The sequence below is a fragment of the Mesorhizobium sp. M2D.F.Ca.ET.226.01.1.1 genome, assembly GCF_004022705.2.
GTDB lineage: Bacteria > Pseudomonadota > Alphaproteobacteria > Rhizobiales > Rhizobiaceae > Mesorhizobium.
In genome coordinates this window covers 283,337-324,856 of sequence record NZ_RZOY02000009.1, presented here as the reverse complement: position 1 = coordinate 324,856, position 41,520 = coordinate 283,337, and the positions used below count along the sequence as shown (strand labels likewise).

The window sequence follows — 41,520 nt, the reverse complement described above, 5'->3', positions numbered from 1 at the left end:
ACGCGCTGTTGATCTGCACCGAATGGAAGAGCTTCCGCGCGCCGTCCTTCGACGCGCTCAAGGATGCGCTGACGACGCCGGTCATCTTCGACGGCCGCAACCTCTACGATCCCAAGGTGATCGCGCGATACGGCATCGAATATTTCTCGATCGGCAGGATGGCGGCATGACTGCTGATCGCCTCAAGGACAACGGCTGTCACCATGGCTGTGGACTCACGCCGGCGAACGGCGCACCGGCAACAGTATGAGGTCACCAATGGCTGCCCAGCCGAAACCGACGGTCACCGTCATTGTCCCCACCTTCAACCGTGAGAAGTACCTGCCCGAAGCCATCGCCAGCCTGCTCAAGCAGACTGTGGTGCCGGATCAGATTCTGATCGTCGACGACGGCTCGACCGACAACACCAGCGCGGTGGCCGCCTCTTTCCCCGCTCCGGTGGAATATTACCGCAAGGAAAATGGCGGCAAGTCGACGGCGCTGAACTTCGCCCTGAGGCATTGCAAGGGGGACTTCGTCTGGGTGTTCGATGACGACGATGTCGCGCACCCGACGGCGCTGGAACGGTTTCTCGCAGCGTTCGAGCGGGAGCCGACGGCTGATTTCGCGTTCGGCGAATATGCGCGTTTCCAGCAGTCGGCCCAGATCGAAGAGCGGAATTACGAGATCGTCGCCTTCGGCCATGTCAGCCAGGACAATTTTTTCCCGTCGCATCTCGAATATTGCCACGTCCATCAGCCCGGCCTGCTGGTGCGTCGCGCATGCTACGACGAGGTGGGAGGCTTCAACGAGACCTTGGTCCGGTCGCAGGACTACGAGATGATGCTGAGGCTGGCGCGCCGGTTCAAGGCTGTCCGGGTCGACGGCCTCATGTTCTTCCAGCGGCAGCACAACATGGTTCGCGGCAGCACCAAGGTGGTGATTTCCTATACCGACCGGATAAAGGCCTGGGGCTCGTACGACCGGGTGATCATGGAAGAGATCTACAAGTCGGTCGACCTGCATGAGTATCTCGATCGCTCCGAACAGGCCCTGCCGAGGACGGCGGATCTGGAGATGCAGGCGCTGCTGCAGCGTTCGAGCATCATGGCCAGGAAGGGACTGTGGCATCACGCGGCCGAAGACATCCGCCGCTATGCGCTGCTTGCCGAACGGGCCGGGAAGACCTCGCTCAGCGACAAGGAACGCGCCATCGTGCGTCGTACCTTCGAAGCCTACGACACGGGTCTGGCGTCCGCCCCGGCCGACGAATTCGTCTCGGCGGTGAAGGGATGGAAGTCCGGAGCCCTGAAAACCGACATCGTCAGGGAATACATGCATTCCTTCCCCCACTATCTGGCGCGGGACCTGAAGGCGGGAAAGGTGATCCCGGCATCGAAGCTGTTGCGGGAATATTCGACGCTGTCGCTTTCAGCCTCGGTCGGCCGTTTGTGTCAGGCAATGACTTCGAAGCTTCCATCGCTGCGCGGCGCAAGCTGATCGACGCGGGTACCCGTCCGCTGGGCCGAATTAGGAGCGAAACGATGAAAGTGCTTTTTGCAAGCGGCAACGGGTATATCCCCGAGTTCACCGGCGGCGTGCAATCCAACACCCATCATCTGGTCGAACAGCTGATCGAGCATGGCCACCAGGCGTCGGTGCTTGCCTCGCTGTTCGGCGACGGCATGTTCGGCTTCAAGGCGCGCGCCAAGATGAAGCTGTTGCGGCAGCCCGCGGTGGTCGACAATTTCCCCGGCTACCCGGTGATGCGCGCCTGGTTCCCCTGGGAGGCTGCCGGCTTCGCCGTCGAAAAAACCAAGCCTGACGTCGCCGTCGTGCAGTGCCACAAATCCGTCCCGCTCGGAAAGGCGCTTCTCGCCGAAGGTGTGCCGCTGGTCGTCTATCTTCACAACGTCGAATTTCATGAGCTAGCCGGCGATCCTCGCGAACTCGGTTCGGCACTTTACATCGCCAATTCGGAGTTTACCGCGCGCACCTACAAGGAAAAATTCGGCATCGATTCCATCGTGCTGCCGCCGACCATCAACGACGCTCTCTACTGCACGCACACGACCGGTGAATTCGTCACCATGATCAACCCTTATGAGGAGAAGGGTTTCGATCTTGCGGTGAAGATTGCGGCAGCCTGCCCGGAGATCCCGTTCCTGTTCGTGGAAAGCTGGAAGCTCGAAGACGACCATCGCGCCCGCATCGAGAAGACCATCGCGCCGCTCGCGAACGTTACGCTGGAGAACCGCACCAACGACATGAAGACGGTCTATGGCCGCACCAGGATCCTGCTTGCACCGAGCAAATGGGAAGAAGCGTGGGGCCGCGTCGCATCCGAGGCGCATTGCAGCGGCATCCCCGTCGTCGGATCTCGGCGTGGTGGCCTGCCCGAGGCCATCGGCCCCGGCGGGGTGGTGCTCGACTATGACGCTCCGGTCCCTGACTGGGCCGCGGCGGTGCGACGCCTTTGGAACGATCGCCCGGAATATGAGCGGCTTTCGGCTGCTGCTCTCGCCTTCTCCAAACGCCCCGAGCTCGACCCCGCGCGGCAATTGGTGGTGTTTCTCGATCTGCTCGACAAAGCGGCCCGGCAAGGCGCCCGCCGCGCTGCGTAACTCGCCGAGCAGAGAGATGGCACTGGTTTGCTGCAGTGCACCTAAAATGTTGCGATGCAGCAATTCCTGTACTAGTACTAGGTTGCGCCGACAGGAGTCAAAGTTCATGCCGCATGTGTCAGGCCTTGCCGACGTTTCCAGCCTGATCCGGGCGAGAACATCTTGCCGATGAGAATTTGTTTCGTAGTCGACAAATTTCCCACTCTGTCCGAGACATTCGTGCTCGATCAGATTGCCGGATGCCTTGAGAGAGGGATGGAAGTCAGTGTCGTCTGCAACGAGATGGCCTTTGGCAAGGACAGTAATGTCGACGATGCACGTTGGCAGTCATTGCCTGGGCCGGTCGTTTCCTGGTGGGGCGGCCTCAGTCGCTACCGCTCGCTGCTCAGCAAATGGTCGGGCAGGTTTTGGGACAAGCTCTCGACCGCTATCGACTTGGCCAACGCGCACAAGCTGCGAAACGCCGATGTGATCGTGGCGCATTTTGGCCACAACGGCCTGCGCGTCGCCCGCATCATGAAGCGACGCCAGATTTCCGCGCCTTTGGTGACCATATTCCACGGCACCGATGTCGGCAGGCCGATGCACGACAACACGCTCGGCTACTACAGGCCCGTGTTCGAAAAGGGGGCTCTCCAGCTGCCTGTGAATGCGTTCTTCCGTCAGGCCCTGATCGATGCCGGCGCCGAGCCGACGCAGGTTGCGGTCCACCACATGGGCATTCGCCCCGGCGAGATCGAATATCGCTGGCGCTCCTGGCAGGGACGTACGCTGTCTTTCATCTCGGTGTGCCGGCTGACCGAGAAGAAGGGCACCGAATATGCGCTTCGCGCGCTCGCCGGTCTGCCGCATCGCGACTGGATCTATTCGGTGATCGGCGGCGGAGAATTGTTGGAGCAGTTGAAGCGCACCGCCATCGATCTCGGTATTGCCGACAGGGTGACTTTCCTCGGACCGCGTCCGCACGGTGAGGTCAAGCAGCTCCTGAGTGAGGCGGATGTCTTCCTCCTGCCAAGCGTTACCGGCCGGGACGGCGATCTGGAAGGAATCCCGGTTGCGCTAATGGAGGCGATGGCCGGTGGCCTGATCGCTGTCAGCACCTATCATTCGGGGATTCCCGAGCTGATCGAGGATCACAAGACCGGCTTCCTCGTACCCGAACGGGACGTCGCTGCGCTTGCCGGCAAGCTCGCCTGGGTCGCCGAGAATCCGGACCTGTGCGAGCCGATAGCGCTTGCCGCCCGACGGAAGGTCGAGGCGGATTTCAATGCCGATATCTTGAATGAACGCTTTGCGCGGATCGTCGCGCGGCTGGGGGAGACCGGATCCGTCACATGAATGCCAATCCACCGCCCCCTCAATTTGGTCGCGTTGCCTTGCGCGGCGGGCTGGTCACGGCTGGCGCGCAAGGTTTCAAGATAGCGATCCAGTTCCTTTCGGTCGTCATCCTTGCCCGGCTGCTTGTTCCCGAGGATTTCGGCCTTGTGGCTTCCGTGGGACCGATCGTGGCCTTTGTCGGTCTGCTCCAGGATCTCGGCCTCCAGCAGGCGGTCATCCAGCGCAAGGAGATCGATCAACAGCAGCTCAACCAGGTCTTCTGGCTGAGCGCGGTTGTCGGCCTTTGCGCCGGGGCGGTCGTGGCTTGCCTGGCCCCCGCCATTGCCGCCTTCTACGGGGACCAGCGAATGTGGGGAATAACACTTGCCTCCGCCGTGCCGCTGCTTTTTGGCAGTCTGGCCGCTGTGCCGCTTGCCTTGATGAACCGCCATCTGCAATTCGGCCAGCTTGCGCTCAACGACACAATCACCGCGGCCGTCGGGCTGCTCGCCACCGCAACCGCGGCGTATTGGGGGTTTGGCTATTGGTCGCTGGTTCTGGGTCCGGCTGTTTCGGCCGTTGTTGCGCTGGTTGCCGGCTGGTTGGTGACGCGCTGGACGCCGTCGTGGCCGAATCTGAAGATCGACGGCGACATATTCAGGTTCGGCGCGAACCTTACGGGCTTCAACCTTGTCAATTTTCTCTCTCGCAACCTCGACAACATCCTCATCGGAAAATATTCCGGCGCGGTCGAGCTGGGCTACTATGATCGCGCCTACAAGCTGCTGCTCTTTCCGCTGCAGAACATCAACCAGCCGCTGACGCGTATCATGGTGCCGCTGCTCAGCCGCATCCATGAGGACAAGCAGCGATTTCGAGACATCTATGTCCGGACAAACTGGCTGCTGGCCGTTATCACCATGCCAGGCATTGCGACGCTGACACTGACTTCGGAGCAGGTGGTCAGGCTTCTTTTCGGCGAGCGTTGGATGGCTGTGGCGCCGATTTTTGCCTGGCTGGGCATCGCCGGGCTGATGCAGTCCGTATCGAGCACCACCGGGTGGATATTCATCTGCCAGGGCAAGACGAAGACGATGTTCCACTGGGGCATCTATTCGTCGCTGACGACCGTCGCCTCCTTCATCGTGGGCCTCCATTGGGGAGCCATCGGCGTCGCGGCTGCCTATGCCATCAGCGGTTATGCGCTGCGTGTGCCGGTGCTTGCCGCCCTGATCCATCGTGTCGGCCCGGTGACCGCCGGCGATTTCCTCGGCATACAGGGGCTTTTCATCGTCTCGTCCCTGCTCGCCTGGCTCTCGTACCTGTCGCTGCCGGCGTTGCTGACCAACCAGTCGGACCTGCTCACGATCCTTGTGGCGATTGCCCTAAATTACGGGTTCGCGCTGGCCCTCATGCTTGCTGTTCCGCAGTCGCGCAGGGCGCTGTTCGCCACTCTTGCCAACGTCGCCAGCAACATCGGGTGAGCGGCTGCCTATCAACGGCGACAACGGCCCCGTTGCCGACATTGCCGACGCATGCTCTTCCAGAACGGCCGCGAGGCTTGCCCGGCGATAGTGGTCAAGGCCACCGATGAATCTGCCGAGTTTTTCGGCCGCTTCCGAGGGCGTTACGGTATCGATGTCGAGTAGAAGGTCGGCGACGCCGATACGCTTGGCGACTTCCTTGGTTTTGAATTCATAGGCGATCGGCAGCACCGGCGTGCCGACGCAAAGCGACATGATCATCATATGCATGCGCGTGGCGACGACGAAGTCGCAATCCTTCACCAGCGACATCAGCTGGTCGGGCGTATGAAATGCGGCATCGACATTGACGTGTTCGGCGATTTCCGGGTCGAGCTCGGCCACGATAGCCCGTGCTGTTCTGGCGTCGTCATGGGCGTATTCCGGCACGCCCTGGCAGGTTGAAACGAAGGTCACCTTCTTGGCGTGGTCCCTGACAAGAATTGTGGCGATCTCCCGGATCGAATCGAGATAGCGACGCATGCCCTCCTCACCGTCGCTGACGAAGCTCCAGTGACGGACGGAAATCGCGACGCGGCCCGTCGGCGCCGGAGCGATGCCGACATGTTTCTTGATCCTGCCGCTGTCAGCCAGGGCAAAGACGGCATCGGCGACCACATGGCATTTGCCCGGGTCCTTCACCAGATCAAGTATGTGGTTTCTGGATCGCTCGTCACGCAGCAGGATGAGCGGAGCCCGATCGAAGATCGAACCTAGCTCCTGGCGATTGTAGCTTTTCTTGAACGGGCCGAGCGATTGCGTGAAGAAGATCGGGTCCTTGCCCAAGATCGCATCGATGCGGAATTGATTGAGCCGCTTTTCGAGATCGTAGTTCTCGACGAGATAGGTTCCGCCTGTCGTCACCACCAGGTCGGCGCTGGCATAGGCTTCGAGGCCGCGGCGGTCGTCCTGGCTGAAGAAAACGCTGCTGGCGGTGCCGTTTTGTGCGAAGCGACGCAAGGCGCGCCAGACTGCCCGGTTGTAGATCGACTTGAGCCGGCTCTTTATCCCGGCGCCACGCTGATCCTTGAACAGCGATTCCGACAGGAGCTTGTGAAATTCGAGATCAGGGTAATCTTTCTTCGGGTAAAGCCTGGCCGCGACGTCTGGCTGACTGTCGAAAACCAGGAACCGCACATCGCCGCCGGCGATCGATCTGAGAATATGGCGGATAGCCAAAAGGATCGCGGCATCGCCCGTGTTCAGACACACTGTGTTTTCGATCACGACTTTCATGGAGGAACCTCGTTTCGCGTCCGTCGCCAGGCCGGCGGCGATTAAAACGGCATGTTTGCCGAAGTGCTGCCACGCGATCCGCGTCGCGATCCTGACATGCTGCACCACGCTGGTAGCCAACGCCGAATCCAGATCGATGCCAGGTCGGATTGAGAGTAGCGGATCATTTTTGCAGTGCAACAAAAAATGTGCGGACGTTTGCCCCGCAGCACCAAAATTGTTGCGATGCAGCAAAAGCTGTACTAGCATCCCCGATGGGTGGGCCCAACAGCGGTCGAGTTTCATGCTGCATGTCTTGTACCTTGTACATGACGTATCCGACCCGGCGGTGCGCCGGAGGGTGCAAATGCTCAAGGCAGGCGGCGCCAGGGTTACCCTGGCGGGCTTCCGCCGCACCACCAATCCGGTCGCCGAGATCGAGGGTATCGAGCCTGTCGACCTTGGCGCGACGCGCGACGGCCGATTCGCGCAGCGCATCGGCGCGGTCGCCAAGGCTGCCATGTCGATCGGCGCGAAGCTGGGTGCCATGGCCAGGCCCGATCTCATCATCGCCCGCAACCTCGAGATGCTGGCGCTTGCGCGCCGCGCCAATGGCGCGCTCGGGGCGAGCGTGCCGATCGTCTATGAATGCCTGGATATCCATCGCCTGGTGCTGCGCGACGATTTTGTCGGCAGGACGCTGCGCGGCGCCGAGCGCCGCCTCGCCCGCGACGTGAAGCTTCTGGTGACCAGTTCGCCGGCCTTCATCGCCAACTATTTCGAGCCGTTCGGGCAGATCGTCGCACCGGTCGAGCTGATCGAGAACAAGTATTTCGAGGCGACATCCGTTGCCGCCGCCTATCCTTTCGACGACGCCAGCCCGGCACTGCCGCCCTGGCGCATCGGCTGGTTCGGCGCGCTGCGCTGCCGCCGCTCGCTGGAGCTGCTGGCCGATTTCACCCGCCGGCAGGCGGGGCGTTTTGAAGTCGTGCTCAGAGGCCGCCCGGCGCTGTCCGAATTTCCGGACTTTCATGGTTTCATCGAGGCTGAGCCCTGGCTTTCGTTCCGCGGGCCTTACCGCAATCCGGAAGACATGGCGGCAATCTACGGGGAGGTGCATTTCTCCTGGGCGATCGATTTCTTCGAGGCCGGCCAGAATTCCGAATGGCTGCTTCCCAACCGCCTCTATGAGGGCTGCCGCTTCGGCGCCGTGCCGATCTCGATGGCGGGCACCGAAACCGGCCGGTTTCTGAAGCGGCAGGATATCGGCGTGCTTCTGTCCGAAGCGACGCCCGAAGGCATCGAGGCGATGCTGGGCGGGATGGACGAGGATGGATACCGCGGCCTGAAGTCGCGGGTGCTCGCCCGCAATCCGCGGACCTGGAGCTACGACCGCAGCGATTGCGCGGCCTTCGTCGAGAAATTGCGCGGCCTCGCCGCCATGCCTCCGACTTTCGCGGCGGCGGCATGATGGCAGAGGACGCGCAAAGACCGATGACGCAGGCCAATCCTTCGATCCTGATTGTCATTCCCTGCCTTAACGAGGCGGCCCATATCGGCGGCCTGCTCGACCAGTTGCGGCCCGCCGTGGCGAGGCTCGGCGGCCGCATCGTCGTCGCCGATGGCGGCAGCACCGACGGCACGCAAGCCATCGTCGAAAACATCGTGGCTGCGGATCCCCGGGTCATCCTGCTCGCCAACCCGAAGCGCATCCAGAGCGCTGCCATCAATCTGGCGGTGGCGAGCCTCGGCGAAGGCGCCGACTATCTCATCCGCATCGACGCGCATGGCGGTTATCCGGATGATTACTGCGACCGGCTGGTCGAGGAAGCGCTCGCCACGGGCGCCGATTCGGTCGTCGTTTCGATGCTGACCGCCGGCACCGGCGCCGTGCAGAAGGCAGTCGCGGCGGCGCAGAATTCCAAGCTCGGCACCGGCGGCTCGAAGCACCGGCACATGTCCGAGGGCGAATGGGTCGACCACGGCCACCACGCGCTGATGCGGGTCGCCGCCTTCAAGCATGTCGGCGGCTATGACGAGAGTTTCAGCCACAACGAGGACGCCGAGCTCGACTATCGCCTGCGCCAGGCCGGCTATCGCATCTGGATGAGCGGCAGGACGCAGATGGTCTACTATCCGCGCTCGACGCTGAAGAGCCTGTATTTCCAGTATCTCGGCTATGGCCGCGGCCGCGCCCGGAATGTGCTCAAGCACCGCATGGTGCCGAAGGTCCGGCAGATGATCCCGCTTCTGGTGGCGCCCGTCGTGCTGTTGGCCTTATTCTCCTTCGCCCACTGGCTGGCGGCGGTGCCTTTCCTTTTGTGGGCGGCCGTATGCCTTGGCTACGGCCTGGCGACGGCGATACGCCAGCGCAATGCCAGCATCGCGCTGGCCGGCGTGTCGGCCATGGTCATGCATTTCGGCTGGTCCGTCGGCTTCTGGCAGCAGCTTTTGACGCCGCGCTCGCAGGGCAAGGTGGCGTAATGGCCGGCCGATCGATCGACATCTGCATCTGCACTTTCCGCCGGCCGGAGCTGGCTGACACGCTGCGCTCCGTCGCCGCGCTGGAAAAGCCCGAGGGATTGGAAATCGGCATCGTCATTGCCGACAATGACGATGAGCCCAGCGCGCAGAAGCTCGTGAAGGCGCTGGCCGAGGAATTGAAGCTGCCGATCCGCTATCGCCACGCGCCGGCGCGCAACATCTCGATCGCCCGCAATGCCTGCCTCGACGCCAGCGTGTCGGACTTCGCCGCCTTCATCGACGACGACGAGACGGCGTCGCCCGGCTGGCTGGTCGAATTGATGGCGACGGCCGATGCCATCGGCGCCGCGGCGGTGCTCGGACCGGTGCGTGCGCATTATCGCCAGGACGCGCCGGACTGGATGCAAAAGGGCGATTTCCACTCGACCTTGCCGGTCTGGGTGCGCGGCGAGATCCGCACCGGCTATACCTGCAACGTCCTGCTCAGAACGACCGATCCCAGCCTGCGCGGCCGGCGCTTCAGCCTGGCGCGCGGCCAGACCGGCGGCGAGGATACCGAGTTCTTCGATGCCATGGTCAAGGCCGGTGGCCGCATCGCCTTTGCCCCGCAAGCCTTTGTTGACGAGGTCGTGCCGCGTGCCAGGGCCGCGTTCGATTGGTTGCGCCGCCGTCGGTTCCGCTTTGGCCAGACCCACGGCCATCTGATCGGGCAAAACACCGGCGGCTTGCGCCGCGCCGGCCAGGTCGGACTCGCTTCCGCCAAGGCCGCCTATTGCTTCGGCGTGGCGATTTTGACCGCGATCAGCCCGGTGCGGCGGAACCGCAGCGTGCTCCGCGGCATTATGCACGTTGGTGTCGTCAGCGGTTTGGTTGGCTTCCGCGAAATCCGCCAATACGGCCTCACATCGCCAGAGCAAGGGAACAAGCGTGCAGCCTGACGTCAGCTTCGTCATAGCCGCCTACAATGCCGAGGCGACACTCGACCGCGCCATCGCCGGCGCGATCGCGCAACGCGGCGTGACCGTCGAGGTCATCGTCGTCGACGACCAGTCGCGCGACGGCACTCTGGATGTGGCGCGCGCCTATCCGCAAGATATCGTAAAGGTGGTGGCACTGCCCGCCAATCGCGGCCCGGGCGGGGCCAGGAATGCCGGCCTCGACCTTGCCCGGGGGCGCTGGGTGGCGGTGCTCGATTCCGACGACGCAGTGCATCCGGACCGTCTGGCGGCGATGATCGCGCGGGCGGAAGCCGCCGGCGCCGAGATCGCCGTCGACAATGTCCAAGTCGTGCGCGAGGACGGCACACCCGACGACATCATGTTCCCGACCGGCTATCTGGAGGGCTTGCGCGAAATCTCGCTGGCCGATTACATCGCCGGCAATCTGGTCTTCGAATCGCGCTTCAATTTCGGTTATCTCAAGCCGATCTTCCAGCGCCGGTTTCTCGACGACAACAGACTGCGCTACGACGAAAAGCTGCGCATTGGCGAGGACTACATCCTGTTGGCGAGCGCGCTGGCCAGCGGCGGCCGTTGCGTGGTCGAGCCGACTGTCGGCTACGTCTACCACATCCGCACCGGCTCGATCTCGCGGGTGCTCGAATTGCATCACGTCGAGGCGATGGTTAAGGCCGACGCCGCGTTTGCGGCGGCATATCCCATGGACAGCAGCGCCCAGGCAGCCTTCGCCAGGCGCGGCCGCAGCCTGCGCAAGGCAGCGTCGTTCCTGTCCCTGGTTCAACACATCAAGGCGCGCGCGCTGCTCAAGGCGATAGGCGCGGCGCTCAAGGATCCGGCTGCGGTCAGGCATATGTCGATGCCGATCGCGGTCCGGCTGAGAAGGGTTGCGGCACGGTTTGCCGCGGGGGGGGGGAGACGAAGCATGCGGGCGATTTCTTGAGCACGATCCCGAGAAGTGGGTTTCGGGAAAGATCATGCTCCAACAACGATTTAGCCGGCGATAGGTAGAAATCTTTTTCTCTCAGAAGGAAGACCAGATGCAGAAAGTCAGGAAGGCAGTCATCCCGGTGGCTGGGCTCGGAACGCGGTTCTTGCCGGCGACCAAGTCGATGCCCAAGGAAATGCTGCCCGTCGTCGACAAGCCCGTCGTGCAATATGCCGTCGACGAGGCCTTCGAGGCCGGGATCGAGCACATTGTCTTCGTCACCGGCCGCAACAAGGCGGTCATCGAGGACTATTTCGACCTGCATCCTGAACTGATCGGCACGCTGGAGCAGACCGGCAAGAAGGCCCAGCTCGAATCGCTGGAAAGCCTGCTGCCGGAGGCCGGCGCCACCTCCTTCATCCGCCAGCAGTCGCCGCAGGGCCTCGGCCACGCGGTATGGTGCGCGCGCGACGTGATCGGCAATGAGCCGTTCGCGCTGCTGCTCCCCGACATGGTGTCCTTCGGCGCGCGCGGCTGCCTGGCCGAGACGGTCGATCTCTATCAGCGCACCGGCGGCAATGTGATCGCCGTCGAGCGCTGCGACCCGGCTGAAACCGGCAAATACGGCATTGTCGGCCGTGGCGACGAAGTCGGTTCCGGCTTCAAGGTCACTGAGATGGTCGAAAAGCCCGCGCCCGCCAAGGCGCCGTCGAATTTCTACATCAACGGCCGCTACGTTCTGCAGCCGGAGATCTTTGCCCTGCTCGGCAACCAGCAGCGCGGCGCCGGCAATGAAATCCAGCTCACCGACGCCATGGTGCGTCTGGCCCAAAGCCAGCCCTTCTACGCCCAGCCTTTCGACGGCCGCATGTTCGACTGCGGCTCCAAGGAGGGCTTCATCGAGGCCACCATCGCCTTTGCTTTGGCGCGCGACGACATGAAAGGCCCTGTCTTCGAGATGCTGCAGCAATTCGTCCGGTCGCACGAGCGCCGGGAAGTAGCCGCATAATGCCCATCTTTCCGGTGCATATGCGAAATCGCGATGGCGCGACAGCCACACCAGCGCCCGGGCCTTCCGGCCCGGCGCATTCTGGCAACAACGTTGCGCGGTCTTTTCTGGTCACGACGCCGATCTACCAAGGCCGATAGCGCCTGCAACCTGGAATTGGACCGAACATGAACTATGCCAACTTCCCTCTCGACAAGAGGATGCCGTTGCCCAGTACCGATCCGGAAAAGGGTGAAGACTTCATCGATGTCGAGCGTCTGCTTGGCATGGCCGCCCGGCAGGCCAAGGTGGTGGCGGTCTGCGCCGTCATCGGCCTGTTCCTGGGCGTGATCTATCTGCAGACCACACCCAAGCAATATATGTCGGTGGCGAGCGTGCTCATCGACGAGGGCCTCAACAAGGTCGTCGACGACATTTCGGCGGCGTCGCAGACCATGCAGACCGACGCCTCGCTGCTCAGCCAGATCGAGATTCTCACCTCGGCGCGCCTGGCCTCGGTGGTGGTCGACAAGCTGAAGCTCGACCAGAACGACGCGTTCATGAACCCGCCGCAATCGGCTTTGGCCAAGGGCGTTGGTTTCCTGCGCGGCGTGGTCGGCTATTTCCGCGGCAGCTCGGCCGACGACATCCCCGGCATGCAGAATGTCGACGAAGCGACGCGCCAGGCCATGATCAAGACGGCGACGCATGACTACGCTGTGCTGAAGCTGCAAAGCGAAGTGCTGGCGCAGCGCAATGGCCGCAGCTACGTGATCTCAATCGGCTATCAGGCGCCGGATCCCGCCTTGGCCACGGCCATCACCAAGGCCTATGCCGATGCCTATCTGGCCGATCAGCTCAATGCCAGCTTCGACGCTACCGAACGCGCCGCCTTGTGGCTGCAGGGCAGGCTCACCGAATTGCGTGAGAGCTCGCAGCAGGCGGCCATGGCGGTCGAGAAATTTCGGGCCGAACATGGGCTGTCCGCCAACAGCGACGGCCAGTTGCTGAGCGACAAGCAACTCGCCGACCTCAATGCCCAGCTCATCGTCGCTCAGGCCGACACCGCTAGAGCCAGCGCCCGCTACCAGCAATACAAGGCGATCGTCGACAGTGGCTCCGAAAGCGCCTTCAACGATTCCGCCATCGGCTCGGACCAGCCGAGCAGCTCAGTCATCATCGCGCTCAAGACCCGCTATCTCGCCATTGCCAAGCGTCTGCAGGACGTCGAGACGAATTTCGGCAAGGATCATCCTCAGGCGGTCGCCCTGACCAAGGAAAAGGCCGACGTCTCGGCGCAGATCTTTGGGCAGCTGAAGCAGCTCACCGAAAGCTACCGCAACGACTTCGAAGTGGCGCAGGCGCGCGAAACCGCGCTGCGCGACAAGATCTCCACCGCCGCCGGCAAGAGCTCGATCGACAACCAGTCGCAGGTAAAGCTGAAGGAGCTCGACCAGCAGGCGCAGGCGCTGACCACGCTCTATCAGACCTTCCTCAGCCGCTACGAGGAAGCCTCGCAGCAGCAGTCCTTCCCGGTCGGCAAGGTCCGCATCATCTCCGACGCGACGATGCCGCTCACGGCTTCCAGCCCACGCACTCTGCGCGTGCTGGCGCTGTCGCTGGTCCTCGGTCTGATGCTCGGCGCCGGCTTCGGCGGGCTCAACGAGTTCAACGAGCGCTTCTTCAGGACGGGCGAGGACATTCGTGACCGCGTCGGCCTGAAATTCCTCGGTTATCTGCCGACGATCGGCGGCGGCAGGGCCAAGGAGGCCAAAGCCGACGACCTGCCGGTCGACGGCAAGGTGGCAAGCCTCACCGCCGCCGAGAAACGGGCGCGCATGCGTGTCAGCATCGACGCTCCGGCTTCGATGTTCGCCGAGACGCTGCGCAACGCCAAGATCGCCTTCGACGTCGTGATGGAGGATCGTGGCAGCCGGGTCATCGGTGTCATTTCGGTCCTGCCTGGAGAAGGCAAGTCGACGGTGGCCGCGAACCTGGCGGGCCTGCTCGCCGCCAACGGCGCAAAGACCTTGCTCATCGACGGCGACTTGCGCAATCCTGGCTTGAGCCGCAGCCTCGGCATGGAGGCCGAGCAGGGCCTGATGGAAGCGGTGGTCAACGGCCAGACCTGGCAGTCGGTCGGCAAGGTCGACCGCCAGACCAAGCTCGCTATCATCCCAGCCGTACTGCGCGGCCAGTTCTCGCATACCAGCGAGCTCCTGGGTTCGGCCGGCATGCGCCGCTTTATCGAGAACGCCAAGGAGACGTTCGAATACATCATCGTCGACCTGCCGCCGCTCGGCCCCGTCGTCGATGCCAAGGCCTTCGCGCCGCTGGTCGACAGCTTCGTGCTGGTCACTGAATGGGGTCGCACGCCACGCAACATGGTGCGCTCGATGCTGGAATCCGAGCCCTATATCGCCAACAAGGTGATCGGCGCGGTGCTCAACAAGGTCGACTTGAAGAAGCTGGCCAAATACGGCTCGCTCGGCGGCTCGGAGAGGTTCTTCGACCGCTACTCCAGCTACTATCTGGAGAAGTCCGAGTCGCGGGCCAAGCAGGCAGCCTAGCAGGGATTGTCGCGCGCCCGGGACGAGGATCGAAGCGCGGCAAGCGAGACGATGGCCTCACGGATCCAGCGCTGGCCGCTGTGTCCGTGACCGCGTTCATGCCACACCATTCCCACTGCAAAGCCTTCGACCGGAAATGGGCAGTCCATAACTTCAAGCTTGTTTGCAGAGCCGCGCACCAGCCGTTCCGGGACCAGCGCGACGAAGTCCGAGTTGGACACGATCTCGGGGACGAACAGAAACGACGCCGCGGAAAGCACCACGTTGCGTTTGTGTCCGAGAGCGGCCAAAGCGCTGTCCACCGGCGTTACGAACCCGCCACCGTCCACGGATACGATCACATGCTCTAACGCGGCAAACTCGGCGACCGTGATCCCTTCCTGCAGCCGCGGATGCGCCTTGCGGCCGATGAGCACGTAGCGCTCATCGAACAAGTGTCGAGCGCGAAGACCTGGCGGGGCCTCCTGCGGCGTCATCAGTGCCAGATCCACATCGCCGCGCGCCATCTGCGCTTCCAGCTGCGGCAGGTCCAGGTTGCGTATCGCGATGCGAACGCCGGGCGCTCGCTTCCTGAGTTCTGTGACGAGCGGCTTGATCACCGCGGCTTGCAGATAGTCTGTGCAAGCAATCGCGAAGGTCAGCTTGGCCTTAGCCGGATTGAAGTTCCGATGCGAAGTGAGCGTGGCTCGAACCTGGTCGAGGGCTTGGCGCAACGGATCGAGCAACTCCATTGCTTTGACCGTCGGCGTCATCCCGCGCTGGGCAGGGATTAGCAGTTGGTCGTCGAACTCCTGCCTGAGGCGATTCAGTTGGGCGCTTACGGCCGGCTGGCTGAGATGCAGTCGGGCAGCCGCCTTCGTGACGTTGCGCTCGATCAGCAGCGTTTCGAGGGTAACCAACAGGTTGAGATCCAGGCGCTTGGTATCCATGAAATGGATAGTAGCTGAACATATTTAGAATTTCAAAAATACCGCGAAAGACCCGAAATACTTCTCGATGAAGCGGGAACCGCTCTCGGCACGCCCGCTGTGCTCGTCAGCCGGACACCGACCGGTTTCAACCTGAGAGACAGGAGAACCAACATGAGCCAGAAAGATACTGCCAAACCTCTGATCACCGTTGTTGGCGCCTCGAGCAAGCAGGGCCGTAGCGTCGCCAACGCGTTGCTCGACAGTGGGCGTTACCGGGACGCGCGCTGACACGGCGCCTTGACAGCCAACCTGCGCAGGCCTTGGCGCGGAAGGGCGCCGACGTCGTGGTCGCGCCCCTTGAACTCGGCAGGCGGGCCGAACTGACCGAAGCACTGAAAGGTTCGGCCGGGGCGTTCTTGATGACGCCGCCGATCGTCAAGGTGCCGCCTGCGGAACCCGAACTCAACCTCGGCAAGGAGTTGGCCGATGCAGCAGTGGCCGCGGGCGTCGAACACGTCGTGTTCAGTGGGCTCGAAAATGTCGAGGCGATCACCGGCGGCGCCAAGTGGGCGCCACATTTCACGGACAAGGCAAAGATAGAGGATTACATTCGCGGCCTGCCCGTACGCAGCTCGTTCGTGTACCTTGCGTTTTACTACACCAACTTCCTGGAATACTACGTTCCGCAAGGCGGCGAGGACGGTATAGATTTTGCCATATACCTGCCGCCCGATACCCCCATGCCCTTCTGCGACCCGCTCACTGCGGCGGGTCCAGCAGTGCGCGAGATCTTCGATCACCCCACGCGATACGCCGGCGAGGTTCTGCCGGTAATAGGCGAGTTTATCTCGGCGCAGCAAATGGTGGAAACGTTCGCACGCGTCACCGGCAGGCGCGCACGCTACGTCTCGGCGTACTCGCGCGAAGACTTGTTACGCCAATTTCCGGGTTTCGCCGGCAACGAGTATCTCGTGCGCGAATTGGTGGGCATGGTCGAATACGCTGTCGAATACGGCTACTATGCCCCCGGGCGCGATCTGACGTGGAGTCGGAAAATCGATCCGAATGCCCTGACCTGGGAACAGTTCCTCAAGCGTAGCAAATGGCAGGGCGACCTGTTGTCCTACGGTGTCGCCGAGACTGAGCTCGCGCCGACCTGAGTAGCGAAGCTGCGCTCTCTTCAATCCCGTGAGGACAGCAGCCGGCCGTATTTGCCGACGATCCTCAGCGCGGTAAGCCGCCCCGTCTCGAAGGCGCCGGTGTCGATGTCGAGCCGGCGCCCCTCGAGCGTCGGGACGTCGACGATCGTGTGCCCATGCACCACCCAGCGGTCGAGCCGGTGTGCCGCCTCGAAGAATTCCTCGCGGATATTGAGGAGGTCGTCCTCGTCCTGCGCTTCGAGCGCGATGCCGGGCCGGATGCCGGCATGCACAAAGACGAATTGGTCGGAGCAGACCATCGCTGGCAGCGTGCGCAGGAAGCCGACATGGCTGGCGGGAATGGCCTCGCGTATGCGCGCGTCCGCCTGGGCGCTCGACCCGTAGAGGCTTATCAGCCGGTCCGGGTCGACGCCGTAGGAGAACAGGGTCTCGCGGCCGCCATAGCCGAGCCAGGTCTCACGCGAGAGATGACCGTCCAGATAGAGGAGCAGCGCGACTTCATGGTTTCCCACGAGGCAGACGCGCAGGAAGCCCTTTGGCGCTGGCTCCATCAGGTGCTCGATCACGCGCCGCGATTGCGGCCCGCGGTCGATATAGTCGCCCAGCATGATGATGATCTTGCGGCCGCGAAACCGCTGCGCATCGAGTTGGATTTTCTGTTCCAGCGCGCGCAACTCGTCATGGCAGCCATGCACGTCGCCGATCGCGTAGACGACCGTGTCGCGCATATCCATGACAAGGCGCTCGCGTGGCGCGGGTCGGGGTCGTCTCGAACGCTGGAACAGGCTCACGGATTGAGGCTCGGATACTTGCACTGATTTGCGCCTCGATATCATGCCGAATGCAAACAATTCCACACCGGCGCGCGATCGGCAGTCGCGTCAGGCGGCCCTCGATCGATAGTTGAACAGGGTGTGGCCGAGTAGCAGACGGATACGCGGCTCGGCCTCGGCCGCGATCAAGGACATCTGCCAGCCGGAGCCGGCAAAACCCATTTCGGGATAGGGCGGGATGCCGCCGGTCGCGCGTGCCGGAATGCCGTCGGGAAAGGCCCGGACCCAGAAGCTATGGTGATAGAACATCACCATGACGGCAGCCAGGAATCGCAGAAGGTCGACGCCGCCAAATGTCGTTTTACGCTGAGCCATGCCGTGCTTTCGGTATGGCCCCCCAAAACGAACTTTAAAGTCCGCTGCTGCGCTGCACAACAAGCGATTGCAGTGCAGGACAAATTGATGAATCCGTCGTTAACGCGGCCGTCTGCCGGGCTGCTACACCCCGATGCCGCGTCCCTTCAAGGCCGCCGAAATCTCGTCGAGGATCGCGGGATCGTCGATGGTCGCGGGCATCGTCCATTCCTCCTTGTCGGCGATCTTCTGCATCGTGCCGCGCAGGATCTTGCCGGAGCGGGTCTTGGGCAGTCGCTTGATCGTTACCACGGTCTTGAAGGCGGCAACCGGTCCGATCCGCTCGCGCACCAGCCCTACCACCTCGCTTTCGATCGCGCCGGTGTCGCGCGCCACGCCGGCATTGAGCACGACGAAGCCGAGCGGCACCTGGCCTTTCATGGCATCGGCAATACCGATGACCGCGCATTCGGCGACATCGGGATGAGCGGCCAGCACCTCTTCCATGGCGCCGGTCGAGAGCCGGTGGCCCGCAACGTTGATGATGTCGTCGGTGCGGGCCATGACATAGAGATAGCCGTCCTCGTCCATCATGCCGGCATCGGCCGTCTTGTAATATCCGGGAAACTCCTCGAGATAGGCTTGGCGGAAGCGCGTATCGGCGTTCCACAGCGTCGGCAGGCAGCCGGCCGGCAGCGGCAGCTTGACCACGACATTGCCGAGCGTGCCGCGCGGCACTTCATGGCCGGCATCGTCGAGAATGCGGATGTCGTAGCCCGGCATCGGCACACCGGGCGAGCCATATTTCACCGGCAGCAGCCCGAGACCTGCGGGATTGATCGTCATCGGCGAGCCGGTCTCGGTCTGCCACCAATGGTCGATCACCGGCCGATTGAGCTTCTGCTCCGCCCATTTGATGGTTTCGGGGTCGGCGCGCTCGCCGGCGAGGAACAGCGTGCGAAAGTGCGACAGGTCATATTTCGGCACGAATTCGCCCTTGGGATCCTGCCCCTTGATGGCGCGGAACGCCGTCGGCGCGGTGAACAGCGCGACCACGCCATGCTCAGAGATCACCCGCCAGTAGGTGCCGGCGTCCGGCGTGCCGATCGGCTTGCCCTCGAACAGGACGCTTGTGCAGCCATGCAGCAACGGTCCGTAGACGATGTAGGAATGGCCGACCACCCAGCCGACGTCGGAAGCCGCCCAGAACACTTCGCCCGGCTTGACGCCGAATTCGTTGTCCATGGTCCATTTCAGTGCGACCATGTGGCCGCCATTGTCGCGCACGATGCCCTTCGGCTGCCCGGTCGTCCCGGAGGTGTAGATGATGTAGAGCGGGTCGGTGGCCAGCACCGGAACGCAGTCGACATTGGCGCCGGCCGCGCGTTCTCGCGCCACCGCGTCTGCATAGTCGAAGTCGTAATTATCCTTCATTTCGCAGCGCAGTTGCTCGCGCTGCAGGATCAGGCAGGCGTCCGGCTTGTGCTTCGATATCTCGATCGCCTTGTCGAGCAACGGCTTGTAGGCGACGACGCGGCCCGGCTCCAGGCCGCAGGACGCGGTGATGATCAGCTTCGGCTTGGCGTCGTCGATGCGAGTGGCGAGCTCATGCGAGGCAAAGCCGCCGAACACCACCGAATGCACGGCGCCGATGCGGGAGCAGGCGAGCATGGCGATCGCCGCTTCGGCCACCATCGGCATGTAGATGATGACGCGGTCGCCTTTGCCGATGCCGCGATGCCTGATCACCGAGGCCAGCGCGACCACCTCGCGCTTCAGTTCGGCATAGGTGAATTTCCGGATCGTGCCGGTGATGGCGCTGTCATGGATCAGCGCCAGCTGGTCGGCGCGGCCGCCGGCGACATGACGGTCGAGGGCGTTGTAGCAGGTGTTGCAGGAAGCGCCGACGAACCAGCGGCCATAGACGCCTTCCGTCGGGTCGAAGACCTTCTCGGCCGGCTTGTACCAGTCGATCGCCTTCGCTGCTTCGGCCCAGAACCCTACGGGGTCGCGTTTCCAGCCCTCATAGACTTCGTGGTAGCGTGAGGCCATCCGGCTTCCTCCCAAGAAACGTTGTGCCGCCCTGCCATAGACTAAGCCGCGCGTGGCGGCCATGTCTTCCTGCATTTTGGTCGACATCGCCGGCAAACGTCTCTGTTCGGCGCTTCCAGTAGAGGCGCCGCCGTCACTGTCCGTGATATGAGCCGGCTTAAAGCGGCAGCGCCGCCAGCATCAACCCGACACCGCCGGCGATCAGGATAGCCGCCGCCAGCGCTTTCCGGTGGCGCTCGAACGCCGTCGGAGCCCGTTCCCAATTGTAACGCATACTGTATCACTCCCCAAAGCCCGGCGGACTCATAGCTTACTTAAGGGAAGGAAGGCAACCGTGGCGGGACCGGCCGGCTTGACAGCGGACGCGACCACCCGTCATGCTCTTGTCGTGGATTGTTCTTTCGGGGGATTTTTATGAAGAAAACTTACGAAAAGCCGATGCTGGTCAGGCGCGAGAAGCTGTCGCATGTCGTGGCGGGTCCAAGCGGCCCTGTGGGCTGACGTTCTGGCCATTTGCCGCAGGACGGCCGCCGTAACGGCGCACGTCGGCGCGAGATAATGGACAGGGTAGGGCTGGCGCGCTATTTGCTCCCGGGCGAAGGGGAGCGGGCGCATGGCTGAGATTGGTTCTGAAACGGTGCTGCGGATGGCGGATGACGTTTCCGTGCAGCATGTCGGCGATGGCGCCGTCGTGCTCCTGGCGCGCAGCGGCCAGCTCTACACCTGCAACGACACGACCGAGGCTTTCCTCGGCAAGGTCGACGGCGCGCGCAACCTCAACCAGATTATCGACCTTTTGTCGGAAGAGTTCGACGTCGACAAGGCAACGCTCGACGAGGATATGGCCGCGTTGGCCGCCGAATTGGTGGCCGAAGGCATTCTCGCCGACCCAGGCGTGTGATGACCGACGGACCGTTCCTGCGAGTCCTGTTCCGCGCCCATTTGTGGCTCAGCGCCCGGCTGATGCCGGCGCTGGTCGGACGGCGCGATTTCGAAAGCGTGTTGAAACTGGCGCCGCTGCGCTCACCCGCGCCCTATCGTGACCTGCCCTGGCCCTACATCGTCCAGCGCGTCAACCGGACGGTGCGGCGCCCCTGGCTCATGCGCGACCGCAGATGCCTTCGGGAGGGTCTGCTCGGCTTCCGCTTCCTGCGCATGGCCGGTCTCGATCCGGAATTGCGCTTCGGTGTCGATACCAGGTCGATGAACGAGCCGCGCCTGTCGGCGCATTGCTGGGTCTGCCTCGACGGCAAGCCGGTGGTCAGCGACAGCCAGCCCGGCATGGTGGAGATCTACCGCCATCCGTCCAGCACGAAGGCGCCTGCCGCTTGAACGAGAGCACATCCACGTTCTGCTACGACCTCAAAGGACAAGTCATCGCCATCACGGCCGCGCGCGCCGACCTCTGGCCGAGCTTCGACCTGATGCTCGGTACCCTGCGTTTGGACGAACCCGTTGAGCCCGGCTTTCGCGTCAACATCGTCGAAACACTGCAGCTTCAGGAGAACCCTGAAGGAAAACTCGCTTTCGACGGCGAGGTGCCGCTGGATGGCCAATGCCGGATGATCGACGCCGGCGGCGTCTTTCACCTCGTCTTTCCAGGCCAGCAGACGGTGGCGATCCACGACGAGGAAGGTTGGGCCGAGATCCGCGTTCACCCGGACCAACGGATCAAGTGGACGCTGCTGATGATTGTGCTCGATGCCGCGCTCGATGCCGGCCGCCAGCACATGCTCCATACCGCCGGCCTGACGCTACCGGGCAACGACGCGCTCGTGCTGATCCATGCGCCGAGCGGCACCGGCAAGTCGACGACATCGCTGGCGCTGGCCTCGCAGGGCTTCGGCCTCTGCTCGGACGACGTCATGATCCTGAAGGCGACAGTCGATGGCGTCACGGCCTGGGGCATGCCGCGCAAGGTGAAGATCCATCGCCACACCGCGGCGATGCTGCCTTTCGTGTCGCCCTGCCTTGGCGAGACGTGGGACGCGGAGGGCGAGCAGGCCGTCTCGCTCGATCGTCTTGGCGAGATCATCCGTGTCGAGGATGTTCGTGCCAGGCCGATCGTAGCGCTTCTGCATCTTGCCCGCTCAGTCGATGGCGAGACCCGGCTCGTGCCCATGGCGAGGACCGACGCCATGGTGGCTTTGGCCACCGACAATGTGCGGACCGGCATGACCGGCCTGCTGCCGCTGCAGAAAAGGCGGATGGCGACGATCGCCGCCCTGGTCAAGACGGTGCCGATCTTCACGCTGGAAGTCGGCGCGAGGCCGGTTGAGGCGGCGGCGCTGATCCGCGCGGCGGTGCGTCTTTAGAGCAATTCCAGGAAAAGTGTGGGCGGTTTTCCGTCCGGAATTGCGTAAAAACAAGGAGATAGGGTGTTTCGCCGTTTCCCCCCCCGAAACGGTGAAACGCACTAGACGGATTGCGACGTTCCCGCTCTCAGGTGGGGTAAGGTCTCGATCGCACCAGCCTCTGCACCCACCGGAACGCGTCGCGGCTGAGGCGCGAGCGCAGCTTCTCGCGCGAATTGACCCGAAGCAGCATGTTGCCGGTGATCAACCATTTCGCCAGCCTTATCGAGAGGTCCGGCTTGATGCGGTCGGCAAGCTCGATCGCGCGCGGCGTGTCGAAGAGGCGCCCGGTCACATTGAGGACCGTCGCCAGCTCAAGCTCGATGCCGGTCATGCGCGCGGCCTCGAGCAGGCGCGCTTCCTCTTGCGGCGATTTCAGCGCCCGCACGCCTTGCAGCACATCGACGCAAAGCTGCAGCCTGTGGAACTTGTGGCCGCCGGCGGCATGCACGATGGCGATGGTGAGCAACGCCGCCGGCGTGTCGGTTTGGCCACCGTCGATCGCCTGCAGCTCGCGGAAGCCGAGCGACAGGCGCCTGCGCATGCCGGTGTCGTGCACCAGATTGCCATGCAGCTCGATCAGCAGGCTGGAGTTCTCTTTCTCAAGCCATTTGAACTCCTGCAGTTGGTGCGACTCCGCCTCGCCGCTGCCGAGCTTAAAGCCGCATTCGGCGATCGTCCTGTTGGCCGCCTCGATGCTGGCGGGGTCGACGAGGATGTCGATGTCGGTGAAGGGCCGGTCGGCAAGCTGGCGGTAGAGCTTGCGCGCGAACACCGGCCCCTTGACGATCCGCGCCGGAACGCCTTTCGCCGCCAACGCCTTCATGATGCGGTCGCCATGGTATTGCAGCAACATCGACTGGCCGGTCGCCGTCGTCGCCTGGTCGCGCAACTCGGCAAGCTTCCGCGCCAGGCCCGGATCTTCCGGCAGATTGGCGTCGCGGCGCTCCCTGAGCTTGCGCAACACGATCGGCAGCACGCCGTGGAACTCGGCATTGGCCAGCAGCGCCATCAGCTCGCCTGCCGATACATCCTTGTCCCAATCGGCCGACGCCTCCGGATCGGCGAGGCCGATCAGCAGTTTTTCCTGGGCAGGCGACAGCGTGGGCAGCATCGGCTCGGCAAACAGCAACGAGGTTTCGCGCATGCTTGCCAGAAAAGCACCGGCGAAGCCAGCGACGGCTAGACCGGTTCACCGTTTCACGGAAACGCAGAACCGCTCTATCTTTTTGTTTTTACGCAACTCCGGGCGGAAAACCGCTTCGCACTTTTCCTGGAATTGCTCTACATCCCCCAGCGCAGCGCCGCCGTGTGCACCGGTGCGTCCCACAATGCCGTCATGCCGTCGCCGAGCATGGTGAGCGTGATCGAGCATCCCGCCATGTCGAGCGAGGTCACATAGGAGCCGACGAGCGAGCGGATCACCGTCACGCCTCGCTTCTCGAACATTCTGCGGGCGCTGTTGTACATCAGATAGAGCTCCATCGACGGCGTGCCGCCGAAGCCGTTGACGAACAACAGCGCCGGCCCTTTGACACGGTCGCCGAAGTCGCCGGCGATCGCCGCGCAGACCTCCTCGGCGATGGCGTCGGCGCTCCTCAGCGTGTCGCGCCGCCGGCCGGGTTCGCCATGGATGCCGACTCCGAACTCCATCTCGCCGTCGCCGATCTCGAAGGTCGGCTTGCCGGCGGCAGGCACCGTGCCACTGGTCAGTGCCACGCCCATCGAGCGCGTCGCCGCGTTGACCCGGTCGCCGAGCGCCTTAAGCTCGGGCAGGGCCATGCCTTGCTCGGCCGCGGCGCCGACGATCTTTTCCACCACCAGCGTGCCCGCCACACCGCGCCGTCCGGTCGTGTAGGACGAGTTCTCGACCGCGACGTCGTCATTGGTCACCACTTGCTGCACGCCGTCCGCCATCTCGGCCGCCATGTCGAAATTCATCACGTCGCCTTCATAATTCTTGACGATGAACAGGCAGCCGGCGCCGGTATCGACGGCCCCGACGGCCGCGAGCATCTGGTCGGGCGTCGGCGAAGTGAAGACCTGACCGGGACACGCGGCATCCAGCATGCCGTGGCCGACTAGGCCGCCATGCAGCGGCTCATGGCCGGAGCCGCCGCCCGAGATCAGCGCCACCTTGCCGGGCTTCAGCTCCCTGCGGCGGATGAATTTGTGCTCCTCGCCGAGGACCAGGATGTCGACATGCGCGGCCGCGAAGCCGTCGAGGCTTTCGGTCAGCACCGTATCGACCGAATTCAGGAACTTCTTCATGTGTCCTCCCGACACAGCCTTGTGCGATGCGATCAGCCGCCACTCTTGCCGGTGATGCTGGTGATCTTCAGGATGAAATCGTTTATCGCCCGGTCAAGCGCCGCATTCTGCTTGTCGTCGCCGAAATCGGGAACGATGACCGAGACATGCCTGGTTTTACGCATGCCCGCCGCGACCGACATCTTGCCGGGATGGGCCAAATGATAGGCGGCGAGGAAATGGTCGCGCTCGGCCTGGCTGAAATGGCAGACGGAAAAGATCGCCGGCAAATGCTTCGAGGGTATCGGTACCGTATAGGCCGGGCTGGAAATCTGCGTGACGAAGCTTCGATGCTTGCCGAGCGCGTCGGCCAGGCGCTGCCGCATGCCGGACGGGCGCTGGTCGATGACATGAGACAGGATCGCCTTGTAGGCGCGGATCGCCTCTTCCGATCCCGGCTCCGGTGTCTTGGCAAGCTCGGCCATCCGCCTATACCCCCGCCTCCGCGATGGCGGCCTTGGCCATGGCAAGCTGGGCAGGGGCGACCGACAGATCGCGCAAGCCCGCCTCGAGCAGCGCCGGGATGGCGGCCGGGTCGCCGCCGGCATCGCCGCAGAGGCTGACCGGGATTCCCTTGTCGCGCCCGAAGGCGACGACGGCAGCGATCAGCCTCAGCACCGCCGGATGGTGGACGGAGTTGAGATGCGCCACGGCTGCGTTATCCCGCGCGGCCGCCATCACATATTGCGTCAAATCGTTGGAACCGATCGAGAAGAAGGCGACATCGGTGAAGGCTTCCGGTGCCAGAGCCACCGACGGCACCTCGACCATGATGCCGAGGGGCGGCAGCTTGTGCGCCACGCCCTGCGCGGCAAGCCCAGCCTGTTCTTCCGCGAACAGCGTGGCGGCTCGGCTGTACTCGTCAGATGTGGCGATCATCGGGAACATCACCTTCAGATTGCCGTGGATGGCGGCGCGCAGCAATGCCCGTATCTGCACGCGGAAGATGTCGGGCCGCGCCAGCGAAAGCCGGATGCCGCGCAGGCCCAGGAACGGGTTGGTCTCCTCGACGGTGAAACCCGGTACCGGCTTGTCGCCGCCGGCATCGACGGTGCGGATGGTCACCGGCTTGTCGCCGGCCCATTCCAGCACCTTGCGGTAGGCGTGGTATTGCGTCTCCTCGTCCGGCAGCGTCTTACCGAACAGGAATTCCGTGCGCATCAGGCCGACGCCGTCACAGGTCGCGATGTCGATGCCGTCGACATCGGAAGGATAGGCGATGTTGACCTGGACGCGCACCGCCGTGCCGGCTTTGGTCACCGCCGGCTCCGTCAGGAATGTCCGCGCCGCGCCCTGGCGGTCGGCGAAGGCGGAGGCCGATTGCCGAAAGGTTTCGACCTCGGTCGGGGATGGCGAGAAAATGATCGCGCCGCGTTCGGCATCGAGCAGCGCCGCGCCAGTGAGCGGTGCGGCCAAGGCGCCGAGACCGACGACCATCGGCACGCCGCGCGAGCGCGCCAGCATCGCGACATGGCTGGCGGTGCTGCCGGATTTGAGCGCTATGCCGCCGCCTTTGCTCCAGTCGGTTTCGAGGAAGCGCGTCGGCGCGATGTCCTCGCCACAGAGGATCGCGCCCTGGGGCGCCGTGAACTCGCCGTCCTCGCCCAGCGCCCGCAGCACCTGGTCGCGGATGTCGCGCAGGTCCGCGGCGCGCGCGCGGAAATAGTCTTGGTCGGATGCTTCGTAGCCGGCGATCTCGCTGTCGAGCGCCGTGCGCCAAGCGGCGTCCGCCGGCTGCCCGGAACCGATCGATGCCAAGGCCGGGCCGCTCAGCGCGTCGTCTTCCAACATGGCGATGTGGAATTCGAGGATGTCGGCGGCATCGCCGTCGACGGTGTGGACCAGTGCCGCCAACCGGCCGACGGCTTTACCGATAGCAGCCTCCAGAGCGGCTCTTTCTTCGGTCGCGGTCGCTTTGCGTTGATAGGCAGCCGGCGGCCGATCCAGGTCGAACACCGGCCCTTCGGCGTAGCCGGGAGAGGCGGGAATGCCGTCAATCCGCATGGCCCGCGTTCCTTGCGGGCCTATGGGCATGCAGACCCGTCTCAAGCGGACCGGGCATGATCCGCGTCCTCGTCGAAGTCGCGCTGCACCAGGCCGACCAGCGCTTCGACCGCCTTGGTTGCGCCGTCGCCCTTGGCGCGGATATGCAGCAGCGTTCCCTTTGGCGCCTTGGCCGCCATCACCTTGACGATGCTCTTGGCGTCGAACCAGGGGCCGTTCGCCGCCACCGCCACCTCCACCTCGGCCGTAAACGTCTTGGCGAGCTTGGTGAACTTCACCGAAGGGCGCGCGTGCAGGCCCACGGCGTGGGTGATCAGAACGGTTGCTTCGGCGGATGCGGACATTCAGTCGGTTCCCGTTCGTTCACGACGGCGACAATTCATGCGCCGTCGCCACCACTTCCTTGAGCGAGGCGCCGCCTGAGGATTCGGTTGCCGCCATCACCGCGCCTTCCACGATCGGCGCGTTGCAGACGATGATCTTGTGCGAGCGCGGCTCGCCGATCATCTCGACCGCCATCTCGGAGTTGGTCTCGGCGCCGCCGAGATCGACCAGGATGGCGACGCCTGCTTCCGACCAGGCCTTGTCGATCGCGCCCATGATCGCCTCCACGCTGGTGCCGAGCCCGCCATGGCCGTTTCCGCCGCACCATGCAAGCGGCACTTCGTCGCCCACCATCTGGCGCACCATGTCGGCCGTGCCCTCGGCAACCAAAGGCGAATGCGACACGATGACGATACCGACATTGCTCATCAAATGCCCTCTATCGCTCCCGCGACTGCGCGCACCAGCAGCGCGGTCGAGCGCGCTCCGGCGTCCATATGCCCGATCGAGCGTTCCCCCAGGAAGGAGGCGCGCCCGCGCAGGGCCTTCATCGGCACCGTGGCGTCCGCCGCCCTGTCGGCGATGTCGGCGATCTCGGTACCCGTCTTGCCTTGCGCCAGCGCCTCATACACCGGCTGCAGCACGTCGAGCATGGTTTTTTGTCCCGGCAGCGATTTGCCGCGCGCGGCCACCGCTTCGATCGCCTTGCCCAAGGCAGCCGTCAGCGCGGCCCGATCCGCCTCAGGCGGCAGATCCTTGCCGAGCGCCATGAACAGCGTGCCGAACAGCGGCCCGGAGGCGCCGCCGACGGTCATCACCAGCTTGGTGCCCACCGCTTTCAACGCCTCGGGCAGCGGCTTGGCCGCGAAGGCGTCGATCTCGGCGCGCACCGCCTCGAAGCCGCGCTTCATGTTCAGCCCATGGTCGCCGTCGCCGATCGCCTGGTCGAGCGCCGTCAACTCCTCGGCATGCGCCGCGATCGTATCGGCCGCCGCCGCAATCAGTCTGGAGAAATCGGATGCGGCCATCATTCGTCCTTCATGCCGGGGCGAACAGGGCCGCCACGGCAGCGAAAACCTCGGCGACTGCGAAGGCGCCAGGATCCGCTATATCGAGCTGTCTGCCGATATAGGCGGAACGGCCGGCCTTGGCCTTCTGCATCGCGGCGGTGGCATCGGCGCCCTGCCGCGCCGCCTTGGCGGCCGCTTCCAATCCGCTCGCGTCAAGGGCTTTCAGCGCCGGCTCCAGCGCATCGACCATCGTGCGGTCGCCGACCTTAGCGCCGCCATAGAAGGTCATACGGCCGAGGCCAGCGAGCAGCGCTTTGGGGAGGGTTGCCCCAAAACCCAAAGTCTGCGCCGCGGCGGTGAAAAAGATCGACAATAGCACGCCGCTCGAGCCCCCCATGGATGCGCCCAGCGTATCGCCGATTGTAGCGAGAGTTGCGGCCTTGTCGGCAAGCGGAAGTGTGTCGATACGGTCAAGTACACTGCGCGCGCCGGTCGCCACCGTCGAGCCGGTGTCGCCATCGCCGGCCTTGGCGTCGAGCGCGTTGAGGGGCTCTTCGAGCGCGATCAGCTTCTGGCAAACGGCCGTGATCAGCCGCTCCGCGGCCGCATCGCGGCTGGCAGCCTTTGCGGTGGCGCCAACCGGCTTGGCCATAGCCACGACGACCGGGGCGCGAACCGGCTTTGCCGGCAGCCAGGCATGCGGACCGACAGGCGCCAGCAGCGCCGCCTCGCGTTCCGCGTCCAGCTTGAGCAGCGACAGCGAGAAGCCGTTCATGTTGAGCGCCGTCATCAGATGCCCAGGGCCGATCGTCAGCGCCACCACCTTCGCCAGCGGGGAGGCGAGCACCGCATTGGCGATCAAGGACATTTCGACCGGCGGCACCGAGCCGAGATTGTTGATCAAGAGCGCATAGCGGCTGCCGGTATCAAGCCGCGCCGCGAGGCGCTCGGCCATGATCGCGACCAGCGCGCCGGCGCTCTGCAGGGCAATCCGCTCGACGCCAGGCTCGCCATGGATGCCGAGTCCGAGCTCGCCATCATTCGCGCCGAAACGCTCCTCATGCGCCTGTCCAGGGATCGAACAGGAAGAGAGCGAGATGCCGAGCGAGAAAATATCCTTCGCGGCCCCGCGCGCCGCGGCCGCCACGGAGGCCAGGTCATGGCCGCTTTCGGAAAGGTATCCGGCGATCTTGTGCACGAACAGCGTGCCGGCGACGCCGCGCGGCTGCGCGATGTCGGGCAGCGCGACGTCGTCGGCGACGATCACCATCTCGACCGCGAGGCCCTCGGCGCGCGCCTTCTCCGCGGCCAGCCCGAAATTGAGCCGGTCGCCGGTGTAGTTCTTCACGATCAGCAGGCAGCCGGCGGGCCCGGTCGTGGCGCGGATCGCCGCCAGTACCGCCTCGACGCTCGGCGAGGCGAAGATCTCGCCGGAGACGGCCGCCGTGAGCATGCCGGCGCCGACGAAGCCCGCATGCGAGGGTTCATGTCCGGCGCCGCCGCCCGAAACCACGGCCACCTTCGTCTTGTCCCAGTCGGCGCGCAGCACGACCTTGATCTCGGGATAACCGTCCAGGCGGGCCAGCGTGCCCGACCCCGCCGTGGCCAGGAAACCGTCGAGCGCCTCGGTGACGATCGTGTCCTTGCGGTTGAAAAAGTGCTTCATGGATTTCGTCCAGTCCGTATCTGCGGTCGTCAATGTGCGAATGTGAAATGCGAGGCGGCTATATCGGTCCCAGCTACATCAATCTCTGCCCGTCCGAGCCGAAATAGAGCGGCGCCATATAGCGGATCGTCACCTTGTCCCCCTTGGCTAAAGGCGTGTCGGGATCGGTCAGCGTCACCAGTTTCTTCGCTCCCACCGTCACATGCAGGTGGTTCTGGTCGCCGAGATGCTCGACCCAGTCGACGACGCCGTCGGCATGGCCGTTGGCCGCCTTCTCGATCGCGAGATGCTCGGTGCGGGCGCCGATCGTTTTCGTTCCGGTTGGCGCGCCGCCGTCGGGCAGCAGTCCGGCCGGCAGAAGGTTGATCGCCGGCTGGCCGAGGCGAGCGGCAACATGAAGGTTTGCCGGCTCCGAATAGATCGCGCGCGGCGTGCCGATCTGCACCAAAACGCCGTCGGCGAGGATGCCGATGCGGTCGGCCATAGTCATCGCCTCGATCTGGTCGTGCGTGACATAGAGCATAGTGGCGCCGAGCTCGGACTGGATGCGCTTCAGCTCGAGCCTCAGATCGGCGCGCAACTTGGCGTCGAGCGACGACAGGGGCTCGTCCATCAGATAGATTGCCGGCTTGCGCACCAGCGCGCGGCCGATGGCGACGCGCTGCATCTCGCCGCCCGACAGTTTCGTCGAGCGGTTGTCGAGCTTGTGGTCGATGCGCACCATGCGCGCGACTTCCTCGACGCGGCGGCGCACCGCCTCCTCCGGGAAGCGCCGCGCCGGCGAGCGCAGCGGGAAGGCGAGGTTGTCGAACACCGAAAGGTGCGGATAGAGCGAATATTGCTGGAAGACGAAAGCAGTGTCGCGCTCGGCCGGCGACAGCGTCGTCGCGTCGTGACCGGCAATGTGGATCGTGCCGCTGTCCGGCCGCTCCAGCCCGGCGATCAGCCTGAGCGTCGTCGTCTTGCCGGCTCCGGTCGGGCCAAGCAGCACGACGAATTCGCCGTCCTTGATCGCGAGATCGAGATCGTCGATGGCGACGGTGTCGCCAAAACTCTTGGTCACGCCCTGGATACGGACATCAGCCATGGCGCGCCTCCGCTGCCTGATCATACATGGCGGTCCTGACCGCGCGTCCCGTGCCTTTTTCGAACAGTGACAGCCGCGCGCTGCTCAGCGTCAGCCCGACCTGTTCGCCCGGGCTGAGATGGATGCCCGCCGGCACCCGCGCCTTGATGATGCCGTCGGCGGTTTCCACCGCGACGATCTGCGTGGTGCCGAGATATTCGGTGCCGTAGATCGCGCCGCGCAGCTTCGAACCATCGTCGAAGCGGATGTGCTCGGGCCGGATGCCCAGCGCCATGTCGGCGGGCGCGATGTCTTCGCGCACTTCCGGCACCGCCACCTTGGCGCCCTGCACGACGATCTCCTTCGCGCCCTTGGCAAGCCCGCCGCCGAATTTCAGGAAATTCATCGGCGGGGAGCCGATGAAATCGGCCACGAACATCGTCGCCGGCCGGTCGTAGATCTCGCGCGGCGTGCCAAACTGCTCGATGACGCCATGGTTCATCACGGCTATCTTGTCGGCCATCGACATCGCTTCCATCTGATCATGCGTGACATAGACGGTCGTTGCGTGGATGCGGTTGTGCAGCTCGCGCAGCTCATGCACCATCAGATCGCGGAACTCGGTGTCCAGTGTCCCGAGCGGCTCGTCCATCAGGAAGCACTTTGGCCGCCGCACGATGGCGCGGCCGAGCGCGACGCGCTGGCGGTCGCCGCCGGCAAGGCCGGAGACGGATTTGTCGAGCAGATGATCGATGCGCAAAAGCTTCGCGGTCTCCTCGACCCGTTGGCGGATTTCGGCCGACGCCATGCCCTGCGCCAGCAGCGGAAAGCCGATATTCTTGCGCACATTCATGTGCGGGTAGAGTGCGAAGAGCTGGAAGACGAAGGCGATGTCGCGCTCGCGCGCCCGGCGCATGGTAACGTCTTCGCCGCCGAGCAGGATCTTGCCGCCGGTCGGCAGCTCGAGGCCGGCGATCATGCGAAGCGTCGTCGTCTTGCCGCAGCCGGACGGCCCGAGCATGACGAAGAACTCGCCATCCTCGACGACGAAATTGGAATCCTGCACGGCGACGAATGCGCCGAAGGCTTTCCTGAGGTTCTGAACACGGATCTCGGCCATCGTTATTCCGGGAATTTCGAGACGATGATGAACATCACCGTGCCGGCAAGCATGGTGACGAAGGAATAGGTGTAGAGCGACAGCGCGAAGGGCTGGAACAGCATCAGGAAGCCGATCGCGATGATCGCCGTCGCGATGTTTTCCATCAGGCCGCGCCTTGCCCAGATGGGCCAGCGGGATTTGCGTTTTGCAGTCTGGATCGTGCTCATTTGCGCACCGCGCCGAAGGTTATGCCGCGCAGCAACTGGTTGCGAAGCAGGATGGTGAAAACGAGGATCGGCACCAGGAAGATGGTCGTGCCCGCCGCCACCGCCGGCCAGTCCTGGCCGCCCTCGCCGATGATCGTCGGGATAAAGGGCGGCGCAGTCTGCGCCGTGCCTGAGGTGAGGAGCGCGGCGAACGCATATTCGTTCCAGGCAAAGATCAGGCAGAAGATGGCGGTCGCGGCGATGCCGGTCGTGGCCTGCGGCAGCACAGTACGCCAGAAGGCCTGCAGGCGCGTATAGCCGTCGATCATCGCGGCCTCTTCATATTCGCGCGGAATCTCGTCGATGAAGCCCTTTAGCAGCCAGACCGCCAGCGAGACGTTGACCGCGGTGTAGAGCAGGATCATGCCGAGCGCGGTGTCGGACAGGCCGAGCTCGCGGTACATCAGGTAGATCGGGATCGCCACCGCGATCGGCGGCATGAAGCGCGTCGACAGGATGAAGAACAAAAGGTCGTCGGCCAGCGGCACCTTGAAACGCGAGAAGCCATAGGCCGAGAGTGTGCCGAGGAACACCGCGCAGAAGGTCGAGCCGAAGGCGATGATCAGCGAGTTGACGAAGCGCGGCACGAAGTTTGACGGCCCGGCAATCACCATGTTGCGCTTGCGCACGGTCTCGTCGCAGACCCCGGTCGCCGGCCCCAGCGAATTGATGTATTCCGGCGTCTGCCTGGTGCGGGTCGTGAACAGGTTGCAATAGCCCTCCAGGCTCGGCTGGAAGACGATCTTCGGCGGATAGGCGATCGAATCTGGCGGCGTCTTGAAGCTGGTGGCGAAGATCCACAGCAGCGGCACGATCGAGATCAGCGCATAGGCGACGATGATGACGCCGGCGATCCGCTTCGAGTTTGCCGAAGGTGCTACGACGGAATGGGCGGTGGTCAGGCTCATCTCTGCTTCACCTTGTTGAGCGCCTTGACGTAGATGTTGGCGAGGCCGAACACCGCGACGAACAGGATGATGGCGAAGGCCGAGGAATAGCCGGTGCGCCAGCTTTCGAATGCCTGCCGCTTCAGCGTGATCGAGGCGACTTCGGTGGTCGAGCCCGGTCCGCCGCCGGTCAGCAGATTGACCATGTCGAACATCTTGAAGTTCTCGATGCCGCGGAACAGCACCGCGAGCATGATGAAGGGCAGCGCCATCGGCAGCGTGATCGACCAGAACTGCCGCCAGTTGGAGGCGCGGTCGACCTCGGCCGCCTCATAGATGTATTCGGGGATGGAGCGCAGGCCTGCGAGGCAGATCAGCATCACGTAGGGCGTCCACATCCAGGTGTCGACGATGATGATCGCCCACGGCGCCATCTCGACATTGGAAAGCATCTGCACATTCGTCGGCGGAATGCCGGTGACGAAGGAGATGACATAGGAGAACAGCCCGATCTGCGGCTCGTAGAGGAAGCGCCAGAAATTGCCAACCACCGCCGGCGACAGCATCATCGGCACCAGGATGACGGTGGTCCAGAAGGCATGGCCGCGGAACTTGCGGTCGATCAGCCACGCAAGCGTGAAGCCGATCACCGTCTGCAGCAGGATCGTCCAGAACACGAAATGCGCCGTGGTCTGCATGGCGATCCAGATGTCCTGGTCGCCGAGGATGCGCTGGTAATTGGCGAGCCCGAGGTTCTTCACCGCCTCGTTGGGGCGGTTGGCGCGGTAGTTCGTGAACGACAAATAGATCGCCCAGAACAGCGGGAAGATGTTGATGGCAAGCAACAGAAGGATCGTCGGCGAGATGAACAGCCAGGCGAGGCCCTTGTCGCTGATGCCCCGGATCTTCTTGGCCAACGGCTCCGGGGTCGCCCGGGCAACGTTGTCCGCAGTCCGATTGAGCATGGTTAGTCCTGCTTCGGTCACGTCAAGTCTCGACAATGGAATTTATCTGAACTGCGTCCCGTGCCAAGGGCGGCACGGGACGCTGCGGTTTGGGCTCGGGAGGAGCCTTACATCTTGCCGTCGTCCTGGAAGGTCTGCGTCCAGTCCTTGACCAGACTGTCGAGCGCTTCCTGCGCGGTACCCTTGTCGGCCACCACATAGTCATGAACGCGCTTCTGCATCGCCTGCAAAAGCGTGGCGTAGCTCGGCTCGGCCCAGAAATCCTTCACGATCGCCATCGATTCCAGGAAGGTCGAAGCGTAGGGCTGGCTGGAGGGGAACTTGGGGTCGTTCACCACTGCATTGAGACAGGAGTAGCCGCCCAGCGTCCACCATTTGGCCTGCACGTCCTTGTTGGCGAACCACTTGATGTATTTCAGCGCCGATTCCTGCTTGTCGGAATAGGAGACCACAGAAATGCCCTGGCCTCCGAGCTGGGCGAAATGCCCCTTCGGACCGGCAGGGTTGGCGAAGAAGCCGATCTTGTCGCCGCCTACCTTCTCGTCCTTGTAGAGACCGGGCCAAGTGAAGGCGAAGTTCATATGCAGGGCAACCTGGCCCGATTTGAAGGCGTCGGCCGATTCGCCCATGTAGACGTTCGACGACCCGGGGGGCGTGCAGCAATCATATAGCTTCTTGTAGAATTCGAGGCCCTTGGCCGCGTCCGCCGAATTGACGAAGCCCTTCATTTCGTAGGGCTTCTTTGGATTCTGATAGTCGAAGCCATAGTCGTAGAGGACGTTGGTGACGCCCATGGTGATGCCTTCCGAGCCGCGTTCGGTGTAGATCGAGGCGCCATAGACCGTCTTGCCGTCGATCTGCCGCTTCTGGAAGAATTCGGCGATCTGCATCAACTGGTCATAGGTCTTGGGCGGCCCAAGCTCCCAGCCATATTTCTCCTTGAATTCCTTCTGCAGCTCGGGCCGCGAGAACCAGTCCTTGCGATAGGTCCAGCCGACGACGTCGCCCATGGCCGGCAGCGCCCAGTAGTTCGGCGTGTTCTTCGGCCATTCGGAGTAGCCGACCACGGTCGCCGGTACGAAGTCGTCCATGCTGATATGCTCCTTGTCGAAGAAGTCGTTCAGCTTGACGTAGTGGCCGTTCTCGGCGGCGCCGCCGATCCACTGGCTGTCGCCGATGATCAGATCGCACAGCTTGCCGTGCGAGTTGAGCTCGTTGAGGAAACGGTCGGCGTAATTGGTCCACGGCACGAACTCGAACTTCATGCCGATGCCGGTTTGCTTGGTGAAGTCTTTGGACAGTTCCACGAGCGCGTTGGCCGGATCCCAGGCCGCCCAGCACAGCGTCAGGTCTTCCGCATGCGCGACATTCGAGACGGCTGTCGACGCAAAGATCGCCGAGGCTAGTCCCAACGCCAGTTTCAAGGTCGATTTCATGCCTTACCTCCCATTTGCGAAACGCGTCCGGATGACGGTTTCAAGAACCCTCAACCCTCGCTCCTCCGAGGGCCCAAACATGGCGCGCGCTGCGCAGCCGATGTTTAGTAATTTGTTTAGTGATGCTCTTTTTACTAAACAACGCAAGCGAATTCGTTGCTGCGCCGCAGCATCGCGAAACGCATCATTGAAATCGTTGGGAAATGATCGCCGGACCTGTGTCCGCCGCAGTCAACCGGCCCCGGTGGCAGGGCTGGGGCTTGCCGTAAGCGGCCGGATCGCCGGCGCCGGCGGCAACAGCGCGCGTATGTCGGCGAAGGGGAAAGTCGGCTCGAAGCGGAAGGCCTCCGCCAGCGCGCCGGAGGCGCCGTTGCACTGGCCGGCGCGAAACTCGTTCTGCAGGCGCGCCCGGTGCACATAATGCTCGGGGCCTTGCGACTGGTGCGCGCGGATCGCTTCAGCCTTGATGTCCCAATGCTGCGAGATCTCGACATAATGCGTCGGTGAAAAACCGGTACCGCCGAGCGTATCGGCATGCAGAACCGGCACCGTAAAAGACGCCGCGATGCGCACGCCGTCGGACAGCGCGCGGTGGTCGCCGTGATAATCATAGGGCGCATGGGTGATCGCGAGGTCGGGCTTGACCTCGCCGATCAGCGCTTTCAGCGCCGCAATAAGCGCGGCATCGGCGACAAGCGCGCCATCGGGAAAGTCGAGGAAACGCGGCTCGACGCCGAGCAGCCCTGCCGCCTTGGCCGCTTCCTTGCGCCGCGAGCGGGCAAGCGCCTTGGGGTCGCCCGTGCCGCCTTTGGCACCATCGGTGGCTATCGCGAAAGTCAGCTCTGCGCCTTGCGCGGCATAGGCGGCCAGCGTACCGAACATGAATATCTCGATGTCGTCGGGATGTGCCCCCAGCGCCAGTACCTTCACGCCTTTCTCCCGGAATGAATAAAAGTGCCGAACGGAATCCTGCTCGCCCTGATCGCCTATGCAAGCTATTCGTTCAGCGACGCCGTCATCAAGAGCCTGGGCGGGCAGTTCACCGTCTTCGAGATCGGCTTTTTCTCGACCTTGTTTGCCGGCTGCTTCCTGTTCTTCACCAAGCCCGGGGACGAACGCTGGCGCGACGTCTGGCGCGCAAAAAGGCCTTGGGCAGTGCAGGCGCGCGCCTTGGCCGGCATCGCTTCCGGCGTGCTCAGCGTCTTTGCCTTCACCACCATTCCGCTGGCGGAAGTCTATGCGCTGATCTTCCTGGCGCCGTTGCTCGTCACCATCCTGTCGACGGTCATCCTGAAGGAAAGGGTCGGCCCCTGGCGGTGGCTCGCCGTGGTCGCCGGCTTTGTCGGCGTCATGTTGGTGGTGCGGCCGGGCTTTCGCGAATTGCATCTCGGCCATCTCGCGGCCTTCGCCAATGCCTTCCTCGCCGCCACCAGCGTTATCCTGATGCGCTCGCTCGCCCAGCAGGAGAGGCGCACGACGATCCTCGGCGCGTTGGTCGGCTACGGGCTTGTTTTCAACGGCGTCGGCGCGGCCGCTACGTCGTTCTCGCTCCCCAATATCGGGCAACTGGTCTGGCTGATGATAGCGGGCCTCTTCACCGCCGGCGGGCAGCTGCTGCAATTGCTGGCGGTCAAATACGCGCCGGCCAACCGCATCGCGCCGACGCATTATTCGCAGATCGTTTGGGCGGTCATCCTCGGCGCGCTGTTCTTCCAGGAATATCCCGACTGGCTGTCGCTGGTTGGTCTGGCGGCGGTCGGCGCGTCCGGCCTGCTGACCATGGTGCGCGAAGAGGTCAGGCTCGGCACCGTGCGCTGGAACCCGTTTTCACGTACCAGACTTTGACCGCCCCGACCTCACACGTTGCGCGGCGGCGGTGCCGGCTGATATGCGGGCGACATGACGACGAAATCCTTGCCGGAGCTCCCGGTCACAGCCGCGCTGCCGGCACTCGGCGAAGCGCTCGCGCAGCGCAGCAGCGCGGTGCTGGTGGCGCCGCCCGGCGCCGGCAAGACGACGCTGGTGCCGCTGGCGCTGCTCGACGCGCCATGGCTGGGGCAGGGCCGGATCGTCCTGCTCGAGCCGCGGCGGCTCGCCGCCCGCGCCGCCGCCCGCCGCATGGCTGAACTGCTCGGCGAAGAACCCGGCGGCACGGTGGGCTATGCCATGCGCATGGAGAACCGGACCTCGACGCGGACAAAGATCTTGGTCGTCACCGAAGGCGTGCTTTCGCGCATGATCCTCGACGATCCCGACCTGCCGGGCGTCTCGGCGGTGATCTTCGACGAATTCCACGAGCGCTCGCTCGACGGCGATTTCGGTCTGGCGCTGGCGCTTGACGTGCAGGGCGGGCTCAGGCCCGACCTGCGCGTGCTGGTCATGTCGGCAACGCTCGACGGGGCGCGCGTGGCGAAGCTTTTGGCGGAGGCGCCGGTCATCGAAAGCGAGGGCCGGGCCTTCCCGATCGAAATCCGCTACGACGAACGGCCGGGCGGCGTGGCGATCGAGGACGCCATGGCCAGGGCGGTCCGCTCCGCGTTGGGCACCGAGCAGGGCAGCGTGCTCGCCTTCCTGCCTGGGCAGCGCGAGATCGAGCGCACCGCCGAGCGGCTCGCGGGCAATGTCGCGGCCGACACCGACATCGTGCGGCTCTACGGCCAGCTCGACAACAAGGCGCAGGACGCCGCGATCAAGCCAGCGCCGGCGGGCCGCCGCAAGGTGGTGCTGGCGACCTCGATCGCCGAGACATCGATCACCATCGACGGCGTGCGCGTCGTCATCGACTCCGGCCTGTCGCGGCTGCCGCGCTATGAGCCGGCGAGCGGCCTGACCAGGCTGGAGACGGTGCGCGTCAGCAAGGCCTCGGCCGACCAGCGCGCCGGCCGTGCCGGCCGTACTCAAGCCGGCGTGGCCGTGCGCCTGTGGCGCGCCGAGCAGACGGCGTCGCTTGCCGCCTTCACGCCGCCGGAAATCCTCGAGGCCGATCTCTCCGGATTGCTGCTCGACTGCGCCGCTTTCGGGGTTGCCGATCCGTCGAGCCTGTCGTTCCTCGATCCGCCGCCGGCGCCGGCGCTCAACGAAGCGCGGGTTCTGTTGCGCGCGCTGCATGCCATCGACGATGCCGGCCGGCTGACCGAGGTGGGCGCCGCCATGCGCAAGCTGGCCTTGCCGGTGCGACTGGCGCATATGGTGGCCGAGGCGGCGAAGACCGGCCATGCGCGGGAAGCGGCGACGCTCGCAGTGCTTTTGACCGAGCGTGGGCTTGGCGGCGACAGTGCCGACCTGGAGCGCCGGCTGATGCGCTTCGACAGTGAAAGATCGCCGCGCGCCAACGCCGCTAGGCAATTGGCCGAACGCCTGGCCAAACCCTCCCCCTCGAGGGGAGGGTCGGCGAGCGCGCTGAGCGACGCTCAGAGTGATCGACGGGGTGGGGTCGTCGATGGCGTGCCCGAACCGACCCCACCCCGATCCGCTGCGCGGCTCGACCCTCCCCTCAAGGGGGAGGGTAAGGGCGCCGGCTCGCTCCTCATCCATGCCTGGCCGGATCGCGTCGCGAGGGCGCGCGGCGAGCGCGGCCGCTTCGTGCTCGCCAACGGTTCGGGCGCCATGGTCGATGCCGTAGACCCGTTGGCCAATGAAACCTGGCTTGTCGTCGCCGACCTGCAGGGCAAGGCGCAGAACGCCCGCATCACCGCCGCCGCGTCGGTCGACGAAACCGATATCCGTTCCGCCCTTGCCGATCGTATCGAAACGAAGCGCGAGACAAGCTTCGATCGCGAGCGCCGCGCCGTGCGGGTGCGCGAGATCGCGCGGCTCGGCGCCATCACGCTGTCCGAGCGCATGCTGCCGGCGCCGTCTGGCGCCGATGCCGACCGCGCCATAACGGACGCCGTGCGAGAGCACGGCCTGTCGCTGCTCGACTGGGGCAAGGAGGCCGAGACGCTGCGGCAGAGGCTCGGCTGGCTGCATCGCGGTCTTGGCGCGCCTTGGCCGGACGTTTCGGACGAGGCGCTTCTCGATCGCCTCGACGATTGGCTGCTGCCGTCTCTTGCCGGCGATCCCTCCCTCGCGGCCATCAAGCCGGCGACGCTGTCGTCGGCACTGATGGCGCTGGTCCCGCACGACCTGCAGCGCAAGGTCGATGCGTTGGCGCCGACGCATTTCGACGCGCCTTCGGGTAGCCACGTGCCGATCCGCTATGACGGCGAGTGGCCGGTGCTGGCGATCCGCGTGCAGGAACTGTTCGGCCTCGACCGCCATCCGGCGATCGCCAACGGCACCGTGCCGTTGACGCTGGAATTGCTGTCGCCGGCGCACCGGCCGATCCAGACGACGCGCGATCTCCCCGGCTTCTGGCGCGGCTCGTGGGCGGATGTGCGCACCGACATGCGCGGCCGCTATCCAAAACATGTCTGGCCGGAAAACCCGCTGCTTGCGGCCGCCACCAGCCGCGCCAAGCCACGCGGGACCTGACGATGCTCTATCGTTTCCCGTCCCGCGGCTGTAATCCTTGGCGATGATCAACATCCTGCGCGCGCCCGATTCCCAGCAAAGCCAGCGGCTGCGGCTGAACACGCTGATCCGCCTGCGCTGGCTGGCAATCGTCGGCCAGAGCGTCGCCGTGCTGGTCGTCGCCTATGGGCTGAAATTCCCGCTGCCGGTGTCGATGTGCTTTGCGCTGATCGCCTGCTCGGCCTGGATGAATTTGTGGCTCACCTTCCGTTACCCCGCAGCGCACCGCCTGACGCCGCTCTCGGCCTTCGCCATCCTGACCTTCGACGGCATCCAGCTCACCGGCCTGCTCTTTATGACCGGCGGCCTGACCAACCCGTTTTGCGTGCTGCTTTCCGTGCCGGTCGTCATCTCGGCCGCGTCGCTGCCGCTGCGCATGACCGCGGTGCTCGGCGCATCGGTCATGGTGGCAGCAACCCTTCTGGTGTTCTTCCATCAGCCGCTGCCCTGGTATGAAGGTTCGCCCCTGCCGATGCCGTTCATTTATGTCGCCGGCATATGGATGGCGGTTTTCGCCTCGATCGCCTTCACCGCCATCTATGCCTTCCGCGTCGCGGCGGAAGCGCGCCTGCTCGCCAACGCGCTCGCCGCCACCGAACTGGTGCTGCAGCGCGAGCAGCATCTGTCGGCGCTGGACGGGCTTGCCGCTGCCGCCGCGCACGAGCTCGGCACGCCTTTGGCCACCATCACCGTCGTCGCCAAGGAGATGGAAAAGGCGCTCGGCAAGGATCAGAAGTTCGGCGAAGACGTCAAGCTCTTGCGTTCGCAGAGCGAACGCTGCCGCGAGATCCTGAAACGGCTGACCAGCCTTTCCACGGAAGGCGAAGCGCATCTGTCGCGCATGCCGCTCACCTCGCTGGTCGAGGAGGTGACCGCGCCGCATCGCGATTTCGGCATCTCGATCAGGCTGCGGCCCGGCGAGCGCATCGGCCCCGAACCGGTCGGCCAGCGCAGCCCCGGCGTCATCTACGGGCTCGGCAATCTGGTCGAGAATGCCGTCGATTTCGCCCGCAAGTCGGTCACCGTCAGCTGGAGCTGGGACAGTGACAAGGTCATCTTCTCGATCATCGATGACGGGCCGGGCTTTCCGGCCGAGATCATCGACCGCATCGGCGAGCCCTATGTGTCGACGCGCCAGGGGACAGAGGCCGGCGGCGGACTGGGGCTCGGGCTGTTCATTGCCAAGACCTTGCTGGAACGGTCGGGCGCCACGATCGATTTCCGCAATTCCAGCGGTCTCGGCGAGGGCGCGGTGGTGCAGATCGCCTGGCCGCGCGGCCTGTTCCTCAACCAGGACCAGGCTTCAGCCACCATGTTCGACAATGCCTGAGGTGTGTCGATATTCAGGTGATGCCGGCCTGCAAATGGCAGTTTCCTGCGCTTCCGGTGCTCACGTACTTTAAGTACGCTCCGCTCCGGTTCTCGGAAGCCACCATTTTCGACTCGGCCTGACCTGAATCTCAACACACCTTGGAGCGATTCCTGACAAAAATATGAGCGGTCGGCCTGGCAGTTTCCGAGTAGCCGTCCGTCCGAGTTTGCGGAACGGCGAGCGAAGCCCTGCAATCGCCGCAGGGCAGGTCTGTTGCCGGCTGTAAAAATTGGACATTGCCGTTGCGGGATTGTATCTGCGTAAAAGTAAGGCATTTCGCCCAAAACGGGGCAGTGTTTTGGAAAGCGACATGCCCGGAAACAACGACTTAAGGCATGTTCGAAATAATCGGTTTTGATGCGAAATACCTTGGTCAGTAGGATGCCGATAAGATGAGCGGAGACGAAACGAC

38 protein-coding genes and 1 pseudogene (1 of these 39 running past the window's edge) are annotated in these 41,520 nt (G+C 64.1%); 19 read left to right on the top strand and 20 right to left on the bottom strand.

The window, feature by feature from the left end; genetic code table 11:
• The 5 genes from EN869_RS35130 to EN869_RS22175 form a co-directional block, all read left to right on the top strand.
• Positions 1–170: UDP binding domain-containing protein (locus tag EN869_RS35130; protein ID WP_245512355.1), on the top strand; the 170-nt coding region annotated here is incomplete at its 5' end.
• Between the two features lie 88 nt (positions 171–258).
• On the top strand, positions 259–1,479 hold the full coding sequence (locus EN869_RS22190) for a glycosyltransferase (protein WP_167498522.1): 1,221 nt from the start codon (positions 259–261) through the stop codon (positions 1,477–1,479).
• A 44-nt stretch (positions 1,480–1,523) separates the two neighbouring features.
• Positions 1,524–2,603, top strand: coding sequence for a glycosyltransferase (locus tag EN869_RS22185; RefSeq protein WP_127227835.1), 1,080 nt, complete (start codon positions 1,524–1,526; stop codon positions 2,601–2,603).
• Positions 2,604–2,771: 168 nt separating this feature from the next.
• A complete protein-coding gene (locus EN869_RS22180) occupies positions 2,772–3,941 on the top strand; it encodes a glycosyltransferase (protein ID WP_127227854.1) in 1,170 nt (389 codons plus the stop codon).
• The gene (locus EN869_RS22175; RefSeq protein ID WP_127227834.1) at positions 3,938–5,404 is read left to right on the top strand and encodes a lipopolysaccharide biosynthesis protein; all 1,467 of its coding nucleotides are present in this window, start codon (positions 3,938–3,940) and stop codon (positions 5,402–5,404) included. Before EN869_RS22180 ends, EN869_RS22175 begins: the two co-directional genes overlap by 4 nt.
• Here EN869_RS22175 and EN869_RS22170 read toward each other — a convergent pair.
• Positions 5,306–6,964, bottom strand: coding sequence for a polysaccharide pyruvyl transferase family protein (locus tag EN869_RS22170; RefSeq protein ID WP_245489455.1), 1,659 nt, complete (start codon positions 6,962–6,964; stop codon positions 5,306–5,308). The two genes, EN869_RS22175 and EN869_RS22170, sit on opposite strands and share 99 nt — an antisense overlap.
• Here EN869_RS22170 and EN869_RS22165 point away from each other — a divergent pair.
• The 6 genes from EN869_RS22165 (at position 6,963) to EN869_RS22140 (ending at position 14,584) form a co-directional block, all read left to right on the top strand.
• Complete coding sequence (locus tag EN869_RS22165) at positions 6,963–8,129, top strand: glycosyltransferase (protein WP_127227833.1); 1,167 nt, start codon at positions 6,963–6,965, stop codon at positions 8,127–8,129. The two genes, EN869_RS22170 and EN869_RS22165, sit on opposite strands and share 2 nt — an antisense overlap.
• Before the next feature lie 23 nt (positions 8,130–8,152).
• Positions 8,153–9,142 (top strand): glycosyltransferase family 2 protein, encoded by a 990-nt coding sequence (locus tag EN869_RS22160; RefSeq protein WP_127227852.1) that lies wholly within the window; start codon positions 8,153–8,155, stop codon positions 9,140–9,142.
• The gene (locus EN869_RS22155; RefSeq protein ID WP_127227832.1) at positions 9,142–10,080 is read left to right on the top strand and encodes a glycosyltransferase; all 939 of its coding nucleotides are present in this window, start codon (positions 9,142–9,144) and stop codon (positions 10,078–10,080) included. Before EN869_RS22160 ends, EN869_RS22155 begins: the two co-directional genes overlap by 1 nt.
• The gene (locus tag EN869_RS22150; RefSeq protein ID WP_127227831.1) at positions 10,070–11,041 is read left to right on the top strand and encodes a glycosyltransferase family 2 protein; all 972 of its coding nucleotides are present in this window, start codon (positions 10,070–10,072) and stop codon (positions 11,039–11,041) included. The genes EN869_RS22155 and EN869_RS22150 overlap by 11 nt, the downstream gene beginning before the upstream one ends.
• A gap of 97 nt (positions 11,042–11,138) precedes the next feature.
• A complete protein-coding gene (gene galU / locus EN869_RS22145; RefSeq protein WP_127227830.1) occupies positions 11,139–12,035 on the top strand; it encodes a UTP--glucose-1-phosphate uridylyltransferase GalU in 897 nt (298 codons plus the stop codon).
• A gap of 167 nt (positions 12,036–12,202) precedes the next feature.
• On the top strand, positions 12,203–14,584 hold the full coding sequence (locus tag EN869_RS22140; RefSeq protein ID WP_127227829.1) for a polysaccharide biosynthesis tyrosine autokinase: 2,382 nt from the start codon (positions 12,203–12,205) through the stop codon (positions 14,582–14,584).
• Here EN869_RS22140 and EN869_RS22135 read toward each other — a convergent pair.
• A complete protein-coding gene (locus tag EN869_RS22135) occupies positions 14,581–15,513 on the bottom strand; it encodes a LysR family transcriptional regulator (protein ID WP_127227828.1) in 933 nt (310 codons plus the stop codon). The two genes, EN869_RS22140 and EN869_RS22135, sit on opposite strands and share 4 nt — an antisense overlap.
• 153 nt (positions 15,514–15,666) lie before the next feature.
• Here EN869_RS22135 and EN869_RS22130 point away from each other — a divergent pair.
• A pseudogene (locus tag EN869_RS22130) lies at positions 15,667–16,655 on the top strand (NmrA/HSCARG family protein).
• 20 nt (positions 16,656–16,675) lie between these two features.
• Here the strand turns inward: EN869_RS22130 and EN869_RS22125 are convergent.
• From EN869_RS22125 to EN869_RS22115, 3 genes are all read right to left on the bottom strand, one after another.
• Positions 16,676–17,389, bottom strand: coding sequence for a metallophosphoesterase (locus EN869_RS22125; RefSeq protein ID WP_245489456.1), 714 nt, complete (start codon positions 17,387–17,389; stop codon positions 16,676–16,678).
• A gap of 147 nt (positions 17,390–17,536) precedes the next feature.
• Entirely contained in the window at positions 17,537–17,803 is a 267-nt protein-coding gene (locus EN869_RS22120) for a hypothetical protein (RefSeq protein ID WP_127227826.1), read from the bottom strand.
• 123 nt (positions 17,804–17,926) lie between these two features.
• Positions 17,927–19,834, bottom strand: coding sequence for a propionyl-CoA synthetase (locus tag EN869_RS22115; protein WP_127227825.1), 1,908 nt, complete (start codon positions 19,832–19,834; stop codon positions 17,927–17,929).
• A 613-nt stretch (positions 19,835–20,447) separates the two neighbouring features.
• Between EN869_RS22115 and EN869_RS22105 the strand changes: the two genes are divergently transcribed.
• Genes EN869_RS22105 through EN869_RS22095 form a run of 3 tightly spaced genes read left to right on the top strand, consistent with a single transcriptional unit; the run spans position 20,448 to position 22,149 of the window.
• Positions 20,448–20,735 carry a PqqD family protein gene (locus tag EN869_RS22105; protein ID WP_127227824.1) on the top strand — a complete coding sequence of 96 codons (288 nt, stop codon included), beginning with the start codon at positions 20,448–20,450 and terminating at the stop codon, positions 20,733–20,735.
• Positions 20,735–21,166, top strand: coding sequence for a lasso peptide biosynthesis B2 protein (locus tag EN869_RS22100; protein ID WP_127227823.1), 432 nt, complete (start codon positions 20,735–20,737; stop codon positions 21,164–21,166). The genes EN869_RS22105 and EN869_RS22100 overlap by 1 nt, the downstream gene beginning before the upstream one ends.
• Positions 21,163–22,149 (top strand): serine kinase, encoded by a 987-nt coding sequence (locus EN869_RS22095; protein ID WP_127227822.1) that lies wholly within the window; start codon positions 21,163–21,165, stop codon positions 22,147–22,149. Before EN869_RS22100 ends, EN869_RS22095 begins: the two co-directional genes overlap by 4 nt.
• Before the next feature lie 127 nt (positions 22,150–22,276).
• On the opposite strand, the gene EN869_RS22090 is transcribed toward EN869_RS22095, so the two are convergent.
• From EN869_RS22090 to EN869_RS22020, 15 genes are all read right to left on the bottom strand, one after another.
• On the bottom strand, positions 22,277–23,302 hold the full coding sequence (locus EN869_RS22090; protein WP_167507069.1) for a nucleotidyltransferase family protein: 1,026 nt from the start codon (positions 23,300–23,302) through the stop codon (positions 22,277–22,279).
• A gap of 170 nt (positions 23,303–23,472) precedes the next feature.
• A complete protein-coding gene (gene dhaK / locus EN869_RS22085; RefSeq protein WP_127227821.1) occupies positions 23,473–24,459 on the bottom strand; it encodes a dihydroxyacetone kinase subunit DhaK in 987 nt (328 codons plus the stop codon).
• Positions 24,460–24,491: 32 nt separating this feature from the next.
• Entirely contained in the window at positions 24,492–24,923 is a 432-nt protein-coding gene (locus EN869_RS22080) for a hypothetical protein (RefSeq protein ID WP_127227820.1), read from the bottom strand.
• A 4-nt stretch (positions 24,924–24,927) separates the two neighbouring features.
• Complete coding sequence (gene ptsP, locus EN869_RS22075; RefSeq protein WP_127227819.1) at positions 24,928–26,502, bottom strand: phosphoenolpyruvate--protein phosphotransferase; 1,575 nt, start codon at positions 26,500–26,502, stop codon at positions 24,928–24,930.
• Positions 26,503–26,543: 41 nt separating this feature from the next.
• A complete protein-coding gene (locus EN869_RS22070; RefSeq protein ID WP_127227818.1) occupies positions 26,544–26,846 on the bottom strand; it encodes an HPr family phosphocarrier protein in 303 nt (100 codons plus the stop codon).
• A 19-nt stretch (positions 26,847–26,865) separates the two neighbouring features.
• The gene (gene dhaM / locus EN869_RS22065) at positions 26,866–27,255 is read right to left on the bottom strand and encodes a dihydroxyacetone kinase phosphoryl donor subunit DhaM (protein ID WP_095817697.1); all 390 of its coding nucleotides are present in this window, start codon (positions 27,253–27,255) and stop codon (positions 26,866–26,868) included.
• Entirely contained in the window at positions 27,255–27,854 is a 600-nt protein-coding gene (gene dhaL / locus EN869_RS22060) for a dihydroxyacetone kinase subunit DhaL (RefSeq protein WP_127227849.1), read from the bottom strand. The genes dhaM and dhaL overlap by 1 nt, the downstream gene beginning before the upstream one ends.
• A gap of 10 nt (positions 27,855–27,864) precedes the next feature.
• On the bottom strand, positions 27,865–29,502 hold the full coding sequence (locus EN869_RS22055) for a dihydroxyacetone kinase subunit DhaK (protein ID WP_127227817.1): 1,638 nt from the start codon (positions 29,500–29,502) through the stop codon (positions 27,865–27,867).
• Positions 29,503–29,575: 73 nt separating this feature from the next.
• Entirely contained in the window at positions 29,576–30,589 is a 1,014-nt protein-coding gene (locus tag EN869_RS22050) for an ABC transporter ATP-binding protein (protein ID WP_127227816.1), read from the bottom strand.
• Complete coding sequence (locus EN869_RS22045; protein ID WP_127227815.1) at positions 30,582–31,688, bottom strand: ABC transporter ATP-binding protein; 1,107 nt, start codon at positions 31,686–31,688, stop codon at positions 30,582–30,584. The genes EN869_RS22050 and EN869_RS22045 overlap by 8 nt, the downstream gene beginning before the upstream one ends.
• 2 nt (positions 31,689–31,690) lie before the next feature.
• Positions 31,691–31,897, bottom strand: coding sequence for a hypothetical protein (locus EN869_RS22040; protein ID WP_127227814.1), 207 nt, complete (start codon positions 31,895–31,897; stop codon positions 31,691–31,693).
• Positions 31,894–32,844, bottom strand: coding sequence for a carbohydrate ABC transporter permease (locus EN869_RS22035; protein ID WP_127227813.1), 951 nt, complete (start codon positions 32,842–32,844; stop codon positions 31,894–31,896). The genes EN869_RS22040 and EN869_RS22035 overlap by 4 nt, the downstream gene beginning before the upstream one ends.
• Positions 32,841–33,788: a sugar ABC transporter permease gene (locus EN869_RS22030; protein WP_127227812.1), complete on the bottom strand. Its 948-nt coding sequence runs from the start codon at positions 33,786–33,788 to the stop codon at positions 32,841–32,843. The genes EN869_RS22035 and EN869_RS22030 overlap by 4 nt, the downstream gene beginning before the upstream one ends.
• Before the next feature lie 107 nt (positions 33,789–33,895).
• The gene (locus EN869_RS22025; protein ID WP_127227811.1) at positions 33,896–35,224 is read right to left on the bottom strand and encodes an ABC transporter substrate-binding protein; all 1,329 of its coding nucleotides are present in this window, start codon (positions 35,222–35,224) and stop codon (positions 33,896–33,898) included.
• A gap of 231 nt (positions 35,225–35,455) precedes the next feature.
• The gene (locus EN869_RS22020) at positions 35,456–36,154 is read right to left on the bottom strand and encodes a PIG-L deacetylase family protein (protein ID WP_127227810.1); all 699 of its coding nucleotides are present in this window, start codon (positions 36,152–36,154) and stop codon (positions 35,456–35,458) included.
• A 24-nt stretch (positions 36,155–36,178) separates the two neighbouring features.
• Between EN869_RS22020 and EN869_RS22015 the strand changes: the two genes are divergently transcribed.
• The 4 genes from EN869_RS22015 to EN869_RS22000 all read left to right on the top strand — a co-directional run.
• The gene (locus EN869_RS22015) at positions 36,179–37,069 is read left to right on the top strand and encodes a DMT family transporter (RefSeq protein ID WP_127227809.1); all 891 of its coding nucleotides are present in this window, start codon (positions 36,179–36,181) and stop codon (positions 37,067–37,069) included.
• A 54-nt stretch (positions 37,070–37,123) separates the two neighbouring features.
• Positions 37,124–39,697, top strand: a complete 2,574-nt coding sequence (hrpB, locus tag EN869_RS22010) for an ATP-dependent helicase HrpB (protein WP_127227808.1) — start codon at positions 37,124–37,126, stop codon at positions 39,695–39,697.
• 43 nt (positions 39,698–39,740) lie between these two features.
• Entirely contained in the window at positions 39,741–41,066 is a 1,326-nt protein-coding gene (locus EN869_RS22005) for an ActS/PrrB/RegB family redox-sensitive histidine kinase (RefSeq protein ID WP_167498542.1), read from the top strand.
• 434 nt (positions 41,067–41,500) lie between these two features.
• On the top strand, positions 41,501–41,520 hold the 5' portion of the coding sequence (locus EN869_RS22000; protein WP_127227806.1) for an ActR/PrrA/RegA family redox response regulator transcription factor. 544 nt of this gene lie beyond the right edge of the window; only the first 20 of its 564 coding nucleotides appear in the window; the start codon lies at positions 41,501–41,503; the stop codon falls past the right edge of the window.

Coding starts and splice junctions, on each gene's coding strand:
- EN869_RS22190 (WP_167498522.1), top strand. CDS start 259: ATGGCTGCCCAGCCGAAACCGACGGTCACCGTCATTGTCCCCACCTTC.
- EN869_RS22185 (WP_127227835.1), top strand. CDS start 1,524: ATGAAAGTGCTTTTTGCAAGCGGCAACGGGTATATCCCCGAGTTCACC.
- EN869_RS22180 (WP_127227854.1), top strand. CDS start 2,772: ATGAGAATTTGTTTCGTAGTCGACAAATTTCCCACTCTGTCCGAGACA.
- EN869_RS22175 (WP_127227834.1), top strand. CDS start 3,938: ATGAATGCCAATCCACCGCCCCCTCAATTTGGTCGCGTTGCCTTGCGC.
- EN869_RS22165 (WP_127227833.1), top strand. CDS start 6,963: ATGCTGCATGTCTTGTACCTTGTACATGACGTATCCGACCCGGCGGTG.
- EN869_RS22170 (WP_245489455.1), bottom strand. CDS start 6,964: ATGAAACTCGACCGCTGTTGGGCCCACCCATCGGGGATGCTAGTACAG.
- EN869_RS22160 (WP_127227852.1), top strand. CDS start 8,153: ATGACGCAGGCCAATCCTTCGATCCTGATTGTCATTCCCTGCCTTAAC.
- EN869_RS22155 (WP_127227832.1), top strand. CDS start 9,142: ATGGCCGGCCGATCGATCGACATCTGCATCTGCACTTTCCGCCGGCCG.
- galU (WP_127227830.1), top strand. CDS start 11,139: ATGCAGAAAGTCAGGAAGGCAGTCATCCCGGTGGCTGGGCTCGGAACG.
- EN869_RS22140 (WP_127227829.1), top strand. CDS start 12,203: ATGAACTATGCCAACTTCCCTCTCGACAAGAGGATGCCGTTGCCCAGT.
- EN869_RS22135 (WP_127227828.1), bottom strand. CDS start 15,513: ATGGATACCAAGCGCCTGGATCTCAACCTGTTGGTTACCCTCGAAACG.
- EN869_RS22125 (WP_245489456.1), bottom strand. CDS start 17,389: ATGGATATGCGCGACACGGTCGTCTACGCGATCGGCGACGTGCATGGC.
- EN869_RS22120 (WP_127227826.1), bottom strand. CDS start 17,803: ATGGCTCAGCGTAAAACGACATTTGGCGGCGTCGACCTTCTGCGATTC.
- EN869_RS22115 (WP_127227825.1), bottom strand. CDS start 19,834: ATGGCCTCACGCTACCACGAAGTCTATGAGGGCTGGAAACGCGACCCC.
- EN869_RS22105 (WP_127227824.1), top strand. CDS start 20,448: ATGGCTGAGATTGGTTCTGAAACGGTGCTGCGGATGGCGGATGACGTT.
- EN869_RS22100 (WP_127227823.1), top strand. CDS start 20,735: ATGACCGACGGACCGTTCCTGCGAGTCCTGTTCCGCGCCCATTTGTGG.
- EN869_RS22090 (WP_167507069.1), bottom strand. CDS start 23,302: ATGCTGCCCACGCTGTCGCCTGCCCAGGAAAAACTGCTGATCGGCCTC.
- dhaK (WP_127227821.1), bottom strand. CDS start 24,459: ATGAAGAAGTTCCTGAATTCGGTCGATACGGTGCTGACCGAAAGCCTC.
- EN869_RS22080 (WP_127227820.1), bottom strand. CDS start 24,923: ATGGCCGAGCTTGCCAAGACACCGGAGCCGGGATCGGAAGAGGCGATC.
- ptsP (WP_127227819.1), bottom strand. CDS start 26,502: ATGCGGATTGACGGCATTCCCGCCTCTCCCGGCTACGCCGAAGGGCCG.
- EN869_RS22070 (WP_127227818.1), bottom strand. CDS start 26,846: ATGTCCGCATCCGCCGAAGCAACCGTTCTGATCACCCACGCCGTGGGC.
- dhaM (WP_095817697.1), bottom strand. CDS start 27,255: ATGAGCAATGTCGGTATCGTCATCGTGTCGCATTCGCCTTTGGTTGCC.
- dhaL (WP_127227849.1), bottom strand. CDS start 27,854: ATGGCCGCATCCGATTTCTCCAGACTGATTGCGGCGGCGGCCGATACG.
- EN869_RS22055 (WP_127227817.1), bottom strand. CDS start 29,502: ATGAAGCACTTTTTCAACCGCAAGGACACGATCGTCACCGAGGCGCTC.
- EN869_RS22050 (WP_127227816.1), bottom strand. CDS start 30,589: ATGGCTGATGTCCGTATCCAGGGCGTGACCAAGAGTTTTGGCGACACC.
- EN869_RS22045 (WP_127227815.1), bottom strand. CDS start 31,688: ATGGCCGAGATCCGTGTTCAGAACCTCAGGAAAGCCTTCGGCGCATTC.
- EN869_RS22040 (WP_127227814.1), bottom strand. CDS start 31,897: ATGAGCACGATCCAGACTGCAAAACGCAAATCCCGCTGGCCCATCTGG.
- EN869_RS22035 (WP_127227813.1), bottom strand. CDS start 32,844: ATGAGCCTGACCACCGCCCATTCCGTCGTAGCACCTTCGGCAAACTCG.
- EN869_RS22030 (WP_127227812.1), bottom strand. CDS start 33,788: ATGCTCAATCGGACTGCGGACAACGTTGCCCGGGCGACCCCGGAGCCG.
- EN869_RS22025 (WP_127227811.1), bottom strand. CDS start 35,224: ATGAAATCGACCTTGAAACTGGCGTTGGGACTAGCCTCGGCGATCTTT.
- hrpB (WP_127227808.1), top strand. CDS start 37,124: ATGACGACGAAATCCTTGCCGGAGCTCCCGGTCACAGCCGCGCTGCCG.
- EN869_RS22005 (WP_167498542.1), top strand. CDS start 39,741: ATGATCAACATCCTGCGCGCGCCCGATTCCCAGCAAAGCCAGCGGCTG.